Raw genomic sequence first — 43,484 nt, forward strand, 5'->3', positions numbered from 1 at the left:
GAAAGCGCCAATGCAATCGGACTCAAGGGAGTCAGTGAACTGACAGTATGCAAATTTTTTGGTAGTGACGCGGGATTGTTGCGGGGCAAAGCGGAAAAAGCGGAAAAACTGGACGAACGGGATGAGCAAGAATTCATAAATAAGCCTGGAAATTAACCGCCTATGCAGAGAAAATTTCTCCGATAGCATTAGAAGTAAGAGCTGCGGAAGTAAGAACTGTGGCCTATTTTACTTATTTATAAATGCAATTGCAAATCATTCTCATTAATATTTAACGATTTAATCCAATTTGAGACACATATGTGAATTATAAAAAATATAATTTTTGACTCAATCTAACAGGATTTGCCAGATCGTGAATGTCACCGTTGTGCCCTTTGCTGCCAATCAATTTCTGTAGCGGCCCATTCACCGAATGGCGCCTGGGCATTTGCACACGACCTTCATGGCGATTTTAGATTCACGGAAATCCATTCGTTTGCTTGTTTGTTGGCGGCTGCAATTTGGGCTGTGGTCATGTCCTTTGCTATATCCGTCATGTTGTTCCATGCCTGAACAAAAATTTGTTCACCCGGTCCAGCTGAACCTGCCGTTACTGATGCTATCCGCCACCACATGTGTGCCTGAACCAAATCTCGGGGAACGCCATCTCCATTGGCATAGGCAATGCCTAAATTGAACTGCGAATTTGGTTCTCGCTGCTCCGCCGCTTTTCGATACCACGATACTGCAGCAACCATGTCAACAGGCACGCCGTTCCCATTCATGTACACCTGTCCCAAGTTGTATTGTGCAATGGCGTAACCTTGAACGGCCGATTTTGTCCACCACCGTAATGCTTCAGACTGATTGCGCGGAACTCCTGCGCCGCGTGCATACATATTCGCCAGGTTGGATTGCGCTGAAGCAAGACCTTTTTCCGCCGCCCCCAGCAGCCACTTTCTCGCTTCGCCTTGGTCTTGTTTTACGCCTTTTCCAGTGAGATACATAATGCCCATAAAGCGTTCCGCCGACGCGTCGCCTCGCTCTGCTTCTTTTTGAAGAGCTGTAAACGCCAAATTGTCTCCGCGCGACGCTTTCTCGAACAATGCGTCTAGTTCAGAGTGTGGAATCTCGGCCATAGCAGAGACGCTAACGAAAACTATGATTGTCGTAACAAAAACTGCGAGGAGCGAGCTCCCAAATCGCGGGGTATTACTAGATTTCGAAGTAACTGGCACTTATTTCCCTTCTATAGCGCATGCAGCGCTTTTTCAATGACGACTTGTTTCATGCATTATTGTTTTGCATCGAAACGATGCATTTTGGTTGATGACGCGGCGAGCGCAGATTCGATAAAACAATGCCGAATGTCGGCATGCGGATTGATCCTCCGCGGTTAGCTCATGGCCGACTTCCACCTCTCATGATCTGACAAGTTATGCCAGATAGGATCGTATTATTGCATATAAAATAACTTTTGAAATACCTGTTTGAAATGTTTGCGCGTAATTGTTTCATAGCCGGATTGCGCTCGCCCAGGTTTAAATTCTCGCTAGCGAAAAATTTGTCAGTCACAGGCTCCCACTGCGCTGCAGGCTTGATAGGTCTTTTGTTTCTTTTGCGATGTGCATTTGCCTGATTTGGCATCACAATGAATGGTGTAAGTAGTTTCCAGCACATCCACCCAGCTACCTATTTCGCATTGCTTCGCATCTTCTTCCTTACCTTGGAAATCTGCTTCACTGCGCGTCAATAATTGTATGGTGCCGGTCTTGACGGGCTTTACTTCAAAGCCTTGTACCTGGTCCTGGAATTTTTCATTGAGATAGGTTTTGCCCTTTTGTTTCAGGTCAAAAATTGCATAACCGTCACCAGCACTCTCACCCATGCAGCTTTGCTGGCTCCCTATGGCAATGCGCATGCTGGTGTCAGGCATGGGCTGGCTTTTGGTCGGGATATCTGTCAACAAGGCCATATCGCTCTTGTTGAAGAAAACCGAACGAAACTGATCTGTACCGCCATCTACGTCATCGCTATGCGCAGTCAGCACTTCGCGCAATTGCAGCAGCACATGCTCACCCAGGTCTTCGAGTTCAATCTGTACGACACCTGCTGGCAATGGCGGTAAATCTTCTCCGGCTTTTGCCACACCGTGCGCCTTCAGTTGCAGGGCATTGAAGTCATCTATCCATTTGCGCAAAACTGCCTCGTCATAGGATTTCATTGTCGTCTTCAGCATGACAATGAAACCGTCTGCAGTATCTGCAGTGACCGGCTTTATTGCCTGGCTATTTAATGATGCGCTGGCACTGCTGGATGCAGTCGCACTTTCTGATGCTGACGAGTCTGGTTTACTGTCGGCTTGCTGCTTGCCGCAGGCGCAAATTGCTGCGCAAATCAACACTGTGCAACTGAGTCTGGCGATTCTTGATACACAAAAATCAAGCATATTATTTAATTGGCCGGGAAACAAAGGAAGGGATTCTAAATGCAACACTGCTGAAACCGCACAAAAATGTGCTGTTCACGTTGTTGCAAATGCACGCTGATGATAAAAATTCAAGTCAGTCTCCCTTATTTCAGGCAAGCTATGAGAAATATTCCTCATAGATTCTTCATAGGAGCCAGATTTATGAATCCCATCTCTCTTGCCCAGATTATAGACAGCGTCAAGGACTTGACGACTTTGCCTGCCATCGTGATGGAATTGCTGAATAACATTGATGATGAAGAATTGAATATGCACGAGCTGGCACAAAAGGTCAGCCATGACATGGCACTGACAGCCAAGACCTTGCGCTATGCAAATTCGCCCTATTACTCCACCATGGTCAAGGTGACGACGGTGCAGCAGGCGATTTCATTGCTGGGTTTGAGTACCGTGCGGCAGATCGTGATCACTGCAGCACTGACAGGCTGCTTCCCTGAAAATAATTGCCGTGGTTTCAGTCACAAGGATTTCTGGCGGCATTCAAATGCGGTAGCAATTGCGGCCCGCATACTGGCCCGCAGACTCAAGCTCAATGCAGATGTCGCTTTCACTGCGGGCTTATTGCATGACATAGGCGCGCTGGTATTAGCAACCTGTTATACCGGGGCTTATGAGAATGTGCTGGCACAACGTCAGGAACTGCAGACCACGCAATATGAAACTGAAAAACAGTTATTGGGCATTGATCACGCCCTGGTTGGTGAAACCCTGGCCGTGCAGTGGAATTTTTCAGAAGTCATGATCAAGGCTATCTCTGGTCACCATCATCCAGAAAAACCCGGTTTGGGTTTCCTGGCAACCATAGTCCATGTCGCAGATGGCATAGCCCATGCACTGGGCGTGACCACCACACCCGACCTTGCACCGCCAGAAATTACCGGGCAATCATGGGAAAGCCTGGGCCTGGACCAGGCCCTGCTTGATGAAGTTTTGGCCGAAGCCGCGATAGAATTTGAGAAGCTGCAGGAAGAAGTCGAAGTGTAAGACTGTAAAACCATAAGGCCGTAAGACCATCCTGCCGCTTGCAAACGCCTACAAATCAGGCTGTATCAAGTGCCCGAGCTTGGTCGCCTTGGTACTCAGATAACGCTCATTATAGGGATTGCGCTTGACGATCAGCGGGACGTGTTCCTGCACTCTGACATTCATGCCTTCCATCGCTGAAATCTTGCGTGGATTATTCGTCATCAGGCGTACAGATTCTATGCCCAGATGTTTGAGCATGGGGTCACACAGGCTATAGTCGCGCAAGTCGGCTGCAAAGCCGAGCTTTTGGTTGGCTTCTACCGTGTCAGCACCATCGTCTTGCAGATGATAGGCACGCACCTTATTGAGCAAACCTATACCACGGCCCTCCTGACGCAGATACAGCAAAGCGCCGCGCCCTTCCTGGGCGATTTTTTGCAGGGCCAGTTCCAGTTGCGGGCCACAGTCACAGCGCTTGCTGAACAGGGCATCACCGGTCAGACATTCAGAATGTATGCGTGCCAGTACAGGCTGGCCATCAGCCACATCACCGAGGGTCAGGGCGATATGCTCTTTGCCTGTTGCCGTTTCGACAAAGGCATGCATGCGGAAAGTTGCCCAGGTCGTGGGCAGGTTACAGGAATCAACATATTCCAAAGCCTGTTTGCTTGAGTTGACAGGCTGGTCATTGCTAGACATACAGTTCTCGCGGATTCTTATTCTGGATAAAACTTAAGATCATGGCCAAATGACAATAACAATTGTCGGCCCAGACTAGAGTATAAACGAGGCGCGCATTTCCTACCTGTTGCGGTGAACGATCGTTTTATTTCATGTCATGTATGGGCAAGAGCGCGAAAAGCAAGTAAAGCCCTGGAACTTTGCAGAGTATACAAACAATGCTGGAGATAGTGCCGGGGTAGTTCTTGCGCAGACTTATTCAAAGTCCATAAAAAAGAGTGTGTGAACCAGGTCAACACACTCTGCTTTAAGCTACTTTAATCTGCTTTAATAGCAATCAAAATAAGGATCAAATATTGATTTAGCGTTTCAATTGCGTGATATCCCTGACCGCACCACGGTCAGCCGATGTTGCCAAAGCAGCATAAGCCTGCAAGGCTTGTGAGACATAACGCTCACGGCCTACCGGCTGCCAGGCATCTGGCCCGCGTGCTTCCATCGCCGCCCTGCGCTGTGCCAGGTCGGCGTCGCTGACTTTGAGATTGATGCTGCGAGCGGGAATATCGATTTCTATGATATCACCCTCTTCCACCAAACCTATCGTTCCACCCTCGGCAGCTTCTGGCGAGGCATGACCAATCACCAGGCCGGAAGAGCCACCAGAGAAACGCCCATCAGTGAACAAAGCACAGGCTTTGCCCAGGCCCTTGGATTTGATGTAAGAAGTTGGATACAGCATTTCCTGCATGCCGGGGCCACCTTTAGGGCCTTCGTAACGGATGATGACGACATCGCCTTCATGCACAGTATCGCCGAGGATGGCTTCTACCGCAGAATCCTGGCTTTCAAACACGCGGGCCTTGCCGGTGAACTTCAAGATACTTTCATCAACACCTGCGGTTTTGACGATACAGCCTTTTTCTGCCAGATTGCCGTATAAGACTGCCAGGCCACCATCTTGAGAATAAGCATGCGCCTTATCACGTATGCAGCCAGCTTCACGGTCAGTATCGAGGCTGTCAAAACGTTTGTCTTGCGAGAAGGCTGTTTGGGTAGGTACACCGCCTGGAGCAGCACTGAACAGCTTGCGTACCGCAGCATTGTCAGTCACGGCAATATCGTTTTGCGCAATTGCGTCTGCCATGGTCGGGCTATGTACGGTCGGGCGAGTAGTATCGAGCAAACCAGCGCGTGCCAGCTCACCGAGGATAGAGATAATGCCGCCAGCGCGGTGCACGTCTTCGATATGGTATTTATCGGTCATCGGTGCGACTTTGCACAGACATGGTACTTTGCGCGAGATGCGGTCGATATCTGCCATCTTGAAATCCACACCCGCTTCATGCGCAGCAGCCAGCAAATGCAAGACGGTATTGGTAGAGCCACCCATGGATACATCGAGTGCCATGGCATTTTCAAAGGTCGCCTTGTTGGCAATCGACCGTGGCAGGATGGAATAGTCATCCTGCTCATAATGGCGCTTGGCCAGCTCCACCACCAGACGGCCAGCGCGCAGGAATAATTCTTTGCGATCAGCATGCGTCGCCAAAATCGTGCCATTGCCTGGCAAGGACAGACCCAGTGCTTCGGTCAGACAGTTCATGGAATTTGCCGTGAACATACCGGAACATGAACCGCAGGTTGGACAGGCAGAACGCTCTATACGGCCTATCTCCTCATCCGACACATTGCTGTCACCAGCCTTGATCATGGCATCAACCAGATCAATCTTTACTATTCTTTGTTCACCAGTCTGTTTGGGATGCAAAGTCTCCAGCACCTTGCCCGCTTCCATAGGGCCGCCGGAAACAAACACGACAGGGATATTCAAACGCATGGCTGCCATCAACATGCCGGGCGTGATCTTGTCGCAGTTGGAGATGCAAACCATGGCATCAGCACAATGGGCATTGACCATGTACTCAACCGAGTCAGCAATCAATTCGCGTGAAGGCAATGAGTACAACATGCCGCCATGACCCATGGCGATACCGTCATCCACGGCTATGGTATTGAATTCTTTGGCCACGCCGCCCGCCGCTTCAATCTCACGCGCCACCATCTGACCCAAGTCTTTCAGATGGACGTGGCCAGGCACGAACTGGGTGAATGAATTGACGACAGCAACGATAGGCTTATCGAAATCGCCATCTTTCATGCCAGTCGCACGCCACAGGGCGCGGGCACCGGCCATATTGCGGCCATGGGTGGTGGTACGGGAACGGTATACGGGCATGTCTGACTCCAGGCTGGCGATAAATGAAAATGTTACACCAGCATGCGCTTCGTATAATCATATGTCAAATATGGAATTTATTGGAAATTAGGTCGTTTTACATATAAGACCAAAAAACTCACCACAGAGGCACGGAGACACAGAGGTGCACAGAGAAAACCAAAACTCTTTTAAAAGGTATTTAGATTTTCTCTTGTCTTTCTCGGTGTCTCTGTGCCTCTGTGTTGAGAGGTCTTTACTCAAATCACGAGTAACCATAAAAAAACGCAAAGCTCACACTTCGCGTTTTTAAGGATCATGACTCCATCATTCCTGATGGTATTGCGTCACTCTTTCCACTTCGTTTTTTGAACCCAGGAACACCGCTACACGCTGGTGCAATTTTTCCGGCTGTATATCCAGCATGCGTTGCTTGCCGTCGGTCGATGCGCCGCCAGCCTGTTCTACGATGAAAGACATGGGGTTGGCTTCGTACATCAGGCGCAGCTTGCCGGCCTTGTCAGGCTCACGCTTGTCGGCCGGGTACATGAAGATGCCACCGCGGTTCAGGATGCGGTGTACGTCGGCGACCATGGAGGCGATCCAGCGCATATTGAATTCTTTACCGCGTGGGCCAGTGCCGCCTGCCAGCATTTCATCGACATAGCGCGTGACTGGTGGATACCAGTGGCGGGTATTGGAAGCGTTGATGGCAAATTCCTTGGTGTCTTCTGGGATTTGCATATTGCGTTGTGTCAGTACCCATGAACCCATTTCACGGTCGAGGGTAAAGCAATTGACGCCATTGCCTGTCGTCAGCACCAGCACTGTTTGCGGGCCATATACGGCATAACCGGCTGCGACTTGCTTGCTGCCTGGTTGCAGGAAATCCTGCTCGGTTGGCTTGCCCATGCCGTCTGGTGCTTTCAATACCGAGAAGATGGTACCGATGGAGACGTTGACGTCGATATTGCTGGAACCATCGAGTGGATCAAACAAGAGCATGTATTCGCCTTGCGGATAGCGGTTCGGTATCGGATGTATGCTTTCCATTTCTTCCGATGCCATGGCCGCCAGGTGGCCGCCCCATTCATTGGCTTCGAGCAGGATTTCATTCGACAGGATGTCGAGTTTCTTTTGCACTTCGCCCTGAATGTTTTCGCTACCGGCTGTACCCAGCACTTCACCTAATGCGCCCTTGCCTACTGCATGGCTGATGGTCTTGCAGGCGCGTGCGACGACTTCGATGAGCAGGCGCAATTCTGCCGGTATCGAATTATTCAGGCGCTGCTCTTCGACCAGGTACTGGGTCAGGCTTACACGTTTCATGTTGATCTCTCGATTTTTTCAGTAATTCTTGTAAATTGTTTGCTTAAGACGCAAGTGCCTTGCTGACTACTTCCAGCACATCTTTCGACAGCTTCTTGGTATCTGCTACTTTTTGCAGGGCTGCTTTCATATGCGCTTGCAGGCTTTCTGGATATTTTTTCCAGCGGTCCATACTGCGTGCAAGGCGAGCTGCGACTTGCGGATTGAACTTGTTAAGTGCAATCACCAGCTCTGCCCACAAGGCATAACCACTGCCATCAGCCGCATGGAAGCGGGATGGATTGGCATTGCAGAAAGCAAACGTCAAACTGCGTGCGCGATTAGGATTGTTCAATGTAAATGCTGGATGCGTCATCAATTCACGCACCTTGGCAACATCCGTAGTGCGTGCAGTTGCCTGCAACATGAACCATTTGTCGATGACCAGGGCTTCTTTCTTGAAGTCTTTATAGAAAGCTTTCAAGGACTTGGCTGCTGATTTGGCTTGCTTGTCATTGCCACTGAAGTTAGTCAGGGCTGTCAAAGCTGCCAGGCGGTCTGTCATGTTTTCTGCTTCGTCAAACTGGGTTTTCGCCAGCTCAAAAGTAGATTCGTCCGACCATTCAAGCAGATAAGACAGGGCCAGGTTTTTCAAACCACGCTTGGCCATGGATTGTGCATCAGGGCTGTATTTTCCTGGTGTCAGATGACCTTCATAGGCACTCAGCAAATCAGCGCGCAGATGTTCTGTGATGGTGGCGCGGGCAAACTGGCGTGCGGTATGGATGGCTTGTGGGTCAACGACCTTGAATTCTTCAGCGATCATGGCTTCGGATGGCAGCGTCAGCACCAGTTCACGGAAGGCCGGGTCAAGGCTGGCATCGTTCAGGGTAGCGCGCAGGGCTTCGATGAACATGCTGTCCAGGCTCAGCTCTTCACCTTGCTGTACTGCAGTCGTCAGTTTGACGAGGCGACGTGTGGCCAGACGCTGACCAGCTTCCCAACGGTTAAACGGGTCACTGTCATTGGCCAGCAAAAGGCCCAGTTCTTCGTCGCTGTAGTCGATTTCCAGCACAACTGGTGCAGAGAAATTGCGCAACAATGACGGCACAGGTTTGCTGCTAACACCAGTAAATACAAAGGTTTGACTGGCTTCTGTCAGTTCCAGCACCAGACTGGTCGCACCAGCCTGTGCTTCGTACGCTGCGCTATGCAAAAGAATATCTTTGCCATCTGCACCCAGCAAACCCATGGCAACCGGGATATGGAAAGGCAGTTTTTCTGTCTGGCCTGGCGTTGCCGGGCAAGACTGGCTCAGGGTAATGGAATAAGTCTGCGCTTCTGCATCGTAAGTCGCTTCCACCTTCACGCGTGGCGTACCAGCCTGGCTATACCAGCGTTCAAACTGCGTCAGGTCACGGCCACTGGAATCTGCCATGGCAGCGCGGAAGTCATCGCATTCAACAGCCTGGCCATCATGGCGTTCGAAATACAGATCCATACCTTTGCGGAAGCCATCATGGCCAAGCAAGGTGTAATACATGCGTACGACTTCTGAACCTTTTTCATAAATCGTGACGGTGTAGAAATTATTGATTTCTACAAAAGAATCAGGACGTACCGGATGGGCCATAGGGCCTGCATCTTCTGAGAACTGTACCTGGCGCAGCAGGCGTACATCTTCTATGCGTTTGACGGCGCGGCCTGTAGCTGTGCCGACCAGGTCGGCAGAAAATTCCTGGTCGCGGAAAACCGTCAGGCCCTCTTTCAGCGACAACTGGAACCAGTCGCGGCAAGTAACGCGGTTGCCTGTCCAGTTATGGAAGTATTCATGACCAACGACGGACTCTATGCCTGCATAATCGACGTCAGTAGCGATAGATGGATTTGCAAGCACAAACTTGGTATTGAAAATATTCAAGCCCTTGTTTTCCATCGCGCCCATATTGAAGTCGCCAGTGGCAACGATCATGAAGCGGTCAAGGTCCAGCTCCAGGCCAAAGCGTTCTTCATCCCAGCGTATGCTGTTTTTGAGGGAATCCATGGCATGCTGAGTTTTATCCAGATTACCGTCTTCTACCCAGACTTGCAGCAAGACTTTGCGGCCAGATTTGAGCTTATAGTCTTCTTCCTGGCAAACCAGCTTGCCAGCCACCAGGGCGAACAGGTAAGAAGGCTTTTTGAACGGATCTTCCCACTTGGCAAAATGGCGACCATCACCGAGATCACCTTCTTCTATCAGATTACCGTTGCTGAGCAGCACAGGGAATTTTTTCTTGTCGCCACGCAGCATGACGGTGTATTTCGCCATGACATCAGGGCGGTCCGGGAACCAGGTGATCTTGCGGAAACCTTCCGCCTCGCACTGGGTAATGAAATTACCGTTGGACGCATACAGACCGGACAAGGAGGTATTTTTGAGCGGATTGATCAGGGTTTCGATTTCCAGCGTGACTTCGTCCGGAGCATTGGCTATGCGCAGGGTCTCGCCTTCTATCTTGTAGGCAGACTTTTTCAAGTTCACGCCATTCATACGCAATTGCAGCAATTTCAGGGATTCGCCAAACAAGACCAGGTCTTTCTCGCTGCTGTCATGATTGCGGCGCATGGTCATGCGGGTGGCTACATGGGTGGCACTCAGATCAAGGTCGAAACCCATTTCTACCGTATCTACCCAAAATCCCGGGGCTACATAGTCTTTACGGAAAATTGTCTCTGGTTTGCTGGCAATATCGTTACGCATGGATGGAATATCTCGCGAAAATAAGTTGAATGACAAAGTCTTTTGAACCCTGTAAAGACCGCCATTTTACCAAGCTGTGCCCGTACAGGGATAAATTCACTTGAATAGATGCAAATTAAGGCAAAAAGTTTGATTAAAACATTAAATTTTTATCACTCGCCTCTTCCCGACATGAAAATTGGGATGTGGTAACAAAGTCGATACAACCCGTTACAGTAAGAGCAACAAATTTTCTTAATCAGGCATACTATGGAACTATAGTAAAAGTATGTTTGAAGGAGCAGTAAAAATGAAAAAGTTCACCCTATTCTTCGCCCTCGCCTGCAGCCTGCTGCTGGGCGGATGTGCGACGACATTCACGAGCCAGGTCAGCGTCTTTCACGAATGGCCAGGCGCCACACAAGACAAGTCTTATATCTTTGAACGTGCTCCGGGGCAGGAAAACAATCCCGAGCACAAACTGTATGAAGACTTGCTCAGAACCCGTCTGCAAAATCTGGGCTTCAGGGAGGTGGCGACTGGCACAGCGCCAGTCCTGAAAGTTGAATTGCAGTATGCCAGCACACTCAGGGAAATCCAGGCATCCCCATTTTGGCAGCCTGGTATCTATGACCCGTATTGGGGCCTGCATTTCAGCAGGGGCATTTATCGCCGTCATTATATTTATTATCCGGGCTACTGGGGCTGGCCCGGCTATCCCCGTGGCTGGACGGATATCAGTGTGCGCAGCACCTACCTGCACCAGCTACAGATACGTATTACAGAATTAAACGGCAACAAGAAACTGGCGGACATCAAGGCCAGTAGCGAGCAATTCAATCCTGAGATTTCGCTGTATATTCCTTACCTGATGGATAGCGCACTGAAAGACTTCCCAGGCAAGAATGGCAGCACCAGCAATGTGGAATTGACCATAAAGGATTAACCGGCATAGTCACTCTGATGGAGTGACTATGCCGCCTGTATTGACTAAGCTGCCGGAGGATCGCGCAGTGCCTCGACCAGGGCGCGATCAACCACCGATTCAGCCACAATCTGTATAGCCCTGCCCTCGCGGAACTGGGTAATCAATTCTTCACTGGAAACCGAAAAGGCGTCATGCCCCTGGCGATTCGTGAAGATATAGCGGGTACGTTTGGGGCTGACCCAGGCCAGCTTGAAGCGCGTGGTAACGCCATTCTGCCTCGTGAAATCGACCCAGATGCCGCGTTCCATGGTTTCTATAACGCGCGCCCATTCATCAACCGGCTGCTCTATCTGATCCTGTACATGGCGGTTCAGGCGTTTTTCACTGGCGCGCTGGGCGATATTGACGGCAATTTCAAGCTGGCGACGTGGTGAAAACTCCAGCGGGGCGCGGGCAATTGCGGCATGGCGCTCAGCCAGTTTGGAAAAGAAGATAACGCGTTCGGGCTCATCCCATTTGATCGCATTGAGCCAGGCATTCAGCAGCGACAGCATGGCTGGCAGTTTGCTGACCAGCTCCTTGCGTTCTTCTGCACTATTCTTGGGTTTCAGGCTCCAGATCAGGTCATCCATCGTCCTCAGGGCATTTTCGAGGGCGTTGGGTTTTTCTTCCTTGACGTTATGCGATATCGTCAAGATCCTGATCCATTGCTCCTTGAGGAAGGTTTCCAGGAAACCTGCAACCTCACCCGTTTCTACCCGGATTGCAACATCATTTTCGGCAAACTCGCGCGCCAGGCGCATTTTTTCCTGTTTCAGTGCGACAGCTACCGGTTCGCTGATGGCTACTTCGGTCTGCTGTTCCTCATCCTTGAGGAAGGCTTCCAGGTCGGCAACGACATCTGAAAACAGTTCTATCTGCTGGTCAAAATCCTGCTGCACCCTTTCAACTATGCCTTCTATCATCTGATAGAGCGGGTCTTCTGAAGTGGTATCGCTATTGAGCAGGACGCTGGATTTTGCCAGCGTGTCTATCAGCACCCGTGCCGGATGGCTTTCCTTGAAAAAGAAATCCTTGTCCAGCAAAGCTACTTTCAAAGTCGGTATCTGCAACTGGCTGATAAGGTTCTTGATATCGGCGGGTATGCTGGTGTCGTTAAAGACATAGTCAAAAATACGCGCCAGCAACTCTATCGTGCTTTGATCTATATGGGTCAGGCCGCCAGCATTGGGTTGCTGTGACAATTGCCGCAGATGCGCCGTATCGGTAGGCATGGGATTGGCAGAAAAATCCCTTTGTACGCTGGTCAGGTAGTCAAAAAACTGCCTGTCTATGGTGACCATGTCGGGCGCATTACCACTGCCAATGCCAGTGCCAACACCGCCGCCATGACTACCACCGCCATAGCCACCGCCGTTTCCGTTTCCGTTGCCGCCACCAGCATCCTGCCCACCGGTATAAGGCATGCCCCCGCCATCCATGGCATGGCCACCGCCCCCATTACCGCTACCTCCGGTAACGGTATTACCAAAAGACCCGGCAGGCGCATTGCCAGAGAAGATATTGCGTAGCTTGTTTTCCAGATAAGGGTCGCGGTTACTGATATCGTCTGAGCCTGACATCATGTTCTTTTTTTGCTTGTTACGATAACCATCATTCAGTTCTGGCAAAATACCGCGCTCTACCAGGGCCTGATTCAATTCGCGATAAATAGCACCGAGTTGCAGGAACAATTCCGGTCGCAGCAAGCGCAAGATCAGGTGATGGGTCTCGGGATTGGGTTCCAGCTCCATCCATGCCTGATGGACGGCCTTGACAAATAATTCCGGACGAAAAGGGTTTTGCGAAACACTGATCGGGGTGCGGCGCAGGATATGGCCTATGCGCACATTCAGGGCGACCAGCAACTCGGCATTGGTCACTTCCAGCGACTGGCTCAGGTTACGGCTGAGCACTTTGCTTTCCATCTCTTCAAAACTGACCAGGGAAAAATCCTGCTTGCCTTCATCCGTCCTGGCACGCTTGCGGGTATTGACGACACTGACTTCTTTGGCAAGCGCCGCATTGACCTGGCCTGCAACCAGGCGGTAGAAGGTGGTGCCATTACGCTTTAACTGCTGGTAGGCAGCAAAACTGGTGGCAACCTCTTCTGGCCTGATGGTCTGGTCAGACAGTTTGAACAAAGCCTCGGTCAGGCGGCCGGTAAATGCCTCAATTTGTGAAGAAACCAGATTGGTGGCGATAGGCACCAGACTTTGCAGTATCAGCAAACGGCTAGAGCTGGAAAACTCGCTCGTCTTGGCATTATTCAGTGGAATAGTATCCATCGCTCTTTTTTATTATGCTCAGGTTATCAATCATACTCAGACGCCAGCGTACGCGCCCAAAAACTTGCATTCTGCCAAGCCGCACAGGCTTGCGCAATGCCAGAATCCTACGGAATAGTGCAGTAAAACAACAAAGCTGCAAAATTGCACGACCCGGTATTCAAGCCTCACTAATTAGTATAGTAAGCCTCTGACCCCAGCGTAATAACTACGATGAGCATGACGGCAAAAATAAGAACCAGCAGCAGGCGCCCAAATTTTGGGCTACCGCTTTCTTTATCTGCCGTGGTTTTTGATGGTGGTGTTACTTCTGTCATATTTTCTTGCTTTAGGGAATCAATATGCTGGAACCCGTTGTTTTACGGGCTTCCAGCTCACGGTGGGCTTGCGCCACCTCACTTAAAGGGTAACGCTGGCGTATGTCTATTTTAACTTTGCCGCTCTCCACCATGGAAAATAAGTGCGCAGCCATTTGCTCCAGATCATCACGTTTGGCCGTATAACTCATCAGACTCGGGCGTGTAATGAATAAAGAACCGCGTGAAGCGAGCTCACTCAGGCCAAATGCAGGCACCGGCCCAGACGCATTGCCAAAGCTGACCATCATGCCCAAAGGCGACAGACAATCCAGCGATGGAATGAAAGTGTCTTTACCGATGGAATCATAAACGACAGGCACCCCTTTTCCATCCGTAATTTCACGAACTCGCTGAACAAAATTTTCCTTGTTGTAGTTGATGACATGGGCGCAACCATGCGCTTTGGCAAGTTCCCCCTTCTCATCCGAGCCCACCGTACCGATCATGGTGACGCCGATTGCACGTGCCCACTGGCAGGCAATCAGGCCTACGCCGCCAGCGGCAGCATGAAACAATATTGTTTCCCCGCCCTGCAAGGGGAAAGTACGGTGGAACAGGTATTGCACCGTCAAGCCCTGCAACATCATGGCGGCGGCAGTTTCAAAACTGATGCTGTCAGGCAGGCGAACCAGATTATCGGCAGGCATGATGCGGGCCTCGGCATAGGCGCCGGTTGGCCGCCCTGCATAAGCTACTCTGTCACCAACTTGCACGTATTTGACATCAGCGCCGACTGCCTCAACGATACCTGCCCCTTCCATGCCCAGGCCACCCGGCAGCGCTTGTGGATATAAACCAGTGCGGAAATACACGTCGATAAAATTCAGGCCGCAAGCCTTTTGACGAACCAGCACCTCGCCCGGGCCGGGGGTGCCCAGCTCCACATCGACATATTCCATGACTTCCGGACCACCGGTTTGCTGTATGCGGATTGCCTTGACCATTTACCCCTCCTGAATAAGTTTTTCTGCGTTTAGTTTTTTTTCCTGGACAGCAAATACATGCCGCCCATGACCAATACTGTCCCGGCCAGCTGCCAGCTAGTGATGGGTTCGCCAATGAAGTAGGCCCCCAGGAACAGGGTTGATACCGGGCCTATCATGCCAGCCTGCGAAGCAGTGGCTGCACCTATGCGCTTTACCGCAATCATGGTCATGAACACTGGCAATACCGTACACATGACGGCATTCACTATAGACAATGAATATACAGCAAGCGGCTGCACCAGCATGCTGGCAGGACGTAAAATAAAAAACTGGCCTATGCATGCCGCACTGGAAACACACATCGCATACGACACCAGCCGTAAGGAACCAAGTCTTTGCACCAGTTGCCCTGACTGTATCAGGTAGATGGCGTAAGAAATTGCAGCGCCCAGCACGAGCGCAGACCCCAGTAGCACATACTCGCCACCCAATTTAAGGTCGTGGAAAAACACCAGGACGATGCCAAGGTAAGACACCAGCAAAGCTGCCCATTCCAGCCTGCTGACGGCGCGTTTCAAAAAGAAGGCGGATATCAGCAAAACAAAGGATGGCGTCAGGAACAGGATCAGACGCTCCAGACCCGCGCTGATATATTGCAAGCCAAGAAAATCCAGGAAGGACGACAGGTAATAACCAACCAGGCCCAAAGCCACCAGACGCCAGCGGTCTGCCTTGCTGAGACTGCCAGCCTTGTGCATTTGCCACAGGGCAATTCCAGCAAAGATAGGCAGGGAAAACGCCATGCGAAAACAAATCAGCGTCACTGCATCGACGTTGTAACGATAAATCAGTTTGGCGACAATGGCCTTGGTAGAAAACAGGATGGCACCAACCAGTGCAATGGCAAGACCAGTCAGATAATGACGGCGGGCAAGTAATTTCGTTTGTTCTGTAAGCATAAATCTTTGAATGAGCGGCAAACTGTTACATGGTCTAAATTCGTAATTTCACACATAAATTGCACGTCAGAAAGCAATTAATTTCCGCATAGCAAAGAACTAACAATGTTTCACATGAGATTTTACATTTAGTTGCCAAAAGTGACTTTGTGTAACTATTAAATCAAGCATCTTTCCCTACACTGACAAGCATGAACCACATTGCAGGAGAAAACCAAATGTACACACCACGCTTACAGTATGCAGATCAGCCGGTACTCCGCCCTAAACGTGCGATGACAACGGATATGCCGCAAAGACAGACGAAGAATGTATCGCCAAAGCAGAACGACAGCTCCCTGAACAGCATTTTCAGGCGCCTGGTCAATAGCAACCCTGATCAGGAATAATTATCATTGTCAGCAGAGCTTTTGGGCTCTGCTGACAAATGTGAATACTGCGTGAAATACCATGTGAGATGCCATGCGAAATATCGGCAAGCTCATTTCTTCAGGATGGAACCTAGCACACCGCGAATAATTTCGCGCCCGACCTGAGAACCCATGGTCCTGACCGTCGATTTGATCATGGTCTCGACCACATTATCCTTGCGGCGCAAACCACCGCCACCGAGCAGGTTGCCAAACACGCTTTTCAGCGTATCGCCAACACCACCACCACTTTCTTGCGCAGGCGCAGGCTGAGCTGCACGACCGGAATTGAATACGGGACGGCTTGAGACCGACGGTGCTGATGATGCTGCTGATGCCGATGGTACTGCCGGCGCAGAGGCAGCCGAAGGTGCATTACCCCAGCCATTGGCATCTGTCGCTTCAGGCTCTGCCCTGCTACCAGGTTGCAAATTATCTTCCTTATCCGCCGTAGCAGCACGTGCCGCTACCCGACCTGTCAATTTCTCATAGGCAGATTCGCGGTCTATATGTTTTTCATACACACCGGCGACGATGGAAGTTTGTATGACTTGCTGGCGCTCATCTGCCGTAATTGCGCCTATCTGTGACGATGGCGGCACGATCAGGGCGCGTTGCACGATGTTTGGCCTGCCCTTATCATCCAGGAAGGAAATCAAAGCTTCACCAACACCCAGCTCGGCAATCACCGCTGCGGTATCCAGCTTGGGATTGGGGCGGAAAGTTTCTGCTGCAGCCTGCACCGCTTTTTGATCCCTGGGCGTATAGGCACGCAAGGCATGCTGAACACGGTTACCGAGTTGCCCCAGCACAGTATCAGGGATATCCAGCGGGTTTTGCGTGACGAAATACACACCCACACCTTTAGAGCGTATCAGCCTCACCACCTGCTCTATCTTTTGCAACAAAACTTTGGGCGCCTCATCAAACAGCAGGTGGGCCTCATCAAAGAAGAACACCATCTTGGGTTGATCAACATCGCCTACTTCTGGCAAATGCTCATACAGCTCGGACAGCATCCATAGCAAAAAGGTCGAATACAGGCGTGGTGACTGCAGTAATTGATCTGCCGCCAGGATATTCACAAACCCACGGCCATCGCCATCGGTTTGCATCATGTCATCCAGGTTCAGCATGGGCTCGCCAAAAAATTGCTCACCACCCTGCTCCGAGATGGTCAGCAAAGAACGCTGGATAGCGCCGACACTGGCGGCAGAGATATTGCCGTATTCAGTCTGGAATTCAGACGCATTCTCGGCTAGGTGTTGCAGCATGGCGCGCAAATCCTTGGTGTCGAGCAGTAGCAGCCCATGGTCGTCAGCGATCTTGAAAGCCAGTTGCAAGACCCCTCCCTGGGTTTCATTTAAATTCAGCATACGACCCAGCAGCAAGGGGCCAAGATCAGATACCGTGGCACGTACCGGGTGGCCCTGTTTACCAAACACATCCCAGAATGTCACTGGGCAAGCCTGCCACTTGGGCTCATCGACTTGCAGGGCCTGCAGCCTTTGCTGCATCTTGCTGGTGGCGCTACCTGCTTTGGCCATGCCGGACAGGTCGCCTTTGACGTCTGCCATAAACACTGGCACGCCGATTCCAGAAAATGCCTGGGCCAGGGTTTGCAAGGTCACAGTCTTGCCGGTACCCGTAGCACCCGTGATACAACCATGGCGATTGGCCCAGTCTGACAATAAATTCAAGTCGAATTCGGTGTTTTTAGCGATCAACAGAGGTTTTGACATAGTTTTGGAGGGTGATTTGGGGAAGTCGGTCGGTGCCACTATGGTAAAATACTGGTCTTCATTATAAAACCAAGCCAGGCAAAATTGCCGCCCTCAGGGTGAGCTATTGTCAATTCAGGAAAGAGCGATCATGGCAGGACATAGTAAATGGGCCAATATCAAGCATAAAAAAGCAGCAACCGATGCCAAACGCGGCAAGATATGGACGCGTCTGATCAAGGAGATCACGGTTGCAGCACGCATGGGTGGTGAGGATGTCGATTCCAATCCCCGCCTGCGTCTGGCAGTAGACAAGGCAGCTGACGCCAATATGCCGAAAGAAAACGTCACGCGCGCGATACAACGCGGCGCTGGCACACTAGAAGGCGCAGATTACGAAGAAGTACGTTATGAAGGTTATGGCATAGGCGGTGCCGCCATCGTGGTTGACTGCATGACAGACAACCGCGTACGTACCGTGGCTGAAGTACGCCATGCCTTCAACAAATACGGTGGCAATATGGGCACTGAAGGCTCGGTCGCCTTTTTGTTCCAGCACTGCGGCCAGATGTTTTTTGCCCCAGGCACGAATGAAGATGCCCTGATGGAAGCAGCCCTGGAAGCAGGTGCTGACGATGTGGTCACAGATGAAGAAGGCGGCATAGAAGTATTGTGCGCACCATTCAGCCTGTCTGACTTGCGTGCCAGTCTGGAAAAAGCCGGCTTCAAGGCAGAAGTCGCTGAAGTCGTCATGAAACCAAATACTGAGACCGTATTTGCTGGTGACGAAGGCATCAAGATGCAAAAACTGCTGGATGCACTCGAAAACCTCGACGATGTACAAGAAGTATTCACCAACGCCATCATAGAAGATTAAGATGAAATTACTCGTAGTCGGCTCTGGTGGCCGTGAACATGCCCTCGCCTGGAAACTGGCGCAATCTGAACGTGTACAAACTATTTTTGTCGCCCCCGGCAATGGTGGTACCGGCGCTGACAGCCGTCTGAAAAACATCAACATTACAGACCCTGCAGCGCTGGCAGACTTTGCCGAGCAAGAAAATATAGGCATTACCGTAGTCGGCCCTGAAGTGCCGCTGGCTGCCGGTATCGTCAATATCTTCCGCGACCGTGGCCTGAAAATTTTTGGCCCGAGCAAAGAAGCTGCACAGCTGGAAAGCTCCAAGGATTTCGCCAAGGCTTTCATGCACAGGCATGCTATTCCCACGGCTGAATACCAGACCTTTTCTGAGCTGGCACCTGCGCATGAATACATCAATGCCAAGGGCGCACCTATTGTCATCAAGGCCGACGGCCTGGCGGCTGGTAAAGGTGTGGTTGTTGCCATGACCGCTGAAGAAGCGCATGTAGCTGTCGATATGATGTTGTCTGACAATAAGCTCGGTGATGCTGGCGCACGCGTCGTCATTGAAGAGTTTTTGGCAGGTGAAGAAGCCAGTTTCATCGTCATGGTTGATGGCAAGAATATTTTGCCACTGGCAACCAGCCAGGATCACAAGCGTTTGCTCGACAATGACGAAGGCCCGAATACGGGCGGCATGGGTGCCTACTCCCCAGCCCCTATCGTGACGCCACAATTGCATGCCCGCGTCATGCGCGAGATCATCGTGCCAACGGTACAAGGCATGGCCAAGGACGGTATCGTATTTACCGGCTTTTTGTATGCTGGTCTGATGATTGATGACCAGGGCAATCCAAAAACCCTGGAATTCAACTGCCGCATGGGCGACCCTGAAACCCAGCCCATCATGGCGCGCCTGAAAACAGATTTGCTGCACGTGGTTGAACACGCAGTGAACGGCACGCTTGATACGGTAGAGCTGGAATGGGACAGGCGCACAGCCATGGGTGTCGTCATGGCCGCTGCTGGTTACCCTGATGCGCCACGCAAAGGTGACAAAATCACCGGCATCCCGGCAGAGACCGCAGACACCGTGACCTTCCATGCTGGTACATCGCTCAATGAAAAGACTTTGAACGTGACCGGTGGCCGTGTGTTGTGCGTGGTTGGCCTGGGTGACACCGTCAAACTGGCGCAAAAACATGCGTATGACGTAGTGGAAAAAATCCATTTCGACGGTATGCAATACCGCCGCGACATAGGCTGGCGTGCGCTGAACCGCAAGCATTAATCCTTGCCAGGCGTACATGTTTCATGTGCGCCACCGATCTTTTAAAGCGGGTTGAGAATAGTCCAAAGACTAGTCCAGCCCCTTGCGTTTTTTAGAGTAGATAGCAGAATGACAGATACACTTGCGGTTAAAAACTACTTCCTGGGCTTGCAGGCTGCTATAGTCGCGGCTCTTGAAGAAGTTGATGGCCATACTTTTATTACTGATAGCTGGGAACGCCCTGAAGGCGGCGGCGGTATCTCGCGCGTAATAGAAGAAGGCAAGGTATTTGAACGTGGCGGTGTGAATTTTTCCCATGTCATGGGCAAAAACCTGCCACCATCCGCCGCTGCCGCCCGTCCTGAGCTGGCTGGCCGTCAGTGGGAAGCCATGGGTGTCTCGCTGGTTCTTCATCCACGCAACCCGTATGCGCCCACTGTGCACATGAATGTACGCTTTTTCACTACCCGCGCCGAAGGGCAGGAAGATGTCTGGTGGTTTGGCGGCGGCATGGACTTGACACCGTATTACGGTTTTACGGAAGATGCAGTGCATTTTCACCAAACATGTAAAATGGCGGTCCAGCCTTTTGGTGCAGACTTGCATACCCGCTTCAAGAAATGGTGTGACGAGTATTTTTACCTGAAACACCGTAAAGAAGCGCGTGGCGTAGGCGGCATCTTCTTTGATGATTTCAATGAGCAGGATTTTGTCAACAGTTTTGCCATGATGCGCAGTGTAGGTGATGCCTTTATTCCGGCCTATCGCCCTATCCTGGAACGCCGCAAAGACCAGCAATATGGCGAGCGTGAGCGTGATTTTCAGGCTTACCGCCGTGGCCGTTATGTAGAATTCAACCTGGTATTTGACCGCGGCACGCATTTTGGGCTGCAGTCTGGCGGCAGGACAGAATCCATACTGATGTCCATGCCCCCCATCGTCAAATGGCGTTATGACTGGAAACCAGAGGCTGGCAGCCCGGAAGCAGCACTGGCAACAGACTTTCTGGTACACCGGGAATGGGTATAACAACTGCAGCAGCACCTTGTATCCTGGTATTGGGTGGCAGCTTTGACCCTGTGCATCTGGGGCATGTCGCCCTTGCGCATAGCCTGGCAACGGCATTGCAGCCGGATGAATTGCGCATCATTCCCGTAGGCCAGCAATGGCAAAAGAATGAGTTGCAAGCCTCAGCAGCACAAAGACTGGCCATGCTGAAGCTGGCTTTTGAAGACTGGCAACTCTGCCCTGTCAGGATAGATGAGCAAGAAATCATCCGTGCAGAACAGGGTAAAAGTAATTACACCATCGATACCTTGCACCAGCTACGCAGAGAAGTTGGCGATGAGGCATCACTGGTATTTGCCATGGGTGCAGATCAGTTGCAAAATTTGCACACCTGGCGTAATTGGCAGGCCTTGCTTGAAGTAGCGCATTTGTGTGCTGCATCACGCCCGGGTTTCAGCCTCGATATCAGCAGCCCCGACATTGCTGACATCTGGAAGAAAAATGCCATCAGCGCCCTGGAAATGCGCACACGGCCAGCCGGTGGCACTTATCTGGAGAGAAATCTGGCGCAAGATGTATCTGCGACCCAACTACGTACTGAATTAAAACAGCATAACCCGACAACAAGATTGCTAGTCCCGCACAAGGTGCTAGACTACCTACAACAACAAACTATCTACCAATAAAAAATATGGATATTAAAAAACTGCAAACCCTGGTCATTGACGCTCTGGAAGACGTCAAGGCGCAAGACATACAATTGTTTGAAACCACACACCTGACCAGCCTGTTTGACCGCGTTTGTATCGCCTCTGGTACATCCAACCGTCAAACCAAGGCTCTGGCCGCGTCCGTACGCGACAAAGTCAAGGAAAATGGCGGCAGTATCATCAGCATGGAAGGTGAAGCGACGGGCGAATGGGTACTGGTCGATCTGGGTGACATCGTCGTCCACATCATGCAACCAGCCATCCGCGCTTACTATCGCCTGGAAGAGTTGTGGGGCGACAAACCTGTCAAATTCGGCGCGGCAAAGCGTACTTCTGCCAAGAAGGTCGAGACTGAAGAAGAAAGCGACAAGCCTAAGCGCGTCCGCAAAGTGGCTGGCAAGGCTGCTCCGCTGGAAGTCACGCATGACATGATGGCTATCCAGACCACTCTGGACGATGAAAAGAAACCAGCGCGCAAACCACGCGTTACCAAAACTACTGGTGATGCTGAAGGCAAGCCAGCACGCAAACCAGCAACCCGCAAAGCTGCTGATGGCACTACAGCGGCCAAACCAGCCAAGATACCAACCGGTGGCCGCGTTAAAGTAGCTGCGACTAAAACTGCTGTTGCCTCTGCCAAGCAAGCCGCAGAAAAACGCACTGCCAATGCTGCTGCAGCGCCAGCAAAACGCGCTCCGGCACGTAAGAAAGCAACAGAGGAATAATTCTGTAAAAGCTCTATCCCAAATGGCTGCCTCGTGCAGCCATTTGTTTAAGCATTACGCAGTTTCAAGACCCTATTTGCAGCAAGCAGACACAAACATGCAATTGATCATCGCCGCCGTCGGCCACAAAATGCCCTCCTGGATAGAAACAGGCTTTCAGGAGTATGCCAAGCGCATGCCGCCAGAATGCCGCGTCATCCTCAAGGAAATCAAACCGGTAGAACGCTCGGGAAGCAAAACTGCAGAAACCGTGATGGCACTGGAGCGCACCAGGATAGAGGCCGTCATACCCAAGAATGCCCGCATCGTCGCCCTGGATGAACGCGGCAAGGACTGGACCAGCGTTGCCCTGTCACAAAACCTCACGCAATGGCAGCAGGATGGCCGCGATGTGGTCTTCATCATCGGCGGTGCTGATGGTCTCGATGCAGAATTCAAGGCTAAAGCCGATACCCTGATACGCATTTCCAGTCTGACCCTGCCACATGGCATGGTACGGGTGCTGCTAGCTGAACAGTTATACCGCGCCTGGTCAATTACCCAGAACCACCCTTATCACCGGGTATAAGTCATACCAAGGAGACCGCCATGCTAAAAGAAAATAAAATCTACCTGGCATCAAAAAGCCCAAGACGCCGCGAATTACTGCACCAGGCAGGCATAGAGTTTGACCTCTTGCTGCTACGCGATGCCGCGCCACGCGGACCAGATGTAACCGAGATCGTCTTGCCCGGCGAAGCACCAGAAGCCTATGTCAGCCGTGTCACCCAGGAAAAAGCAGACAAGGCATGGGAAATCATGCATCTTCGCAAAATGCTGCCACGCCCCGTGCTCGCCGCCGACACCACCGTGGTACTCGGCAAGCAAATACTGGGTAAGCCCGCCGACAAGCAAGAAGCCATACAAATGCTGAGCATACTGGCAGGCCAGACGCATATGGTGCTGACCAGCATTGCCGTACATTCTGCACTGGGCAGTACCGCCGTCACCCAATGCTCGGAAGTCAGCTTTGCTAAGCTGGATGAACAGCAGATACTGGCCTACTGCAATAGCAATGAACCCTATGACAAAGCTGGTGGCTATGGCATACAGGGCGCCGCCGCCCGTTTTATTTCACACATCAAAGGGAGTTATTCTGGCATCATGGGATTACCTTTATTTGAAACCTGCCAGCTACTGCGTCAGGCAGGTATCTTTATTCCCTAAATTGAAGTATCAGAGAAGCTTATGAGCGAAAACCTCCTCATCAATATCACCCCTCAAGAAACCCGCGTTGCCCTGATGTTCCAGGGTGCGGTACAAGAACTCCATATAGAACGTACATTGTCACGCGGCCTGGTTGGCAATATCTACCTTGGCAAAGTCGTGCGCGTCTTGCCTGGCATGCAGTCTGCCTTCATCGACATAGGCCTGGAACGCGCCGCCTTTTTGCATGTCGCTGATATCTGGGATGCCCGCTCGCAAGACGCCAATGGCAATACCAATGCGCCGCTGACACCGATAGAAAAATTGCTGTTCGATGGCCAGTCCGTCACAGTCCAAGTCGTCAAAGACCCGATAGGCACCAAGGGCGCGCGCCTCTCCACACAGATTTCCATTGCTGGCCGCATGCTGGTCTACCTGCCACAAGATTCGCATATCGGCATCTCGCAAAAAATAGAAAATGAAGCAGAACGCGAAGCCCTGCGCACCAAGGTACAAAACCTGCAACAGCCAGAAGAAAAAGGTGGTTTCATCGTCCGCACCATGGCAGAAGATGCGTCCGATGAAGACTTGAAAGCCGACGTCGATTACCTGCGCCGTACCTGGTCTACCATACTGCAGTTAGCCAAGACTCAGCCACCGACTACCCTGCTGTATCAGGATCTGAATCTGGCACAACGCGTCTTGCGCGACTTCGTCAATGAAGAGACTGACAGCATACAAGTCGACTCGCGTGAAAATTACATCATGCTACAAGAGTTTGCCACGCATTACATGCCGTCTGTACTAGGCAAGCTGCAACACTATATAGGCGAACGCCCCCTGTTTGATTTGCATGGCGTGGAAGAAGAAATTGAAAGAGCTTTGGGCCGCCGTGTCGATCTGAAGTCTGGTGGTTACCTTATCGTCGATCAGACCGAGGCCATGACCACCATCGACGTCAACACCGGCAGCTTCGTTGCTGGCCGCAATTTCGATGACACCATCTTCAAGACCAACCTGGAAGCTGCCCACGCCATCGCCCGCCAGCTACGCCTGCGCAACCTCGGTGGCATCATCATTCTTGACATCATCGACATGGAGAATGAAGAGCACAAGACTGCCGTACTGTCAGAACTCAACAAGGCTTTGTCACGCGACCGCACCAAGCTATCTGTCTCTGGCTTCTCAGCCCTGGGGCTGGTAGAAGTCACCCGCAAGCGCACCCGCGAATCACTGGCTCACGTGCTATGCGAACCTTGCCCAGCCTGCAGCGGCAAAGGCCAGGTCAAAACCGCCCGCACCATCTGCTACGAAATCCTGCGCGAACTGCTGCGCGAAGCCAAACAATTCAACCCCAGAGAATTCCGCATCATGGCTTCACAAGTCGTGGTCGATATGTTCCTCGAAGAAGAATCCCAGCATCTGGCCATGCTTGGCGACTTCATTGGCAAGCCGATTTCACTGCAAGTCGAAAGTGTGTTTCATCAGGAGCAGTACGATATTATTTTGATGTGATATTTTTATTCTTTAAAATCATGTGGTTATGGCGTTATTTCAAAAATATACTAAATTAACTACAAAGTTAGCTACACATTATTTTGAGATATCGACCGCCCATCAAAATGAATTTGTTTGTAAAAATAAATACCATTCCATGAGCAATGCAGATCGCTTAAGCGACAAAGACTACCTAAACTATCGCAATGCACTAACTCTCGCATTACTTTCAGAAGAGATGCCATTTGCTTTGAGCGAAGAGGAAAAAAAGATGGGGCCGGACAACTGGGCATGGTTATTCGCAGGCACTTGCGGCTCTTGGCCTCAATTATGTAACGCATCCATCTTTGCAATTAAGCTGTTTGGGAAAGGCGAATCTCGATACTAAATCAGCAAATGGCAATGCAATAGTAGTCAAATGGGTGTGCTTGACGCTCTATTACGCCACGTACAGCAATACCGCGCCAAAATGGCAAATGCTTCCGCCAAGTACGAACAAGTGCCAAATTCCATGTCCGTGACGCCATTTGTGATCTGTGGCATAAAACGCGATACCGCCCGTGTAGAGTGCACCCCCTGCTGCCAGCCACCAGAAGCCGTCCGTCGTGAGCGCATTGATGAGCGGCTTCGCAGCGATAACACCAACCCAGCCCATCACAACATAAATTAGCAACGAGATTAGCCGTGCTCCTTTGGCATACCACAATTCTTGCAGGACACCAGCAACGGCAAGCCCCCACACCACGCCGAACAGCGACCAACCCCAAGTCCCCTTGAGGCTGACCAGTGTGAACGGCGTATAGGTACCAGCAATTAGCAAGTAGATCGCGCAATGGTCGAGCCGACGCAATACATCTTTGGCTGGCCCTTGGGAGCTGTGATACAGCGCAGATGTAAAATACAGGGCAAATAACGTGGCAGCGTAAATGCTAAAACTAACAATCTTCCAATAGTCACCACCGCGAACCGCGATCGTAATCAGCGCTACGCCGCCTACTGCCGCAAGCACAGCACCCACTGCGTGGGTAATGCTGTTGAAGCGCTCTCCATAATACATGCCTATTCCTCTACAAATTTCTCACTATTGAAAGTTGTGGCCCATATATTGCATTTTGCATGGGTGCGTTGTGTACGGTCTGACGAATGCCCCTATCTGATTACACAACCTGTCAAATTCCAGTTCTTTCCGATCGAAGTGCCGCCATGGATCAATACTTTCACTAACTACGCGCCTACTTCTATCGGTAGGTTGTGCTCGATAAAATTTTTCCAAGGCATATCGCAGATATTTTGTGTCTCATCTGGTTTTATAAAGCTAAAACGGTCCGCGGAATAAAACAACGCTTGCATGCACTGATGTGCCTGCGGCTATGCAATTGAATACTGTCAGTCGAACTCCGTACTGTGGTTAATCATTTACTGCCGCAACGGCCTGGCAAATCGGTGAGAACCAAGCATCACCTTTATATGCCATGAAAAGATATCTGTAACCTATGAGTCATTTCCATATCTTACGCAGGCTTACGACATTCCTTCGTTTGCGCGATTGTGAAATTGCCCAACTCACCTTCAAGCGCCGGACCTAAGTATTAGATCGGATACTCAGTGGTAGATGCGTTTATGCGATATAGAATATCTTGCTTGTATAATGGTAAATTCTCCTTTAGCCCATGCAACACGCGTGAGGCGAGGCATGTTGTACTAGGCGCATAAACAAGGGTTGATATGACGGCACAAAATTCTCTGACCAATGCTTTTGTATCAATCGGAATTCCGGGGTTAGACAATGTTCTTGGCGGAGGGTTGACCAAAGAACGTTTATATTTGCTTGAAGGTGATCCAGGTTCAGGCAAGACCACGATAGCCCTTCAATTTCTTATTGAAGGGGCGAAGCGCGGTGAGACGGTTTTGTATATCACTTTGGCAGAAAATGAGATAGAACTGCGAGCGGTAGCAGATGCGCATGGTCTGTCAATGGAAGGTGTGCATGTCCATGAAGTAATTCCTGAAGAGAGCCTCCTTGATCCAAGTGAGCAATACACGGTTCTCCACCCTTCCGAAGTGGAGTTGGGTGAGACAAATGTGCTAATTCTTAAGATGATCGAGAAGTTGCACCCCGATCGCGTCGTGCTGGATTCGCTATCAGAGTTACAACTACTGTCAGGGAGCGCGCTGCGTTACCGTCGCCATGTTCTGGCACTCAAGCAATATTTTGCTAAGCGCGCTTGTACTGCTCTTCTCTTAGACGATAAAACAGCTGTCCGCGGCGATCAACAAGTCCGCAGTATCGCTCATGGTGTGATTACGTTACAGCAGACAGACTCTGAGTATGGCGCAGAGCGACGTATCGTTCGAATATTGAAGTATCGTGGCGTGGCATTCAGGCGTGGTCCACACGACTATACGATCGTCACCGGAGGCATCGTTGTTTATCCCCGGATCGTCGCTGCTGAAAGTCGTGAGCTAGCGCGCCGTGTACAATTTCCTAGTGGAATTTCTCAGTTCGATTCTCTCTTAGGTGGTGGTATCGAAGAAGGGTCGAGTACGTTAATCTCTGGTCCTCCTGGGACGGGGAAATCCACTTTAGCTATACAGTTCGTAAAGGCCATTACTGATGCTGGCCAGAAAGCCTCAATATTTTTGTTCGAGGAATCGTTCAATACACTGCTAAACCGATGTATCGGTATAGGCATGGATCTGCGTCCTTCATACGAAGCAGGGTTATTGGAAGTCCATCAAATTGATCCAGCCGAAATGAGCCCCGGCGAGTTTACCCACGCGGTGTGCAATGCTGCCGATAGCGGGGCAAAGATTATTGTTATTGACAGTCTTAATGGCTATCTCAATGCAATGCCTGAGGCAGGTTTTTTAACCACCCATTTGCACGAGGTACTCAGATATCTTGGCCAACGTGGTGTAGCAACTTTTCTGATCGGGGTGCAGCAAGGCATTGTCGGCGCGATGACAACCGGAATTGATGTCAGCTATATGGCAGACAATGTCTTAATTTTGCGATATTTCGAGGCGCGAGGATCTGTGGAAAAAGCAATCTCTGTGTTCAAAAAGCGAGGTAGCGCACATGAAACTACGTTACGTCGATTTAATATAACAAAAACTGGTATCGAAGTAGGGTCAGTCCTTGATAACTTCCAAGGAATACTTACTGGTGTACCTACTTTTTTAAATGAGGATGAAGGGTGATTTCCTGAAGCAGTCTATTTTTGTATAAACTTTAATTTTTGCAATGGAAAAGGCCGCCGTGGAAAGCAGAATTTTAATTTTTGCACCAATTGGAAAAGACGCACGGCTAATAGATCAACTGCTCCAGCGCGCCAAGCTGGAAACATTTATTTGTAGAAGCGATCTAGATGTACAAAAAGAATTGCGCCTAGGTGCTGCAGTTTTGATCATTACAGACGAAGCGCTTAGTGCATATCTTCTCAAATTTTTAAATCAATTTTTGACTAGCCAACCGGCTTGGTCAGATATCCCCATTTTAATTTTAACCAAGACGGGTATAGAATCCCCAAATACGTCCAATTTTTTTCAACTAGGTAATATCACTTTGTTGGAGCGCCCACTTCAAGGGGTGACGCTCATCAGTGCAGTAATGTCGGCTTTTCGTGGGAGGCAGCGCCAATATGCGATGCGTGAAGTGGATCGTCGCAAAGATGAGTTTTTGGCTATGCTCGCACATGAATTGCGCAATCCCTTAGCGCCAATCAGTGCCGCCTCCGATTTACTGAATTTCCCAAATCTAACTCCAGAAAGAATCAAGCGCACAAGCGAAGTCATTTCTCGCCAAGTGAAACACATGACCGGATTGATCGATGATCTTTTGGATGTTTCCAGGGTGTCGCGCGGCTTGGTCACCCTCAAGGAAGAGGTACTTGATGCAAGGCATGTCGCCACGAATGCTATAGAACAAGTGCGGCCACTGCTTGATGCCCGTCGTCACCATCTTACATTGCAAACAACTTCCGTCCCTGTTTACATAAAAGGCGACCCTAAACGGCTAATTCAGATCTTGTCGAACGTGCTGAATAATGCCGCCAAATACACTCTGGAGGGCGGAGAGATTACTCTGAGTATGGACAGTGACGCTGATTCAATTGTCTTTACTATCCGCGATAACGGTATTGGGATTGAGCCAAATACCATAAATTGTATTTTTGATATGTTTGCGCAAGCAGAGCGATCCTCGGACCGGACGCAAGGCGGGTTAGGAATAGGCCTGGCATTAGTACAGAATTTAGTTCAACTTCACGGCGGCACCGTTACGGCCAATAGTGATGGATTAGGCTTGGGAAGTAAATTTACAATAACACTTCCACGATTTTATCCAGTATCGATGATTGATAACGAATCTGCCGTGAAGCGCGAACCGGCGACGGGAAATATTAATGTGCTTGTCGTGGATGACAATGAAGATGCAGCCTCTATGCTGGGCATGTATTTGGAACTTGCTGGGTGTAGCGTAAAAATTGTTCACAGTGGCAACGCAGCCCTCAATGTAGCAAAAACGGTGTCTTTAGATGTCTGCCTGCTGGACATTGGTTTGCCTGATATGGATGGTACGCAGTTAGCTAAGAATCTGCGTCGATTACCTACAATGTCAGACACGATGCTTGTGGCAATCACAGGATATGGTCAAGATATAGACCGACAGAGGTCATCAGAAGCTGGCTTTGATCACCATATGGTAAAGCCTGTTGACATGGATGCGTTAATGCGTCTGTTAGCCCAGCTGGGTTAATTAGCAACGTAATAGAGGCGACTAAACAGGTCATAGAAGTGACGCAATCATACGTAAATATGCTGTGATCGTGCTACTCGCACGGGGTGGTAAAATACGTGATTACGCCATAGCTGTTTACCTGAGTTACATCAGGCTCCCTACATGGAGCGGCTCATAGCAACTGAATGTGCTTTACAGTTTTGTTATTGATTCGGCTTTTTGTGGAGGAGGCATGACATTGGCAACAGATCAAAGCTCGGCAGCGGGTGAACTATCCCCTATTTCTCTGCAATTTATCTCCATTCGCGAAGCAGTAATGGCGCGTTGGGAACAGGAAATCAGAGCGCGTGTTCCAGGTGCCAGCAGCTTGCTTGGGCCGGTATTAATCAATACGCTTCCGGCGTTTTACGACAATATTGCTGAAGCTTTAAGTCCAGACTACCCTCGCAAAGATGCGACCAGCAATAACAATGCTGCTTCCGTTCATGGCGGTGAACGAGCACGCATGACCTTGTATGGTCCCGATCAGGTAATTCACGAATACCAGATTTTCAGGGAGATAATTGCTATCGTTGCGAAAGGACATGTGGAGCTGACTGAGCACCACTGGACAATTATCGATCAGTCTATCAACACTGCTACACGCGAAGCGATTCGGGCTTTCACAGCAAGTCACGAGATATTGCGCGGTAAATTGGCCGCTGCTCTTTCGCACGATATGCGCACACCTCTGGCAGTCATAGCCAATGGTGCTCAACTGATCAGTATGACTACTGACATGGAAGTAGCTAAGAAATTTTCCTCTAAAATCGCCTCTAACGCCAAGCGCTTAGGTGCCATGATGGGTGAATTGGTGGATGCGCTTACGCTACAAGGCAACACCAATTTAACGCTTGACCTCTCGCAATTCGACCTAAGTGAATTAGCTAGCGAGGTATGTGACCAATATTATCAAAATTTTGATTGTAATATTGGATGTGAAACGAATGAAGCGGTCATTGGATATTGGTGCAAGGACTCATTACGCAGAGCTTTGGAAAACCTGATTAACAATGCGATCAAATATGGTGACAATAAAACAGTGAGCACCAGAGTTCACCAGGCCCACGGTAGATTAATGCTGAGCGTCCACAATATGGGTAACCCCATTCCGAAAGACATGCACAACAATATTTTTGATTATTTACGTCGTGAAGATAATGTTACTACCACTCCCAGTTGGGGTATTGGACTACATTTCGTAAAAACCGTCGCGGAAAGTCATGGCGGCAGTGTTCTGGTTGATAGCTCTGAAGAACTGGGGACAACTTTTCTTATAGATATTCCTGTGGACTGCCGTCCATTTGTCCCGCAATCTTGAAGGATATGAATTAAGACCAAGGCGCGGCAGTCATCTTCATCGGCCGCCACCAGTTCGAGTTGGAAGCTGTCCGGGCTGAAATTGAGGCAAACAAAGGATGCACGATCGCCATGCCAAAGGACGTGTAAAAAGTCCGGTTCTAGTACGCAATTAAAACCGGTGCACTTAGTCTGAAAAAGTATCGTTGCCCCGAATAATGCGCAGCATTTCCATGAGTCTTTTTTGAGGACTATTTTTTTACAATAACCCTTTTCATTGATGCCAACTTAGCGATCAATTTGTTTGCCGTATAAGATGGTATCTGACAGTTCTCCATGGCGATTTGCAGATCCTCGGTCACTGCATAGAAGGCAGAAGAGCTAATTTTCAACCCTTCGTGTGCACTATCCATATCACGACCTTGATATACACATGGCCCACCTGTTGATTTGCACTGAAAATTGACCACTTTGCTGGATAAATTGCTTCTAAAATTGACCCACGTTTAGCACACAAGCCTACTTATCTTGATGAGTAGGGAGCAGGAGTGATTGACGTGGCATTACTAGGTATTATTCGACGCTGGCACATTCGTGACCAGATTCAATTACGCGAGATTGCCAGACGACTGGGTATCTCTCGCAACACTGTCCGGCGCTATCTGCGCTCTGAAGTCACAGAGCCAGCCTATGCGGATCGACAAACAACAAGCGCCATCGATAAATATGCATTACAGCTTTCAAGCTGGCTTAAAACCGAAGCGGGCAAAAATCGTAAGCAGCGACGAAGCTTAAAGCAGCTTCATCTCGATCTGAAAGAACTGGGATATGAAGGGTCGTATGACCGGGTGGCCGCCTTCGCCAGGAAGTGGAAGGTGGATCAAACTGACAGGGTCAATTCAGCTAGCAAACGCACACCGGGTCGCTACCTCGATCTATTTCTGCTCGCTGCTCACGCGCACGCCTTCTTGCTTTGGATAGCCCAATATCGGGATAATTGCCAATCGTAAGCTCCCTGGCACGTCCAGCATGTCGATAACGAAGAACCCAAGATGCAGTTCCTGATTTAGAAAGCGTAAAAGTTAGGCCATCTCCATCTGATCTGGCGAGCGGCAATGGGAGTTGTATAATTTCATTTGTTTGTTGATCTTTGACCGTGAGAGCTTCGCCGTTCTCAACTGCCCGCATCCAATGTTTTAACAGAAGCGATTCAAGCATTTCCTTTGTTCTTGTACGCACGTTTCATCCTAGTCGGATTATATAAATTTGTAGCTGACTACACTCTTAGCTACACATTTTTATCGCGATTGAATGATACATTAATAGACAACAATAAACAAATTTCTTTTTAAAATCAAATACTTATAATTTAAAATGTACAGCAATAGACGGCAATAGATCAATAAAAAAACAATACGATATTATTTTGATGTAAAGCAGCCGGGATTCCGCTATAGAGATTATTGCAAGCGGCATTAACATACTTGAATTGACGGACGGTACTGGACATCCGTCATTTTCACTACGTTTTAATGGGCAAGGATAACTATGGGTCCATCGCGAAATCTCATTTATTGAGATGGAATAATTATTCTCTTTTTTTGAATCTTCTTTGCAGTTTTCAATCCTGGACGACGTAGTATCAGATAAACGGCCGGTACTACAAACATCGACAACAAGGGAGCCGTGATCATACCTCCTACCATAGGTGCAGCAATTCTTTGCATCACTTCTGATCCTGTGCCGGCACCAAACATGATCGGCACCAGCCCGGCGATGATAACGGCAACCGTCATCGCTTTTGGCCGCACCCGCATTACCGCACCTTCACGGATGGCATCAAGCAAATCTTCCTGAGTATCATTGCCTGCCCTGACGCGGTTTTCCCACGACTGTTTCAGATACAGCAGCATGATCACACCGAATTCAGCCGAAACACCTGCTAGCGCTATAAACCCGACACCACTGGCGACCGACAGATTATGACCAAGCACCCACAATAGCCAAATTCCACCAGCTAAAGCAAAGGGCAAGGTCGCCATGATCAGCGTAGCTTCGTCCAAGCGTTTGAATATCATATAGAGCAAGACGAAGATAATCAATAAGGTCGCTGGTACCACTATCTTCAGTTTTGCTGTGGCGCGTTCCAGATATTCAAACTGACCTGACCAGGTAATCGAATACGCAGCAGGCAACTTGACCTCTCGGGCAACGACTTCCTGCATTTCATGTACGACTGAGCTGAGGTCACGATCACGGATATCCACATACACCCAGCCTGACAGACGCGCATTTTCACTCTTGAGCATGGGTGGGCCGTCGTCGATGCGGATTTCAGCAACATCGCCAAGTTGGATTTGAGCGCCGCGCTCGGTAAGTACAGGCAACTGGCGCAGTTTCTCAACAGAATCGCGTATTTCACGGGGATAGCGCACGTTGATGGGGAAGCGCTGCAAGCCTTCTACTGTCTCGCCTATGTTGTCACCACCAATCGCGGCGGAGACGATACTCTGCACATCAGCAATGTTCAGTCCATAGCGTGCAGCGGCATCGCGGTTGATATCAACATCAATGTAACGGCCGCCATTCAGGCGTTCAGCCAAGGCTGAAGATACGCCGGGTACATCCTTGATGACGCGCTCAATGTCAGCTGTCATACGGTCGATTTCTTTGAGATTGGCCCCAGAGACCTTGATGCCTACAGGACTCTTGATTCCAGTGGCAAGCATGTCAATACGGTTTCTGATCGGCGGTACCCAGATATTTGATAGACCTGGGACTTTGACGACACGGTCAAGTTCTTCCACCAATTTATCCGAGGTCATACCGACACGCCATTGATCACGCGGTTTGAACTGTATGGTGGTCTCGAACATTTCCAGTGGTGCCGGGTCTGTTGCCGACTCAGCCCGGCCAGCCTTGCCAAACACGCTTTGCACTTCAGGAACGGTTTTGATGAGACGATCAGTTTGCTGTAATAGCTCAGAGACCTTGCCTGCGCCTATACCTGGCAGTGCAGACGGCATATATAGCAAATCACCTTCATCAAGTGGTGGCATAAATTCACCACCAAGCCGTGACATGGGCAACACCGTCGCCAAGGCAATCAAGCCAGCGACCAGCAAAGTAACTTTCGGGAAGCGCAGAACGACATCAAGCAAAGGCCGGTATATCGCTATCAGGAACCTGTTCAGAGGGTTCTTTTGTTCTTCAGGTATTTTGCCGCGTATCAGATAGCCCATCAATACCGGTATCAAAGTCACCGCCAGGCCTGCCGCTGCGGCCATGGCATAGGTCTTGGTGAAAGCCAGCGGAGCAAACAAGCGTCCTTCCTGCGCCTCCAGAGTGAATACTGGGATAAAGGACAGAACGATGATCAATAAGGAAAAGAACAAAGCGGGCCCAACTTCGGCGGCTGCATCGCCTATCACTTGCCAGTGGGTTTCACCAGTCAGTTTATCTCCCGGATGTGCGTGGTTCCAGGCTTCAATATGCTTGTGCGCATTTTCTATCATGACAACCGCAGCATCGACCATGGCACCAATCGCAATGGCAATACCGCCCAGCGACATGATATTGGCATTCACGCCCTGGTAATACATGACGATATACGCCGCCAGAATTCCTAAAGGCAGTGACACAATGGCAACCAAGGCTGAACGGATGTGGAATAAAAAGATGGCACACACGACAGCCACCACGATGAATTCTTCCAGCAGCTTGTGTTCAAGATTGCTCACTGCGCGTTTGATCAGGCTGGACCGGTCATAAACAGGGATGATCTCTACGCCTGGCGGCAGGCTGGATTTCAGTTTTTCCAGTTTGGTTTTGATGGCATCAATGGTTGCCAGTGCATTTTTACCTGAGCGCATGACAATCACGCCACCTGCAACTTCACCTTCGCCGTTTAACTCAGCAATACCACGTCGCATTTCAGGCCCGGTCTGAACACGGGCCACGTCGCCAAGGCGTACGGATATACCAGCATCTGTGGTCATTAAAGGGATTTTACGGAAATCATCCAGCGACTTCAGGTAGCCAGATGCACGCACCATGTACTCGGCTTCACCCAGCTCCAGGACCGAGCCACCATTTTCCTGATTGGCCTGCTGTACTGCCGCTATGATTTTGCCGTGCGGGATGTTATAGGCACGCATCTTGTCCGGGTCGAGCTGAATCTGATACTGGCGCACCATGCCGCCTATGCTTGCCACCTCCGACACATTTGGTACCGACTTCAATTCGTACTTCAGGAACCAGTCCTGAAATGCCCGCAACTGCGATAAATCCATCTTGCCGCTGCGGTCCACCAGGGCATATTCATATACCCAGCCGACACCGGTGGCATCTGGCCCGAGAGATGCTTTCGCTTGTGGCGGCAACCGTGACTGCACCTGGTTCAGGTATTCCAGTACGCGTGAACGTGCCCAATACAGGTCCGTGCCATCTTCAAAGAGGACATAAACAAAGGAGTCACCAAAGAAGGAATAGCCACGCACTGTCCTGGCACCGGGCACTGACAACATAGTCGTGGTCAATGGATAGGTGATCTGGTTTTCCACAATTTGTGGTGCCTGTCCAGGGAAACTGGTACGGATAATGACTTGCACGTCCGACAGGTCAGGAATCGCATCCAGTGGTGTACGCGATAAGGACCAGATACCCCAGGCGGTCATTATCAGGGTCGCCAGCAGGACCAGGAAGCGGTTGATGATAGACCAGCGTATCAGTTTTGCGATCATTTCTTTGCTCCTGTAGTCGGAGAAATGGCGACAATCTGGTACATCCCATTTTTGGACGGTCGTATATCAAAAATCACCATGTCCCCAACTTCCACATTGCGTGGAAGTCCGCCAACTGGTAGTTGGAAGCCCATAGTCATTGCCCCCCATTGCAAGGATGGAACAGGATCGTGCGACAAGGTGATCTCATTTTTATCTATCTTTTCGACTTTGCCGCTGCCATGATGCGTTGTTCCTCCCAGCTTGCCAGTAGCTGGTGACTCACCCATACGAGTAGTCGTTGCTTTAAGGCTGGCTTCAGAGTCAATCAAGAATTGGCCGGAGACGACGATCTTTTGTCCAGCTTCCAGCCCTTTGCGGATTTCAGTCTGGCCATTCGCTTCTGCACCAGTTTCAACGTCCACAGACAGGAACTTGCCGTCGTCCTGCGCGATCATGACGACATTGCGGGTTCCGGTGACAATGACCGCTTCGCTCGGTACCAGCAAAACCTCCTTATCCACGCCAGAACTGAAGTTGAGATTGGCAAACATGCCCGGCACCAAGACGCCCGCCGGATTATTCAGCTCAATACGGGCTTTCAAGGTACGGGTGCTCACATCCACTTGTGGCAGGATAACGTTGACCTTGCCCTGGAAGAGTGTGCCGGGTAATGATGGTGTGCGAGCTTCGACCACATTGCCTGGACGTACCTGGGCAGACAGGTTTTCCGGGATATCGGCAATCACCCATATTGTTGCAACTCCATTGATACGAAATAATGGCGCTCCTGCCATGACCGTCATACCTTCACGTATGGACAGTTCTGACACGACACCACTGACCGGTGCAGTTACTGTGATGCGTGGATGCAGCTTTCCACTGGCGACAACTGAACGGATGTGATCGTCCGTCATCCCGGCGAGACGCATGCGTTGTTTGGCAGCCTCCTGCAAACCTGCCATGCCTGTGCTTTCCATGCGCCGTGCTGTAAGGTATTCCTCCTGAGCGGCAACCCAGTCTGGCACATACAGCTCGGCCAGTGCCTGGCCTTTCTTTACGGTGTCCAGGGCGACGCGCACATAGAGTTTTTCTACAAAGCCGTTACTACGCGCCTGTACCAGAGCAACATCGCGCTCGTTATAGGTCACGGTGCCAACTGCCGCTATGGACGATGCAAGCTTTGCTCTGGTGACTTCAGCGACCCGAATGCCGAGGTTTTGTTGCACGCGTGGACTGATCTTGACACTACCTTCATCTGCGCCATCGGCGTAAACTGGTACCAATTGCATGTCCATGAAAGGCGATTTGCCAGGTTTATCAAATTTCTGACCGGGAACCATGGGGTCATGCCAATACAGTACCTTCTTGTCGCTTGGGGCTGGGCCCGATACTGAGGCATCTGCTTGCATCGCACCTGATTCCTTCATTCCTTGACTAATACCTAGACGATAAAGGCCATATCCACTGCCAGCCAGTACACCAGCGGCAACAAGGGTAATAATGATTTTTTTATTGTTCATAGCGCATCCTTGTTCGTGGATTCGTGTGAATGATTACCTTGCCCATCAGCAGGAAACAGGAAATTGAGTTGTGCCCAGAGACGGGCGGTGTCAGCTTGCAATTGCAAGGCCTGTAGCCTTACATCAATCTCATTCCGGCGTGTAGCCAATAGGTCGGGCAGACTGGATTTGCCACCGCGATAGGCACCCAGAGTGGCTTGAGTACGTTCTTTGGCTAGTGGTATCAATTCACGTTCATAGCGGGAGCTGCGTTCCAGGCCACTTTGCCACTCTTCTATCATTGCCCTGGTTTCAGCGACGTGGGCGCGGAGTGTTTCATCGCGCTCGGCTTTTGCCTGCTCGACCATCGCCAGCTTCGATGACAGTTCACGATCCTGACGATTCTTTTGGTCCCACTGGAAAGGCAGAGAGATATCGACCGACACCATATTGGAATATGCCGGGCCACGCTGCTGGAATGCGACTTCGACCGTCCAGTCTGGCTTTTTATTGGCTTCTGCGAGTTTTGCGTCTGCTTCAGCGATTTCCGTTTGCCTGGTCAATACTGCGATCTGGGGATGGTGGGTCAGCGATTTGTCCAGCGCTGTTAAATCCAGACGGATGCTGCCTATACTTGGTTCTCCCGCCAATGGAAGTTCAGTAGCAAGACCTGTCCAGCGATCCAGCATTATTCTGGCAGTACGTACCTTGCGCTGGATATCACTGTAGCGGTCATCCACCATGCTCAGCGCGCTTCTGGCCGCGAAGATATCTGCCTGACTACCCCGCCCGGCGCGGTAGCTGCTCTCTGCTGCCTCGATTTCGAGTTTGGCCTGATTCGCCTGTTCAGCGGCAATGGCGGCCATGCGTTCTGCATAGTACCGGTCTAGCCAGGCAATAGCAGTGTCACGCTGGATGGCTGCAATCGTGCTGGATTTCTCTGCCATGGACTTGTTCACGGCACGGTCATAGCGGGCAGCGCGCAACTGGCGCTTGTCACTACCGGTCAGCTCTTGCATTATGCCGATGCGGCGCATGGTCATGAAATCACTGTTCAGACTGCCACGGTCGGGACCACTGACTGGCAGGTTATCAATACCGGCTTTCAAAACCGGATCAGGTAATTGACCAGCAGCGACAGCCATTTCGCGGGAAGCAGTAGCCGCCAGTTCTTGGGCAATCAACTGGAGCGAGTGTGCTACTGCCAGTTGTTGGGCTTGCCCCAAGGTGAGTGGAATATCCGCGGCAAAAGCGGGGCATGAGAATAAAGTGAACAAACCAGTGGCAATTGCAATGCGAATGGCATTAGTCCGCGCAGCATATGGCGCAGCAAAAATAGATAACATGGAAGCTCCAGGCGACAATCAATAACAACGCACGCCACAGCAAGACGTGGCGACGGATGGATCAGGCGCTTATGGAGTTAAATGCGGAAACAGCAATTACGTATGACAATCGGTGGTGCGGCGCTTCTTAAGAAATATGCTGAAAGATGGTGCGTGGAAGATAGGACAGCCACTACATCTGCGGTTTCCACGATGAGTATTAAGCCAGTACTTATAAAAGGCTGTACGTCAGGCGATTGCGGCTTATCCAACGACTGTTTGCTTAACGGGTCCTGCGCATGGGTCTGGCAAAGTGCTGCTTGCTCCTGGTCCATGCCTGCGCAGTCTGGCATGGACCAGGAACCGGTGATTAACGATGTCACGTCTGAATTACTGCCAGTCCCAAGCTTCATTCCCGGACAGGCGTATGCCGCTACTGCAAACTGCATGAATAGCAGGCTACATAGCATGGCAAATACGGCAAGCATCCGGGAGGTGTGGGAAATTCTCATAAAACGTGCAATTGCTTTCTTGTTCACTGACTTTTTACAGCTTATTGACTATAGTCGCGACTCTGGCTTTGAAATTACAAGCAAAACGAAAAATTTCTGCATTGCCAGCAATGCGGTTTAATTGTAACGTCCTTAAGTGACGACCATTACATCTATAGCGACCCGCTTCTATCATACCATTCTGCTTATTTTGATAAGCAGGAGCCACGAGTGGCTGAAGTAACATTAACAGGTATTATTCAACGCTGATAGATTCGTGACAGATTTCAATACCAGAGATCGCCACACAACTGAACACTGCTTGCAACACTGTCTCCAGCCATCTTCGCTTTGAAGTAACCGGGATTTAAAAGATTCTATGAACCGGTCTACAACCTGCGCCAGGAAGCGAAAGTGGAACAAACTGACGGCGTCAATTGAGCTAGCGAACGAAGAATTTATAGACCGCAAATTATCCTCCATCCATTATGAATTGACGTAACTGACAAAGATGGTTACTTCATTTTCTCCAATTGAATATTTTGACAATTGGTTGCAGTGTGACATGAAAATATTGTGTAAAGTTCCGGCAATCAGATTCATCGCAAAAATAAATACATAGAATCATCGACTTTATTAAAAATTGCAGCCGCAAAATAAAAATGCACGACTCTGATTAGTGCTAAACAGCTCTTCAAAAAAAGGGATTTGTTTAGTAATTTGCTAAACAACAGCTTTTATGGTTTACGGTGATAGTATGCTGGTCAAGAAATATTTACTGGTCCTTCGTATGACGCATGCAGCTCAATCAATTGCATCAAAAATGTCTTCAACAGCGATATGTATTTTGCTGTTAAAAGGTCCGCAATAAACCAATCTCATGCCTAATCGAAAAAAATTTTATTTCAGCTTACATGGTGTTGCTTTCAGGGACGCTGAGCTTTTCAAGTCGTATGTTCGTGTACTGAACTTCAACTTGCAGTATCAATGGTTGTACCGTGAAACGTCACCTGATCTCATCATTTATGGTGACGGAGCGACCCCGTCCAATTCACAAAAAGATACTGGTGTATTGCATGCACTGACCCTCTCTGCATCAAATACAGGAGACGAAAAATACTTGTCCCTGCCTTTGAATTCCATTGAAATTGCGACTGCTTTAAATCGCATAGGTATGGCAATCGGTGGAAATTCGACTACGCCCATAGCGACACAATTACCGGCTTCTGATCTTGCGCAACACTATCGCCTGAAGCGATGGCCACCAGCGAACCTGGTCAATACCCGTGACCGCATTCGCCTGGCAACAGTCATGACGAAGCAAGCGATTTCGGTAGAAACGCTGAATAAAAAGTCTGGTCTGGATATCGAAATATGCAAGTCCTTTATATCGGACCTGCACTCGTCAGGACTGTTATCAAAAGAATCCATGGAAATAAAACTGGAAAATCCAAATCAACCGCCTGTGCCTGCATATATTCAACCTGGCGTCCTGTCGCGGATACGTAGCAAGCTTTCTCGTATCATGGGAACAGATTGATCATGGAATACAAAGTATTGTTTACCGGCCCTGCCGGCGCAGGAAAAACAACCGCCATCACTGCAGTGAGTGAAGTAACGACACTGAATACAGATGTCAAAAATAATGACGTGGACATTGATAAATTGACCACGACGGTTGGGCTGGACTATGGAGAAATGTCTCTGAGTAATGGAGACAAATTAAGACTGTACGGCACGCCCGGCCAGCAACGCTTCGATTTTATGTGGGAGATATTATCGCGTGGTGCATTGGGTCTGGTCATTTTAATTGATAACCGCAAGCCTGATCCTGTGGCTGATTTGAACGTTTATCTGGACGGCTTTAAGAGTTTGATTGATACGACAAGTTGCGTAGTCGCCATCAGTCACATGGATACACATCCTGAACCAAATATTGAATATTTTTCTGAACACCTTAATCAACGTGGCATCTTGTGCCCGGTTTTGGAAGCAGATGTTCGTGAAGCCAGGCATGTTGCTGAATTGTTAGAGTTACTGATGCTTCAGCTAGAAGCGAAGCAAGATATGGTTAGAGATATGGATAGTTATGCAGATTGATCAAAGTTTGACAGAGAGCGCAAAAAAAGCAGTTGATTTTGTCCATTCGCAAGTAAAAGGAATAAAGGCTGTTGTGATTTCTACGGAAGATGGCTTTGAAGTCGCCTCGCGCGTTGAAAGTAATGCACTGGTTACCCGCTTGTCTGCGATGTCGAGTTCGCTGGCATCTCTCGGTGCATTGGCTGGTGAAGAAAGCAATCTTGGCGCATGTGAAAACCTGATCATAGAAGCCAAATTTGGATTGTTACTGATATTCCAGATACAGAGAGAACAAGGTTCGCTGATCATGAGTGTGGTCGCAGGGCGGGATGCGATAGTGGGGCAAATATTATATTTTGCGAAGCAGGCAGCGCGTAATTTGCAGAATGCTTAAGGACTACAAAATCCTGGAACAAAAGCCTTCGACAGGCAGGAAACAGGCCGCTAGAGAAACTGACCATTCCCTGAATTAAAGAAGCCCGCACATTATCGTGCATAGATTATTTCAAACAAATGTCGTTTAGGCGTCACGTCGTTTGTTTTTTCATTGACGTCCTCATTTTGGAGTTTTGAATGGCTAGTATTAATCAATCAGTACAAAGTTTACTGAGCCTGGATGGTGCGCAATGTGCAGCGTTGGTAGATTCAGGCAGTGGCATGATCTTGGGACAAGCAGGAAGCGGGCTGGATCTGGAAATTGCAGCAGCTGGTAATACCGAAGTAGTTCGTGCAAAACTGAAAACCATGCAATCCCTGGCAATCGATGATGTGATTGAAGACATCCTCATTACCCTGGGCAAGCAATACCATATCCTGCGTCCTTTGGCCAAACACGAAGGCTTGTTTTTGTATGTCGTGCTTGATAAATCCAAATCCAACCTGGCACTTGCACGCCGCAAAGTATCCGATATTGAAGCTGGGCTGGAAATGTAATTTCTCTGGCAAATGGCGTGATCTTTGCTCAGCAACTGCACAGGTCGGAAGCTGTCGCCGGGTTCCATGCCATTTGCATTGCCTCAAGCGAATAATGCATCTTCCATGCAATTTTCCTGAGGCTTCAATGGCTGACTCTTTTCTGGAGTCAGTCATGCCTTCCCAAACTACCCTGCCATGTAAAAGTAGCTAAGGAAGCGTCAATGCGGATACATGTTATTCGTTTGTATGCTGAATTGACCCGCCAATCAGTTTGATCCACCTTCTACTTCCTGGCGAAGGCTGCCACCTGTCATACCCCCTTTCAAATCTCAACTCTTTCAAATCCTCGTGAAACTGTTTTGAGCTACGTCGTCGTTTACGCTTTTTTCCAGCTTCGGTCTTAAGTCAACTTGAAAGCCGCATTGCATATTTATCGATGACAGTGCTTGTTTGCCGCTGTGCGGGGTCACAATAGATGCAGATTATCCAGCATAGTGGGACAATTATTAAAAATTTCATTTTTTAAAATCAAATGCTTACAATTTCAGATGTGCGACAAAAGACGTAAATAGATCAAAAAATAGTACGATCTGATTTTGGTGTTTTACACAATAGAAAATATTCAGAATAAGATGAGTGAAGCTCTTCATGCGAAACTTGCCCCTATCTAAGCGCGGAGAGGCTCCTAAGCAATGCGCGAAATTTCGCTTGTTGCTTGTTTAAATAAGCCAGGCAGTCTATCCATAAAATATCCATGAGTACACCAGCACCCAGCCCAAGACTATTCGTCATTTTTGCCAAGGAAGCACATGTAGCAGCAATCTTCGCGCGAGGACCAAGCAACTGGTTTCACGTCATTCGCTGGGATACCCGCAATGACGTCTTTCAATCTGGCGCATGGATGCGTGGCCGTTTATACCCTCAACGCTGTGACCTGTCGCCAGATGGGGAACTGTTACTCTATTTCGTGCTTCAGGCGCGACCCTGGCGCAAAGACTATAAATAAATAAGGTAATCCCCCGGCTCTGCCGGGGGACTCCTCAAGGTTTGACCTATACGGCGGTCGGTTTGAAACTTCTATCTCTACCAAAAGAAGGAGTTTCAAGATGAAAGAGTATCAAAG

39 protein-coding genes and 2 pseudogenes (1 of these 41 cut by a window edge) are annotated in these 43,484 nt (G+C 49.8%); 24 read left to right on the top strand and 17 right to left on the bottom strand.

Annotated elements, in window-relative coordinates; translation table 11 throughout:
* Positions 1-156, top strand: partial view of a hypothetical protein gene (locus ACO0LI_RS22055; RefSeq protein WP_423035273.1) — the end only. The gene continues 195 nt to the left of window position 1, outside the view; 156 of the gene's 351 nt are visible here — the last part of the coding sequence; its start codon lies beyond the left edge, outside the window; the stop codon is at positions 154-156.
* 287 nt (positions 157-443) lie between these two features.
* Here the strand turns inward: ACO0LI_RS22055 and ACO0LI_RS22060 are convergent, their stop codons facing one another.
* Positions 444-1,121, bottom strand: a complete 678-nt coding sequence (locus ACO0LI_RS22060) for a tetratricopeptide repeat protein (protein ID WP_422950595.1) — start codon at positions 1,119-1,121, stop codon at positions 444-446.
* Positions 1,122-1,549: 428 nt separating this feature from the next.
* Complete coding sequence (locus ACO0LI_RS22065) at positions 1,550-2,206, bottom strand: hypothetical protein (protein WP_423035275.1); 657 nt, start codon at positions 2,204-2,206, stop codon at positions 1,550-1,552.
* A gap of 43 nt (positions 2,207-2,249) precedes the next feature.
* Here ACO0LI_RS22065 and ACO0LI_RS22070 point away from each other — a divergent pair, with 43 nt between their 5' ends.
* Together ACO0LI_RS22070 and ACO0LI_RS22075 are read left to right on the top strand one after the other, a co-directional pair.
* Entirely contained in the window at positions 2,250-2,531 is a 282-nt protein-coding gene (locus ACO0LI_RS22070; RefSeq protein ID WP_423035277.1) for a hypothetical protein, read from the top strand.
* 83 nt (positions 2,532-2,614) lie between these two features.
* Positions 2,615-3,457, top strand: a complete 843-nt coding sequence (locus tag ACO0LI_RS22075) for an HDOD domain-containing protein (RefSeq protein ID WP_423035279.1) — start codon at positions 2,615-2,617, stop codon at positions 3,455-3,457.
* Between the two features lie 48 nt (positions 3,458-3,505).
* On the opposite strand, the gene ribA is transcribed toward ACO0LI_RS22075, so the two are convergent.
* The 4 genes from ribA to pepN all read right to left on the bottom strand — a co-directional run bounded on the left by ribA (position 3,506) and on the right by pepN (position 10,386).
* Complete coding sequence (gene ribA, locus ACO0LI_RS22080; RefSeq protein WP_422950599.1) at positions 3,506-4,138, bottom strand: GTP cyclohydrolase II; 633 nt, start codon at positions 4,136-4,138, stop codon at positions 3,506-3,508.
* 343 nt (positions 4,139-4,481) lie between these two features.
* Complete coding sequence (ilvD, locus tag ACO0LI_RS22085) at positions 4,482-6,356, bottom strand: dihydroxy-acid dehydratase (protein ID WP_423035281.1); 1,875 nt, start codon at positions 6,354-6,356, stop codon at positions 4,482-4,484.
* Between the two features lie 306 nt (positions 6,357-6,662).
* Positions 6,663-7,664: a class 1 fructose-bisphosphatase gene (locus ACO0LI_RS22090; RefSeq protein WP_423028827.1), complete on the bottom strand. Its 1,002-nt coding sequence runs from the start codon at positions 7,662-7,664 to the stop codon at positions 6,663-6,665.
* A 43-nt stretch (positions 7,665-7,707) separates the two neighbouring features.
* On the bottom strand, positions 7,708-10,386 hold the full coding sequence (gene pepN / locus ACO0LI_RS22095; RefSeq protein ID WP_423035283.1) for an aminopeptidase N: 2,679 nt from the start codon (positions 10,384-10,386) through the stop codon (positions 7,708-7,710).
* A 289-nt stretch (positions 10,387-10,675) separates the two neighbouring features.
* Between pepN and ACO0LI_RS22100 the strand changes: the two genes are divergently transcribed.
* Positions 10,676-11,311 (top strand): DUF4136 domain-containing protein, encoded by a 636-nt coding sequence (locus ACO0LI_RS22100; protein ID WP_423035285.1) that lies wholly within the window; start codon positions 10,676-10,678, stop codon positions 11,309-11,311.
* Between the two features lie 44 nt (positions 11,312-11,355).
* Here ACO0LI_RS22100 and ACO0LI_RS22105 read toward each other — a convergent pair whose 3' ends face one another.
* The 4 genes from ACO0LI_RS22105 to ACO0LI_RS22120 form a co-directional block, all read right to left on the bottom strand.
* Positions 11,356-13,620, bottom strand: a complete 2,265-nt coding sequence (locus ACO0LI_RS22105) for a DUF1631 family protein (protein ID WP_423035287.1) — start codon at positions 13,618-13,620, stop codon at positions 11,356-11,358.
* 170 nt (positions 13,621-13,790) lie between these two features.
* Positions 13,791-13,937 carry a hypothetical protein gene (locus ACO0LI_RS22110; protein WP_423028836.1) on the bottom strand — a complete coding sequence of 49 codons (147 nt, stop codon included), beginning with the start codon at positions 13,935-13,937 and terminating at the stop codon, positions 13,791-13,793.
* Between the two features lie 11 nt (positions 13,938-13,948).
* Positions 13,949-14,923, bottom strand: coding sequence for a quinone oxidoreductase family protein (locus tag ACO0LI_RS22115; RefSeq protein WP_423035290.1), 975 nt, complete (start codon positions 14,921-14,923; stop codon positions 13,949-13,951).
* A 29-nt stretch (positions 14,924-14,952) separates the two neighbouring features.
* Entirely contained in the window at positions 14,953-15,864 is a 912-nt protein-coding gene (locus ACO0LI_RS22120) for a DMT family transporter (protein WP_423035292.1), read from the bottom strand.
* Between the two features lie 218 nt (positions 15,865-16,082).
* Here ACO0LI_RS22120 and ACO0LI_RS22125 point away from each other — a divergent pair, with 218 nt between their 5' ends.
* Positions 16,083-16,253 (top strand): hypothetical protein, encoded by a 171-nt coding sequence (locus ACO0LI_RS22125; protein WP_423035294.1) that lies wholly within the window; start codon positions 16,083-16,085, stop codon positions 16,251-16,253.
* Between the two features lie 92 nt (positions 16,254-16,345).
* On the opposite strand, the gene ACO0LI_RS22130 is transcribed toward ACO0LI_RS22125, so the two are convergent.
* Positions 16,346-18,016, bottom strand: a complete 1,671-nt coding sequence (locus ACO0LI_RS22130) for a helicase HerA-like C-terminal domain-containing protein (RefSeq protein ID WP_423035296.1) — start codon at positions 18,014-18,016, stop codon at positions 16,346-16,348.
* 130 nt (positions 18,017-18,146) lie between these two features.
* Here ACO0LI_RS22130 and ACO0LI_RS22135 point away from each other — a divergent pair, with 130 nt between their 5' ends.
* The 9 genes from ACO0LI_RS22135 to ACO0LI_RS22175 all read left to right on the top strand — a co-directional run bounded on the left by ACO0LI_RS22135 (position 18,147) and on the right by ACO0LI_RS22175 (position 25,640).
* Entirely contained in the window at positions 18,147-18,872 is a 726-nt protein-coding gene (locus tag ACO0LI_RS22135; RefSeq protein WP_422950610.1) for a YebC/PmpR family DNA-binding transcriptional regulator, read from the top strand.
* Between the two features lies 1 nt (position 18,873).
* On the top strand, positions 18,874-20,148 hold the full coding sequence (purD, locus tag ACO0LI_RS22140; protein WP_423035298.1) for a phosphoribosylamine--glycine ligase: 1,275 nt from the start codon (positions 18,874-18,876) through the stop codon (positions 20,146-20,148).
* Positions 20,149-20,256: 108 nt separating this feature from the next.
* Positions 20,257-21,156: an oxygen-dependent coproporphyrinogen oxidase gene (hemF, locus tag ACO0LI_RS22145; RefSeq protein WP_423035300.1), complete on the top strand. Its 900-nt coding sequence runs from the start codon at positions 20,257-20,259 to the stop codon at positions 21,154-21,156.
* Complete coding sequence (gene nadD, locus ACO0LI_RS22150; RefSeq protein WP_423035301.1) at positions 21,147-21,821, top strand: nicotinate (nicotinamide) nucleotide adenylyltransferase; 675 nt, start codon at positions 21,147-21,149, stop codon at positions 21,819-21,821. The genes hemF and nadD overlap by 10 nt, the downstream gene beginning before the upstream one ends.
* Before the next feature lie 5 nt (positions 21,822-21,826).
* Entirely contained in the window at positions 21,827-22,570 is a 744-nt protein-coding gene (gene rsfS, locus ACO0LI_RS22155) for a ribosome silencing factor (protein ID WP_423035303.1), read from the top strand.
* A gap of 97 nt (positions 22,571-22,667) precedes the next feature.
* Positions 22,668-23,138: a 23S rRNA (pseudouridine(1915)-N(3))-methyltransferase RlmH gene (rlmH, locus tag ACO0LI_RS22160; RefSeq protein ID WP_305259304.1), complete on the top strand. Its 471-nt coding sequence runs from the start codon at positions 22,668-22,670 to the stop codon at positions 23,136-23,138.
* A gap of 20 nt (positions 23,139-23,158) precedes the next feature.
* Positions 23,159-23,776: a Maf family protein gene (locus ACO0LI_RS22165; RefSeq protein WP_423035304.1), complete on the top strand. Its 618-nt coding sequence runs from the start codon at positions 23,159-23,161 to the stop codon at positions 23,774-23,776.
* Positions 23,777-23,797: 21 nt separating this feature from the next.
* Positions 23,798-25,270, top strand: a complete 1,473-nt coding sequence (rng, locus tag ACO0LI_RS22170) for a ribonuclease G (RefSeq protein ID WP_422950617.1) — start codon at positions 23,798-23,800, stop codon at positions 25,268-25,270.
* A gap of 28 nt (positions 25,271-25,298) precedes the next feature.
* The gene (locus ACO0LI_RS22175) at positions 25,299-25,640 is read left to right on the top strand and encodes a hypothetical protein (protein ID WP_423035305.1); all 342 of its coding nucleotides are present in this window, start codon (positions 25,299-25,301) and stop codon (positions 25,638-25,640) included.
* A 51-nt stretch (positions 25,641-25,691) separates the two neighbouring features.
* On the opposite strand, the gene trhA is transcribed toward ACO0LI_RS22175, so the two are convergent.
* Entirely contained in the window at positions 25,692-26,309 is a 618-nt protein-coding gene (trhA, locus tag ACO0LI_RS22180) for a PAQR family membrane homeostasis protein TrhA (RefSeq protein WP_423035306.1), read from the bottom strand.
* Between the two features lie 668 nt (positions 26,310-26,977).
* Between trhA and ACO0LI_RS22185 the strand changes: the two genes are divergently transcribed.
* From ACO0LI_RS22185 to ACO0LI_RS22195, 3 genes are all read left to right on the top strand, one after another.
* On the top strand, positions 26,978-28,453 hold the full coding sequence (locus ACO0LI_RS22185) for an ATPase domain-containing protein (RefSeq protein WP_423035307.1): 1,476 nt from the start codon (positions 26,978-26,980) through the stop codon (positions 28,451-28,453).
* A 43-nt stretch (positions 28,454-28,496) separates the two neighbouring features.
* Positions 28,497-30,008, top strand: coding sequence for a hybrid sensor histidine kinase/response regulator (locus tag ACO0LI_RS22190; protein WP_423035308.1), 1,512 nt, complete (start codon positions 28,497-28,499; stop codon positions 30,006-30,008).
* Positions 30,009-30,222: 214 nt separating this feature from the next.
* Positions 30,223-31,350: a sensor histidine kinase gene (locus tag ACO0LI_RS22195; protein ID WP_423035309.1), complete on the top strand. Its 1,128-nt coding sequence runs from the start codon at positions 30,223-30,225 to the stop codon at positions 31,348-31,350.
* 229 nt (positions 31,351-31,579) lie between these two features.
* On the opposite strand, the gene ACO0LI_RS22200 is transcribed toward ACO0LI_RS22195, so the two are convergent.
* A complete protein-coding gene (locus ACO0LI_RS22200; protein WP_422950622.1) occupies positions 31,580-31,798 on the bottom strand; it encodes a group I truncated hemoglobin in 219 nt (72 codons plus the stop codon).
* 78 nt (positions 31,799-31,876) lie between these two features.
* Here ACO0LI_RS22200 and ACO0LI_RS22205 point away from each other — a divergent pair.
* Positions 31,877-32,215: pseudogene (locus ACO0LI_RS22205) on the top strand (helix-turn-helix domain-containing protein); the annotation flags it as partial.
* Between the two features lie 31 nt (positions 32,216-32,246).
* Here the strand turns inward: ACO0LI_RS22205 and ACO0LI_RS22210 are convergent.
* From ACO0LI_RS22210 to ACO0LI_RS22225, 4 genes and pseudogenes are all read right to left on the bottom strand, one after another.
* Positions 32,247-32,546, bottom strand: a pseudogene (locus ACO0LI_RS22210) (Arm DNA-binding domain-containing protein); the annotation flags it as partial.
* Positions 32,547-32,899: 353 nt separating this feature from the next.
* The gene (locus tag ACO0LI_RS22215) at positions 32,900-36,070 is read right to left on the bottom strand and encodes an efflux RND transporter permease subunit (RefSeq protein ID WP_423035310.1); all 3,171 of its coding nucleotides are present in this window, start codon (positions 36,068-36,070) and stop codon (positions 32,900-32,902) included.
* Positions 36,067-37,572 carry an efflux RND transporter periplasmic adaptor subunit gene (locus tag ACO0LI_RS22220; protein WP_423035311.1) on the bottom strand — a complete coding sequence of 502 codons (1,506 nt, stop codon included), beginning with the start codon at positions 37,570-37,572 and terminating at the stop codon, positions 36,067-36,069. Before ACO0LI_RS22220 ends, ACO0LI_RS22215 begins: the two co-directional genes overlap by 4 nt.
* Positions 37,569-38,897, bottom strand: a complete 1,329-nt coding sequence (locus ACO0LI_RS22225; RefSeq protein ID WP_423035313.1) for a TolC family protein — start codon at positions 38,895-38,897, stop codon at positions 37,569-37,571. The genes ACO0LI_RS22220 and ACO0LI_RS22225 overlap by 4 nt, the downstream gene beginning before the upstream one ends.
* Before the next feature lie 102 nt (positions 38,898-38,999).
* Here ACO0LI_RS22225 and ACO0LI_RS22230 point away from each other — a divergent pair, with 102 nt between their 5' ends.
* The 6 genes from ACO0LI_RS22230 (at position 39,000) to ACO0LI_RS22255 (ending at position 43,367) form a co-directional block, all read left to right on the top strand.
* On the top strand, positions 39,000-39,509 hold the full coding sequence (locus ACO0LI_RS22230) for a hypothetical protein (protein WP_423035315.1): 510 nt from the start codon (positions 39,000-39,002) through the stop codon (positions 39,507-39,509).
* 738 nt (positions 39,510-40,247) lie between these two features.
* Positions 40,248-40,907: a hypothetical protein gene (locus tag ACO0LI_RS22235; protein ID WP_423035317.1), complete on the top strand. Its 660-nt coding sequence runs from the start codon at positions 40,248-40,250 to the stop codon at positions 40,905-40,907.
* A 2-nt stretch (positions 40,908-40,909) separates the two neighbouring features.
* Positions 40,910-41,467, top strand: coding sequence for a GTP-binding protein (locus ACO0LI_RS22240; protein ID WP_423035319.1), 558 nt, complete (start codon positions 40,910-40,912; stop codon positions 41,465-41,467).
* Entirely contained in the window at positions 41,457-41,840 is a 384-nt protein-coding gene (locus ACO0LI_RS22245) for a hypothetical protein (protein ID WP_423035321.1), read from the top strand. The genes ACO0LI_RS22240 and ACO0LI_RS22245 overlap by 11 nt, the downstream gene beginning before the upstream one ends.
* A gap of 179 nt (positions 41,841-42,019) precedes the next feature.
* Positions 42,020-42,379, top strand: coding sequence for a hypothetical protein (locus ACO0LI_RS22250; protein WP_422950630.1), 360 nt, complete (start codon positions 42,020-42,022; stop codon positions 42,377-42,379).
* A 736-nt stretch (positions 42,380-43,115) separates the two neighbouring features.
* Entirely contained in the window at positions 43,116-43,367 is a 252-nt protein-coding gene (locus ACO0LI_RS22255) for a hypothetical protein (RefSeq protein ID WP_423035323.1), read from the top strand.
* The last annotated feature ends 117 nt before the right edge of the window (positions 43,368-43,484 follow it).

The organism is Undibacterium sp. Tian12W (assembly GCF_049339405.1).
In the GTDB taxonomy this organism is placed as follows: Bacteria; Pseudomonadota; Gammaproteobacteria; order Burkholderiales; family Burkholderiaceae_D; genus Undibacterium.

Bases quoted from the DNA above. Each gene is read 5' to 3' on its own strand.
- ACO0LI_RS22240 (WP_423035319.1), top strand. From the start codon at position 40,910: ATGGAATACAAAGTATTGTTTACCGGCCCTGCCGGCGCAGGAAAAACA.
- ACO0LI_RS22250 (WP_422950630.1), top strand. From the start codon at position 42,020: ATGGCTAGTATTAATCAATCAGTACAAAGTTTACTGAGCCTGGATGGT.
- ACO0LI_RS22235 (WP_423035317.1), top strand. From the start codon at position 40,248: ATGCCTAATCGAAAAAAATTTTATTTCAGCTTACATGGTGTTGCTTTC.
- ACO0LI_RS22100 (WP_423035285.1), top strand. From the start codon at position 10,676: ATGAAAAAGTTCACCCTATTCTTCGCCCTCGCCTGCAGCCTGCTGCTG.
- rsfS (WP_423035303.1), top strand. From the start codon at position 21,827: ATGGATATTAAAAAACTGCAAACCCTGGTCATTGACGCTCTGGAAGAC.
- ACO0LI_RS22220 (WP_423035311.1), bottom strand. From the start codon at position 37,572: ATGAACAATAAAAAAATCATTATTACCCTTGTTGCCGCTGGTGTACTG.
- ACO0LI_RS22255 (WP_423035323.1), top strand. From the start codon at position 43,116: ATGAGTACACCAGCACCCAGCCCAAGACTATTCGTCATTTTTGCCAAG.
- ACO0LI_RS22245 (WP_423035321.1), top strand. From the start codon at position 41,457: ATGCAGATTGATCAAAGTTTGACAGAGAGCGCAAAAAAAGCAGTTGAT.
- ACO0LI_RS22135 (WP_422950610.1), top strand. From the start codon at position 18,147: ATGGCAGGACATAGTAAATGGGCCAATATCAAGCATAAAAAAGCAGCA.
- ACO0LI_RS22230 (WP_423035315.1), top strand. From the start codon at position 39,000: ATGACAATCGGTGGTGCGGCGCTTCTTAAGAAATATGCTGAAAGATGG.
- ACO0LI_RS22215 (WP_423035310.1), bottom strand. From the start codon at position 36,070: ATGATCGCAAAACTGATACGCTGGTCTATCATCAACCGCTTCCTGGTC.
- ACO0LI_RS22120 (WP_423035292.1), bottom strand. From the start codon at position 15,864: ATGCTTACAGAACAAACGAAATTACTTGCCCGCCGTCATTATCTGACT.
- ACO0LI_RS22175 (WP_423035305.1), top strand. From the start codon at position 25,299: ATGGCGTTATTTCAAAAATATACTAAATTAACTACAAAGTTAGCTACA.
- ACO0LI_RS22115 (WP_423035290.1), bottom strand. From the start codon at position 14,923: ATGGTCAAGGCAATCCGCATACAGCAAACCGGTGGTCCGGAAGTCATG.
- ACO0LI_RS22090 (WP_423028827.1), bottom strand. From the start codon at position 7,664: ATGAAACGTGTAAGCCTGACCCAGTACCTGGTCGAAGAGCAGCGCCTG.
- ACO0LI_RS22110 (WP_423028836.1), bottom strand. From the start codon at position 13,937: ATGACAGAAGTAACACCACCATCAAAAACCACGGCAGATAAAGAAAGC.
- hemF (WP_423035300.1), top strand. From the start codon at position 20,257: ATGACAGATACACTTGCGGTTAAAAACTACTTCCTGGGCTTGCAGGCT.
- nadD (WP_423035301.1), top strand. From the start codon at position 21,147: ATGGGTATAACAACTGCAGCAGCACCTTGTATCCTGGTATTGGGTGGC.
- ribA (WP_422950599.1), bottom strand. From the start codon at position 4,138: ATGTCTAGCAATGACCAGCCTGTCAACTCAAGCAAACAGGCTTTGGAA.
- ACO0LI_RS22105 (WP_423035287.1), bottom strand. From the start codon at position 13,620: ATGGATACTATTCCACTGAATAATGCCAAGACGAGCGAGTTTTCCAGC.
- ilvD (WP_423035281.1), bottom strand. From the start codon at position 6,356: ATGCCCGTATACCGTTCCCGTACCACCACCCATGGCCGCAATATGGCC.
- trhA (WP_423035306.1), bottom strand. From the start codon at position 26,309: ATGTATTATGGAGAGCGCTTCAACAGCATTACCCACGCAGTGGGTGCT.
- ACO0LI_RS22190 (WP_423035308.1), top strand. From the start codon at position 28,497: ATGGAAAAGGCCGCCGTGGAAAGCAGAATTTTAATTTTTGCACCAATT.
- ACO0LI_RS22165 (WP_423035304.1), top strand. From the start codon at position 23,159: ATGCTAAAAGAAAATAAAATCTACCTGGCATCAAAAAGCCCAAGACGC.
- ACO0LI_RS22065 (WP_423035275.1), bottom strand. From the start codon at position 2,206: ATGAAATCCTATGACGAGGCAGTTTTGCGCAAATGGATAGATGACTTC.
- ACO0LI_RS22060 (WP_422950595.1), bottom strand. From the start codon at position 1,121: ATGGCCGAGATTCCACACTCTGAACTAGACGCATTGTTCGAGAAAGCG.
- ACO0LI_RS22125 (WP_423035294.1), top strand. From the start codon at position 16,083: ATGTACACACCACGCTTACAGTATGCAGATCAGCCGGTACTCCGCCCT.
- ACO0LI_RS22225 (WP_423035313.1), bottom strand. From the start codon at position 38,897: ATGTTATCTATTTTTGCTGCGCCATATGCTGCGCGGACTAATGCCATT.
- ACO0LI_RS22185 (WP_423035307.1), top strand. From the start codon at position 26,978: ATGACGGCACAAAATTCTCTGACCAATGCTTTTGTATCAATCGGAATT.
- rng (WP_422950617.1), top strand. From the start codon at position 23,798: ATGAGCGAAAACCTCCTCATCAATATCACCCCTCAAGAAACCCGCGTT.
- ACO0LI_RS22130 (WP_423035296.1), bottom strand. From the start codon at position 18,016: ATGTCAAAACCTCTGTTGATCGCTAAAAACACCGAATTCGACTTGAAT.
- ACO0LI_RS22075 (WP_423035279.1), top strand. From the start codon at position 2,615: ATGAATCCCATCTCTCTTGCCCAGATTATAGACAGCGTCAAGGACTTG.
- ACO0LI_RS22195 (WP_423035309.1), top strand. From the start codon at position 30,223: ATGACATTGGCAACAGATCAAAGCTCGGCAGCGGGTGAACTATCCCCT.
- rlmH (WP_305259304.1), top strand. From the start codon at position 22,668: ATGCAATTGATCATCGCCGCCGTCGGCCACAAAATGCCCTCCTGGATA.
- pepN (WP_423035283.1), bottom strand. From the start codon at position 10,386: ATGCGTAACGATATTGCCAGCAAACCAGAGACAATTTTCCGTAAAGAC.
- purD (WP_423035298.1), top strand. From the start codon at position 18,874: ATGAAATTACTCGTAGTCGGCTCTGGTGGCCGTGAACATGCCCTCGCC.